We start from the raw sequence: 57,671 nt of genomic DNA on the forward strand, positions 1-57,671 counted from the left end.
AGGCTCCCCGTTATAAACAAATTGATTTCCTTCGATTGTAAAAGTAGACATAGCTTCTGCTCCTTCTTTCTTGATTAGTCATGTTGTCAGCTTAACAAGTACCCCTTCTTTAGAAAACAATGAAGAATAAACAATCCTCAAAAAAACATAACAATATCAACTATTTTTTTTAGATATTTCTCAGAATTATAACGATCTCACTATAAAAGCAAAAAAAGAGGGGAAGCATATAGCTCCCCCAAAACAATGTTCGATGTTATTTTATTGCAAGATCGCTTTTGCTACGATTGCAAGGTCTTCGATACCAACCTTACCGTCTTTATTGACATCCGCATTCACATTCCAACCCGCTTGACCTTGTTGTGTGCCATAAGCCGCTGCAACAATAGCCAAATCTCCAATCGAGATGCCGCCTTTACCATCGACATTTGCGTTTATCTTCTTGTTATTAAACGCTTGAATGGCTGCTTCCAATGCGCCTTTCGCATTATCCACTTGCGCTTGAGAAGCATTCGAATCGCTTGCTGTCACATTAGCCGCATGGATAGCTGACTGTAATAGCGCTTTGGATCCAACCACATACTGGCCGTCCGCATTTCCTTCCACTGCAGCATCGTACTTCTCCTCAGCACTTGCAATCAGTGCATTTAGCAATGATTTATCCACGCTTTCCACGATTTGAATATCATGGTTGCTTCCTCTGATCTGCAGTTCATGCCCCTGTGCGTTAGCAATCGCAACATGATCGACAGAAATCGTCGTAGAGGTTGCCTGCGTTCCAGATTTGGCGGTAAATGCGAATGCAAGGACATCCCCTTGAGCATTCACTCCTTGGTTTTCGTTCACGCTAGCAGCCAAAATCCGGACTTGTCCCGGTACTTTTTCCTCATGATCGATGACTTTAAAACCGTCTTTTAATGAAGTAACCGATTCAAACTGTAAATGTGCCGGATCATAGTGAAGCGTCAAATCTTGAGCATACACTTGCTTGTATACACTATCCGTAACGCCAGACAATCCCATCTTCAGATTGAATGCTTGGTCAGCGTTCACCTTAACTGGCCCGGTTATAACCGATTGCGGCACTTCTACTGATTCCAGTAATACATTGATTTCAGCAGCCGATGCGTAACCACCAACGCCTGCTGTTGCTTCAAGCTTGACATATGATGCTTTTGTCGAAGTAAATGATGCGTATTTCTCCTTGTTGTCGTTTGCCCAATCTCCATTTGCAACTTTGGTAAAAGATACTCCATCCTCACTGACATACACGTTATAGCTTGTAATATTTCCGTTGCTGCCTGATTGCCTTGGTAAATACGCAAGTCTATTGATTTGGTGAGTTCCACCCAGATTTAAGATAATCGATTGGGGAAGAACGCCGGATTTATCCCACTTTGTATGCCAAAACGTTTGTGGGTTTCCATCAACCGCCAACGAGGCTGCATTGTTCTCACCAGCCGTTTCCTGACTTGCCGCCGTTGCCGTCATTTGTGACTGAGGAACACTATTGCTAGCTACATTTATTGTCAAAGGGCGACTTACAACGGTCACCCCTTCTAAAGTAACCTTTACCGCAACAGTTGCTATAAACCCAACGCCAAAATCGCCTTTAACAATGATCGTGTTACTGCCGTCAACAACAGATAACCTTGCATCGCTAAATTGATATTCTACAGCTGCCTTTGATAGATCGACCGTCTCTCCAGTACTTAATATGCCATTAATAGTAGACACGATTGGATCATTCGGTTTAATAGTCGTTTTATTCAGAGTGAAGTCCATTTTCTCTAAATAAGGAGCCATGTAGATTTCCTTTTGCTCATTAACAAAAAGATACGTAACTTTGTCAATCGAACGTCCATCTATTTGCACTCGAATGTTAATCTTTGCCATGCCTTCTGAAACAGCGGTCAACAGGTTGGATTCGTCCACCGTAATCACATCCTGGTTTTCGCTTGTCACTGTGATCTTCGCATCTTTAATATCAATCGGTTCACCCTTACCCGTAAAAGCCGCAATGTCATATTTACCTGTAGCAGCATTCACCGGTTTATACTCATAATCGAAACGATCAAATAATCCGGACTTATCCACTCCGTTTATTGCCACTTCAAGCAAATCAATCGTTGACCCGTTTGAACCATTTTCAAATTGTAATCTAACGTATTGAGCTCCCGCTCCCGTGTTTATTACATATTGATTGTAGAATCCAAAATAAGCAGAGCCCGTCGGGCCGTTAACGGTGCTGACATCGTTCCAGTCCACGCCATCAGCGCTCGTTTGAATTTTTATTGTTTTAGGCGTATTGATGTATTTTTGTTCTAAAGAATTGAAGTTAAGATTGATACTAGCAATCTCGGAGATTGTCGGCAGCTTAAATTGAATCCAAGACTTCTCATTTGCTGGTACCGACCATTTGGCCCCGTCAAAATGAATACCGTCAATTGTTTTCCCATCAACTAATTGACTCACAGCATCTTGATCATGACTAGCTGTAATTTCAGCGGCCCCTGCAAGGTTATCATGCGGCAGCAGGTCCATGAATACTTTATTTGTTGTAAATGTTTGACCGTCTAAAGTTACATCCGCCCAAACGACTCCGCGTGTAAGTTTCTCTACGAACGGCGCAATAATTTCATTTTTCTTAAATGTAAACGTATCTACTTCTTTGATCGCCACGGGATTATAGTTATTACCCGCTTTTAAATCAATAGTACCCCCATGCCATGTAATATCTGCTGTATCAAGCCCGATCGCTCCGCCTTTAGCTGATCTGCCTTCTATTTCATAGCGTAGGCTTTTCAGTAAATTAAACTCACCATAGGCTTCTTTACCTTCAATCAACAAAGTCGCACCAATCATGCTCTCGCAAACATAAACGACTCCATCTTTAACGGTTACTTTTAAGATGTCCTCTTTCGTTACACCCTCATAAGCAGCACTTACGGTGATGGAAGTTGTTCCATTTGATACTGGAGTCACAATTCCGTTCGTATCGACCGCAGCTATTGCTGGATCTGCACTGCGATAAGTTAAATCTGAAAGCTGGGCTTTCAGCGCCGGGAATGTCATATATCCCTCAGCGTTGATTTTAAGTGAGGAAGGCGTTAACTGCTCCCCTGTTGCTTTTACATCCGTAAGCGTATAGTTTCGTACAGGATTGTCGGTTACAATCTTAATGATCGTATCAATCTGATCCTCTTGAACGTTAGCAAGATTGATTGTCAAGCTGTCCTCATTTTGTTCAAACGATGTGACCGGGACATTCTCGTTCAACCATGTCACGGATGTCACCTTATCTTTAACCGGACGAATGGTCAAAGACTTTCCTGCAATGGCGTCAAACCCTTTTTTGCTGTCGGGTCCTTTCATTACATGCAGATACACATTGTTGTCTCTATACGTTGCATATCCCCATTGTGGTCCTGTAGTGCTGTTAGCTAAAGCAAATTTTTCATAATTGCCTTTTCCATCATCTTCATAGCCATAGCCTGAGAGGAAATATGGCGTTGTACCCGTTGTTGCCTCGTGTCTTTCCGGCTTGCCCTCAGGCGCAAACCATCTTGCCAAGCTTTCTCTCACATCAATGTATTCCTGCTCTGCTTTAGGATATCTTGTCGCAATTTCCTCAGGAGAGTTCCAATTGGGTCCGCGGCTATCTACCGGCGTCTGATCATTATTATCCACATAACCTCTGCCGACATTCATGACCATTTCCTTGATAACTTGCCTGTAGTCATCTCGTATACCGTAATAGGGAGATTGTGCATTTTTTGTGTGAATCATTTTCCATGGTTCCATAATCGTACGTTTTAAAAGATGATTTGCAGCGCCATTACTGTAAATACCAGACGCTTCTTCGGTTCTTAAATCAGGGTCTCCATACTCATCGCCCCATGCGTTGGAGTTTATAATAATATCATCGCTATAATTGCGTACAACACTGTATATCACATCAAAATTGGCGTTTGGTATCCCTTGCGGTCCATCAAAATAAATATAATCAGGCGTATACCGTCCAATCAAATCGGTCAGATTCTGCACATAGACGTCCGTCGTGTAGTATGGAATCCCTCCGCCATAATATAAACCGAATTTCATTCCATGACGTTTTACGGCCAGTTCAAACGGTTTCAATCCATCTACTACTTTGCCGTTTGCGTCTTTTGGAAGATACATATGCCTCTCATGTTTTGGATCCGCAAACTTGGACGGCCAAAGATAAGCTTGTTGTACCGATTCAACCGAAACTAATGAATGCCCTTGACGTTTCGCTCTTTCCGCCCATAAGTCGGCAGAGAAATTCGGGTCAACAAAGTACTGGTAAATTGGGGCAGCATGAGTTAAAGCGCCCACACGCCCTTCTTCAAACCATTTATTAGGACGTTCCTTTACTGTAATCGTCATATTCTTGCTAGCCGTATTTCCATTTCCATCCTTTACTTGTATCGTAAAGTTATAATCTCCTGGTTTCGTATTGATACTAATGATGCCTTTGCTGCTATTTAAATCGACATTTCCATTCACTAATCCATCTGCGATTGTGCCATCGGCATTTAATTCCAAGCCGTCCGGCAGTTTGCCCTCTACGATACTCCAAGTATAACCGGGAGTTCCCCCGCCCGCCATAAATTGGAAGGATGATGCCGCTAAGCCGTATTTCTTATTCCCTTTCGATTTATTCCATACATATGGCCATTCCTTGTAGCCAATCGGCATGGTTTGGGTTGGAAGCGGAGTTTTAATGGCATCCTCGGTTGATAGTCCTTGCGTGACGATATTTAGAGCTTCCGTTTCGCCTTCAACCGAAGAAATAAGTCCATTGATTTTATTGCCATTTTGGTCAGTGACTCTCCCATAAAACCCAAGGTACGCTGCGCTGTCATCAAATCCTAACGGGACATTATTTGAATTCACATCTTCTGTATACGTATGCTTGATTTGAATCATCAGTTTATTCCAACCCTGCTTTAACAGGACTGCTTGTTTGGTCAAATCCTTTTGTACTTCTACTGGTACAGTCGGTGCGGTCAAAGTTTTATCGTTTACATAAATGCGATATGAACCGCTGGCACCTACATTAAAATACGCTTGTTGTGCTATCGGACTGTATATGTACGTGTGAGCATACACATATTTGTTTCTTGTGTCGACACCTTTTTTGACCGTATAGTAACCGTATAAGTCTTGATAATCATCATAGTTTCTGTTATAAATTCGATCATCAAAGTACTCCCACTTATTACTTTCACCGTCAGAACTTAATGAATCGCCAATATTGGGAGTGATCGCAGTCGTTGGCTCTCCGCCTGTCACTGCCGGATTGTTATAAACTTCTATTTCTGAGAGGCCGGTAATTGTTGGATAAGGTGTGCGTCCCTTATCTATTTCAACCTTCATTTGAACCACATTCTTAAGTCCGGATGATAATGCATACACAGTTGGTTCGGATGGGTTAGAAGATGTACTTTTAACCTCTCCCGATTCTACTTTGCTGCCGTCTTCAAGAGTGAACGTAAGATGATACCCATTGTTTACGTGACGCCCATCGCCCCATTGCGCTATTTTCAGTTCATTGATTGCAATAGGTGTACTCCATTTTAGATTTACCCATGGGCTAGAGTCTCTTTCTGTCACCCATTGCTTTTTTTTGTCTCCATCAACCAAATTTGATACAGGGTTTACTGCAAGCGTTGACGACGATGCTGTTATTTCTGATGCCAACGGCGCATAATTTACATTTTCACCCACTTCAGTCCCGTAAATCTTGTCCACTACTGGCGCATCAAATGGACCAGTTACCAGCCACGAATTTATAAAAGGCGCATTACCTGTCACTTGCTGTGCATTTACTCTCGTATTTGAGAATACAAACGTAAATGTTGTCATAATCATTGCAGCTGCCAATGTTACAGAAGTGATTTTTTTGAATCTGTTCATCATTAATATCTTTCCTCCCAATTCTGAATTTCTCCGCTTATGAACCTGAAACAAAAAGCATATTGTCGAAACAGTAGTTGAGGTATTCCTAGCAGAGTAAGGCGTAGCCATTCGCAGGATAACATGACAACGCTTTCTTTTTTAATCATGTTTAATGGTTGCTCATTCGAGAACCCCTCTCTTACGAGCCGTTCGCTATTCTCCGTTCATTGATCTGTTTTTGCTTCTCGGCGATAATATCATCCGCACCAGCTGATCGACCTCCCCTTCTCTTCAAAAGACTCCATTGTTGCTTATTTCTATTTCACAGTAGCTGATAAAAAAAGTGTTGAAAACATAAAAAAGTGTATTTTCCTTTGATAAATCATCATTGCAGCTCTCTAAAAAAGATAATTCTCTCTAAATTTTGATTTTCAAAAAAAAAACAAAGATTGCACTCGCATCCTTCTATGATTTAACGGCTCCAAGACGTCTATTTAGGGAGATTTTTCAAAGAGGCAACAGGAAAATCAGTTGCCGAACACAAAACAGGTACCCATACACTCGACACTTTAAAAAAAGTGTTTAGCGTATGGGTACCTGTTTTAGTCGTTTAAAAAGCATTTTGGCATGTCCTTGAGTGAATACAGACTGCAGCTAGGGCAAGAAATAGATCATGAAAATGATATGTCAGTTCAATATTAGCTTGTTTTTTGTTCTAATACCTCACCACAACCATTAAAAAAATGATCAAACTGAGCGCCATACAGCCGGCGAACTTGTAATTCGGTGCAGCTATCTCAAACACTGATTTCTTTAGTAAACCGGACAGCAAGTTGTTTACAGCCGAAGCCGGCGAGATGGGATTAGACAAAGCCCAGCTTCCAAGCAGCAGCACCGCAAAATAAGTTGGGCTGATTTGCACGCTCACGGGATCAATGGCTCCAGCGAGCATAGTCACTGGAACGATTGGATGGAGACCAATTATTGAAGTGCTTGCAATCAAAAGAACGGTTAATATCGTGAATGTGAAGGAAATCGGCATTGGAACAAAGTCAATCAAATTCGGAACCTTTGAGCCGAAGTTTGTAATCCCAATTGCGCCACTGAAAAAGCCGGCGGCCAGAAAAAGCGTAATCTCTTTCTGCAAAGCCGGCAAAGTGATTGTTATATGATTCATAATTCCTTCTCTGTATATATGCATGGTCCCCTTTATAATGCACCAGAACAAAGGGAAAGCTACTGCAGCCATACAGATTAATAAGACCATTGGCAGCTTGATCATACGTTCCATGGTTAAGATGACGATAATGGCGCCTATTAAATACATGCCGAGTCCAACTGGAAAATTCGAGTTCTCCTTTTTGTCTACTGCCTCTTCAAATTCATCTAGACTAGCGTCACGCAATTCCCGAAAGTCGACTGCCCAGCTTATGCCGAGGCTAAGAATGGCGAGTCCAAGCATATAGGGCAGAACGGACGACCAGGACAGTCCTAACGTTGAAGTCACTAGTGTCATGGCAGCGAAATAAGGTGACCAGAGAATCGCTCCCGCAAAACCTCGGTTGAGCGCATTTGCAAGCAAACGGCTCATCCCTGGCTGCGGTTTAATAAAGACCATTTGATAAACAACCGGTATCGAACCTACGTTGATAAATACGCCCATAATTTGCGTGAGCAGCTGCGTTCCCAAGAATAGAGCGGCCTTGCTGTGCAGGTTAGCTTCGTAAAACCGCTTCAAGGCCTTAACGTATTCAGGAATACGAACTGGAATTCCGAACAACGGGGTGAATAGGAAAAGCGTTACAATGGTCACGTTTATTCCAGCCGACTCGAACCAAATCCTAGCATTTGCTTTCTGCAGCGCAAGAAGTACAACTCCAATAGTCACAAAGAAAATCGTAAGCCAAAACGTCATCCCCTTCAGTTTTGGCAACAGCAAGGCGATTGCAGAAAACACCAATCCACCGAGCAGAAAGACAAGCATCTCAAGCTGCGCCGCCTGCAACGCAATATACACAGCGGCAATAGAAAATATTATTATTCTCTCCGCTGCCGTCTTAAATGCGGATGTCATCCGATCTGCCCTCTTTCATTTCATCTTAATTGAACTGCCAGCAGCTTAAGCTTAGGTTACCGTATTGGTAGCTGCGGTGAAGAAGTTTTGCATTGCGGTTGACGTCACCTGCTCCCATGGCGAGAAGAAGCGGAATGAAGTGCTCATTCGTCGGTACGGCCTCTTGGGCATGGGGAGCGAGCTCACGGTATTGAAACAGGGCTTCGGTATCCCAGGACTCCAGCTTACTTTGAATCCAGTTGTCGAATTGTTCCCCCCACTCGTCAATTCCCTCCGACCGCCAGTTCAATTTCCGTAAATTATGAACGGTCCCACCGCTTCCGATGATAAGAACATCCTGCTCGCGGAGTTCCGCTAATGCCTTGCCGATTTGATACTGCCTTTCATTAGATAAATAACGATTTACGGATAGCGCTACGACCGGAATATCTGCATCCGGATACAGTAGTTTTAGAACAGCCCATGCCCCGTGGTCTAAACCTCTTTTTTCATTTTGAACGTTCTCAACACCATGCTTTGTAAACAAGTTTTGAATCTGATCTACTAACGATCGGTCACTTTGTGCCGGATAAGTCATCTGGTAAAGCTCATCTTGGAACCCGCCAAAATCATAAATAGTTTCATAAGTTTCTGCGGCGCTAACCGTCTGTATCGATTCCTCCCAATGAGCGGAGAAGAGAACGATAGCTTTCGGTCTTGGCGCGTGCTCTTTAAATTGCTTAAGCAACATTGTATATTCGTTATCATCGAGCACGATTGATGGTGCACCGTGCGCGAAAAAATAGGATGGCATCATGTGATCTCACTCCTTATTTATGTTTAATTCGGCATCCTTCTTCATCCACTTCATAAAATCATGCTGGTTCTCTTCGGATACGCCATGGTCGGTCGGATATAGTTTGAAGGTTAAGCGCTCCGTCTGGTCTTTTAAATAGGCAGCTGTCTCGTGCCCGATACGAACCGGGAATACGGAGTCGAATTCTCCATGCGAGACAAATACGGAAACATCCTTAGCACTTCGAAGTGAATACTCCGTTTTCACAAACTCAGGAATATATCCATTTAACGCTACGATTCCCTTTAATTGATCTCCCATTGTAAGTGCAAGCGTCATGGACAGGATTGCGCCTTGGCTAAAGCCGAGCAAATACCGTTTGTCAGGATCGATTGGATACTCCTCAGTCGCATAATGAATGAATGCTTCGAGATCTGTAACCGCTTGGTCATACATCTCTCGTATTGGGTTTCCTAGGCTTTTCAAATCGTAATATTGGAATCCCGTACCAAGCGGCAAATTACCGCGAACCCCAATGATGATGAACTCTTCAGCCAATGGAGCAACCAAACCGAACATATTTCGTTCATTTGATCCTTTGCCGTGGAAGGTGAAGATCGTCGGATATTTCTTTCCTTGCTCTAGTTTAACCGGTAAGTGAACGTCATATTGATATTTCGGATTCATCTTAGTTTCCTCCATGCTGTAAGTTATTCACTTCGCTTGCGCATAATAAAACCGTCAACAGAGAACGGTGATCGATCAGCAACAACCAGATACAACGAGACCAAGATGAATCCAAGATCCAGCTCATAACCAGCCATTTGACCGTTACCAAGAAGTCCAGCCGATAATTTCGCGGTTATAATTGCACCGATGAGTATGATGACAAACAATCCTGCTACATAACGAGTAAACAACCCCAAGATCAACAATATACCGCCGATAAGTTCAAGCGCTGCAACAACATAAGCTAAAACTCCCGGAATGCCTATGGAACTGAACCAAGCTACTACATTGCTTATTCCCTGAAACTTATCCACTCCGTGAAATATAAATATGATGCCCAACACCACACGCATGATAATGGAAACAAAAGCTGTTTTATTCATTCTTTTTACCTCCGAAATATTAGTAATAGAAATATATTTTCTATAGGTGTAATTTAAAACGATTTACATTGACTTGTCAACACAAATATTGATAATATAAAATTAAATTTAGTATCACAAATATTCTAGAGGTGTGATTAGATGGATATTGGCTCCACTATACGAGCGATCCGGAAGCGAAAGAATATCACAATCGCTCAAATATGCGAAACAACCGGCCTGTCTCAAGGATTTATGAGTCAGGTTGAAACGAATAAGACCTCACCGTCCATCTCAACGCTAGAAAGTATAGCTCAAGCACTTAAAGTGCCACTTGCCTACTTGCTTCTAAAGAAAGAAGAGCGAATGAGAATTGTTCGGAAAGACGAACGGACAATCACTACAAGCGGTTCAGAAAATCTAAAAGTCGAACACTTGAGTTCCACAAAAAACGTACGGATGATGATTATAGAGTTTCCTCCTGGTTCTACGACTGGCAATACTCCTCATGCACATGAAGGCGAGGAGGTCCATATGGTCATTAAAGGGAGAATTTACGCGGAACAAGGGGAAGATAAGGCTGAATTTGGAGAAGGTGATTCCTTTAGTTGGAATGCTTGTACGCCACATTTAGTAAAAAATATAGGTGAAGATAAGGCAATCGTGCTGATCTCCATCTATAAAGAGAATGAGAATGAAAATGAGAATGGATAGGACCTCATCTAACTAAGCCAAAAACCCACAATCCAGCCAGATAGGCCGAATGTGGGTTTTTTCAATAACTTTTGAATACCGTTATGAGGTAAATTCGAAGCAGATGGAATTTCCAACGATTTTAGGCAACCGCAATCAGATGGAACCAAGAACTACTCCTAAATCTTATACGCCTTCATAGCCTTGCGGATTTCTTTCAAGCTAGGGCGTTTGCCGTACATGAGTACGCCGGTGCGGTAGATCTTAGCGGAGATGTAGACCGCCGCGTAGATCGAGACGAGCAAGATGCCGAAAGAGAGAAGCGTCTGCCACATCGGCACTTCCGTCAGCCCAAGGCGGAGCAGCATGACGAATGGCGAGAAGACCGGAATGTACGACGTCACCTTCACGAGCATGCTGTCCGGCGCGCTTATGCTAAAGATTGCGATGTAGAAGCCCGCCAGAGAGACGAATGTCAGCGGCATGACCGCTTGACCCAGGTCTTCCGTCCGGCTTACGATCGAACCGACCGCCGCATACAGCGTCGCGAACAGGAAGAAGCCCGTCAGGAAGAACAGCAGCGCGTAGATGAGCAGAATCGGATCAACGAGCGACAAGTCGATGTCGAGATTGCCTAATGCCCCTTTGTTATGCGGCATGGATATGTTCGTCAGAATGACGGCTAAGTAGAATGTGACCTGCACAATGACGACGACGAACATGCCGAATATTTTGCCGAACATTTGCTTCAGCGGCGATACGCTCGTAATGAGGATTTCCATGACGCGCGAGCTTTTCTCCGCCGTAATCTCCGACGCGATCATGTTGCCGGAGGTCATGATTGCCATGAACAGGAAGATAATCATGACATAGATGACGCCCATGTTGACGCCTTGCTCCGCCGGTGTTCTGCCCGTGTTGCCGCTGCCCGAACCCTCGCCGGTATAAATCTGAACGGTGCCGATCTTGATCGGAGCCGATAGCTGCGCCATTTGCTCTGCCGAAAGGCCTGCATCTTGGAGCACGTTCGTTTGGCGAATTTGCAAAAGCGCTCCCTGTATTGATTCCGTCATGCCGAATTCCATCAGCTTCTCGGACTTGTAAGTCATTTCCGGGAAACCGCTGTCCGTCATATCGCCGAACTCAAGGTAGCCTTTGATTTCCCCTTCATCGATAGCTTTTTTCAGCTGCTTCTCGTTTGCCGAGGCATCGCCTTTGTCCTCAAGAGGAACCATCACGATGTTCGAATTTTCTTGTTTCTCGTAGTACGCCTTCAAGCTGTCGCCTGTTGCCGTGCCGCTCGCCGCTTGTTCGCTCTGCGACTGGATATAGCCGATATTTGTTACTTTGTCGCCTTTATCAAACTGTGCAATGATATAAGGAAGATTAATGCCGATGCTGATAATTAACGCGATAATCAACGTAGTAATGACGAAAGCTTTGCCTTTGACCTTATTCCGGATCGTAAACCCTACTACCGTCCAGAAACTATTCATGACGATCACCCACCATTCGGATAAAGATTTCATTTAGTGTCGGTTCCTTAATTTCGAAATGATTCACGTTCGCCTGCTCCATCGCCAAACGCAGAATGTCAGCACCCGCCGCTTCGTAGGAGATCGCAATGTCGTAGCCGCGCTCCGTGCGTGTGACGCCGGTTACGCCAGCCAGCCGATCGAGTCCGCTAATTTCTTTGTCAGTGCCAAGGATGACACGTTCTCTCGGAAATTGTTTTTTTATTTCCTTCAAGCTGCCCTTCAAGACCGTGTTCGATCGATGCAAAATCGTAATGTTGCGGCACAGCTCCTCGACATGCTCCATCCGGTGCGTCGAGAACAGGATGCTCGAGCCGGAGTCGCGCAGCTCCTTCACCGTCGACTTCAACAATTCGACGTTGACGGGGTCAAGTCCGCTGAAAGCTTCGTCCATGACGACGATGCGTGGTTTGTGGTTGACAGCCGCGATGAATTGAATCTTCTGCTGGTTCCCCTTCGACAGCTCTTCGACCTTCTTGTTGTAATATTCCGGCACCTCGAACCTCTCCAGCCACTGCTTAAGGTTGCGGTCGGCATCCGCTTTCGACATTCCTCTGAGCTGCGACAGATAGATGATCTGATCGCTGACCTTCACCTTCGGATACAGCCCGCGCTCCTCCGGCAAATACCCGAGCAGGCTAAGTTGCTCATTGCTGTAAGGCTTTCCGTTGTAGAGAATCCGCCCTTCGTCCGGATAGATCAAGCCGAGCACCATCCGCATCGTCGTTGTTTTGCCGGCGCCGTTGGCCCCGAGCAGGCCGTAAATCTCGCCCTCGCTTACCTCCAAGCTAATTTCGTTTACTGCTGTTTTATCCCCGTATTGCTTAACTACCTTTTCTACTATTAATGGATTCATTTCATTACTCCCCTCTACTAGTTCATTCTTGTATTTAATCTATCTTGTGTAAGCAAAGCATTCATAATCTCATCCAGCTCAAGTGCCTGCCTGCTTACAATCTGATAGCCTTCCTCAGCACACCATGCTTCAGCTTCTGCAGCCTGATTTGTCGCAATTCGATAGGTCGTTCCACCTGCATGCTCAACAACGGTTTGACCTGGGATTAACGCTGCTTTCTTCGGAGTCAGATCCGCTCCACTTACAAATAACGTAAACCAACTGCTGAATAGCTCATCCTTCTCGTACATGCCAAGCACTCTGCCTTGAGCCATAAATATGATAAAATCAGCAAGTCGTTTCACCTCTTCTATGATATGGGAGGTCATAAGAATGGTACGATCTCCTCGATCCATGTACCGATGAAGCACCTCAATCATCGTTTTCCATGCAAGCGGATCAAGCCCTGAGGAAGGCTCGTCGAGCAGGAGCAGCTCCGGATTATGTGTTAGGGCTAGTRCAAATTCAAATTTGCGGCGCATCCCCTTCGACATTTTGCCTAGCAGCTGATTATCATCGACCTCAAGAATGCGAAGCAGCTCCCGATAACGATTCACATCCCATTTGTCATACCAGAAACGATGAAACTCAGCTTTCTCCGTCCCCTTCATGTTGTCCTCATGCGAGGAGGATTGATCATGCAGGTAACCAATTCGTTTTTTAACCTCTGTGCTGAGACCATTCTCCACTTGCTCTCCAAGCAGCTGAATGGTGCCCTCATCCGCTTTATCCAGATCAAGCATTAAGCGAAAGGTGGAGCTCTTACCGCATCCGTTCGGCCCAACAATGGCAGTGATGTAACCCTGTGGAATACTCATATGGACCGGCCCTAGTTTGAAGCTCGCACGATTTTGCACAACGCCGTTTAATTGTATCGCCATCGTCTCATTCATCATATGTCCCATCCTTTAATCAAAATGCTTACTCATCGCTTCTTTAAACATCTTCTGCAGCTCTTCCTCTGTGCACTGAACCCGCTTGCCGGCTACAACTGCCAGCTCTAGCGCTTCAATAACAGAAGCAAGACGATGCCGGTCACGTTCCTGATCACCAACCTGTGCCACATAAGTGCCAGTTCCTTGCCTTGTTCGGAGCAGCCCTTCCGCTTCCAAATCGTTATATACTCTTTTTACTGTAATCACGCTGCACTTAACGGTTTGGGCAAGCTCGCGTATCGATGGCAGCAGCATCCCTTCCGAAAGTTGACCGCTGACGATTAATGCTCGCAATTGTACTTCGATCTGATGATAAAGCGGCTCTGCACTTTGTTCATTAATTTGGATCGGCAGCCGCATGAGGTTCACCTTCTTCCATTCTCAAATATCTATGCTCTGTAGGTTCTTTTCTCCAGCCGATTTTCAATTCGTTTAACGCCGAGGAACACAGCAGCAACACCAATAGTTACGGTTATGATTGGCAGCCACCAACTGCCGTTCTCGATTGCATGCAGCGAACTTGAAACAATATTTCCAATATCCAGAAAGGCTAGACTGATTGAAAAGATAAGCAGAAAAGCGAGATAAGTGATGTTGAAGAAAAAATATGTTTTTCCTGAATGCCCCAACTCCCAGTATACATAACCAGTCCCCATTGTCAGTGAATAGCCAAACCAGCTTGCTCCATATAACACGAAGCTTAAGGCTGAAATATCAACGCCCATATTCCGTGCAATGATAAATTGCAATAAGAAGAAAACAAGTTGAGCAGCAAACAATACGATAGCCAGCTGAATGATTCTCCCTAGTGCAATTTGTTTCGATGAAATCGGCAGCGTTCTCCATTGTGCGATCTTCCTCGTATAGGAATTCTCTTTCCAGGAACGCATCATTGTCTTATTAGCAATGAACCCTAGAACAGGCAGAATCGAAAGGTAAATGAAATCGAGTGACCAGTTTCCGAATGGGCCATTTTCCCCTATGAAGCCATCCCGCATTAAAGGAACGGTGAATAACAATAGATATCCGATAAAAAATAATGTAAAAAGACTTTTCCAACGATCTTTAGCCAGCTCATGCTTCGCTAAATACCATGCACCCTTCCATAACCCCACAGCATTTGCTCCCTTCAATCGCTTAGCGAATATACTGTATATATCCTTATACACAGTATATTCAGTGTATACACAGTTGTCAAGTACTTCCATAAAAAGATTTTTGGAGGAGAATTCCCTTCTACGGTAAATACTCCTGCACAATGGCAATCCCCCTATTTACAAGCCAATCACTTCTGCATAAACATAAAAAAAGCCATGTTCTCAAAAGAGTAGTCTCTTTTGAAAACATGGCTTACACATTGTCGTTCTATCCGAAAATAGCATCAATAACGGGTTTCGTATGGCCGCCTGGGTACATAAGGTAAAGCAATACGTACACCGCTGTGCCTGTAATAGCTGTAATAAACCAAACCACTGAAGTTACTTTACCCCATTTGCGATGTTTGGCAAATTTCTTCTTATAACCAAGCGTTAGTGTTGTAATTCCGAATGCGCCGCCAACTGTAGCAAGCACGATATGAAACAATAAGAAGACAAAATAGTAAGGCTTTAAGCTGTCTGGGCCGCCCCAGATTGTATTTCCCACGAAAATCGAACGCGATACATATACGATAAAGAAGATCGTTGCTGACACTGCTGCATAGAACATAACCTTCTGATGCTCCGCCAGCCTGCGCTTAATCGCGAGCCTCCAGCCTACGGCTACCAGCACCGCACTAAGCACGATGAAGAAAGTACTGATTGTCGGTACAATATTATATTTGTCCACTTTTACCCCACCTAATGTTCGTTAAATAATTGGTATTAAGCTGTTCCTGTATTCGTATTCGGCAATTCATCGTCCTTATGCTCACGCTTGAACCATTGCTTGAATATATACGCCAATATAATGCCATACATAATTTCCTGCACGAACTTCATGACGATTCCGCCAAGCTGCTGGTCTTCAACTACGTCCATAATATTAAAAAATTGCGGACCGCTAAAGCTCTCCAGCAAACGACTCGGATCACCCGATACACAGTACCCCATCGCTGTAACCCAAACATTAGGATCGCTATAAATCGCATACATAGACGTTTTGGCAAAAATAATTAAAGCACAAGCTGGTGTCAGAAGCATGCCGTTCGCAAACACATAAGCCATTCTCTTCACATCGCTAAGTCTGCTCCACTCCGGAACAGGTGAGGCAATCTGCCACCACATCATAAACGACGTTACAAGCAAAATAAAATAATAAAGACGATGCACAGAGAAGTGCGTCATCACATAGTCATGGACAATTGGGACATGATAAACCGAGAACAAAATATTAAACAACAAAAGACAAATAATAGGATGCATCATGAAGCTCAGTTTTTTCCAAAACGGAGCGGAGAACATTTTTCGCCATAAGAAGCTTGGAACTCCAAGCAATACTAGCGGCGGTACAACTAAATAAGATACTGACATATTGACCATATGAAATGTAAACATAAGGTGACCTAATAGATTTAAAGGTCCTCCGTGAACCATATAAAACATAATTGCAGCCGAAACAAACATAAACTTCTGAAGCTTTGTCGCTGCATCAGCCTCAGGAGCATTCTTCTCACGCCATGGTCCAATTAAGTAGTAATATAGAATGACAATTGCGGCCATTCCGAATAGAAACATGGGGGTCCACAATTCCTCGAAGCGAAAATATTGTAAGCCAAGCATCGTGGAAACTCCTTTCAATTACGCTAGCTTTTTTACAAAAGAGGAGGGACCCAAGCCTCGGGACCCTCCTCTCCTCCAATAGTTAAATCGGTTACCACCAAGCCCAGTATTCAGCCATAATGACACATGTGAAGACGATGAATACACCAGTCAAAATCCCAATAATTGCGAAAGTATGACCACGGTCTTTCATGTGCATCCAGAATGCCATTTGTACGAACACTTGCAATACCGCTAAGCCGATCAAAATGATGTAGATAAAATCTTTGTTGATTTCTCCGCTTATTACAGTCGCGAATGCGATGAACGTAAGCAAGATCGAGAAAATAAACGCGATAATATGCTTCTTAGGTCCTTCGACCTTATGACGCTTGGGGCTTTCCTCAGTGGCTGTATGATTGCTTGCCATGGATTAAACCACCTTTCCCATCAAGTAAACGACGGTGAAAATGAATACCCATACAACATCGATAAAGTGCCAGTACATACCAGCAACATATACTTTCGGTGCTGTTACTACAGTCAAGCCTTTTCTTGCTAATTGAATAATAATCAATGTGATCCATGTAATACCAAAAGCAACGTGTGCTCCGTGGAAGCCTACCAGCGTATAGAACGAGGAGCTGAATGCGCTCGTTGTAAAGCCGTGGCCTTCATGTACATAGTGCCAGAACTCGTAAATTTCAAGAGCAAGGAAACCTGCGCCAAGAATGACCGTAATAATCAGCCAGTTAATTAACGCCTTCACTCTGTTTGTATGCAGCGCATGAACAGCGAACACGCTTGTTAAGCTTGACGTAAGCAAGAGTGCTGTCGCAAGCGCAACGAGTGGAAGCTGGAACAATTCATGTGCTGGCGGTCCATCAAGGACTTGATTCCGTAGTGCTAGGAACGCTGAGAACAACGTTCCGAACAATACAGTTTCTCCGCCAAGGAAAAGCCAAAAGCCTAATACTTTATTGCGTCCCTCGAGGGTCGCCTTTTCGGGCTCATGAGGCAATTGCCCCTCTACATGCGAATGCGCACTCATGCTTTACCCCCCATATCTCTAAGGATTTCTTCTTCTTCAATGTGGAAGCCGTGATCATCGATTACGGAACGAAGGAACATGCAACCGAACAAGATCAGCAAACCAACAATACCGAGAGCATAACCTGATTTGAATGATCCAAACAAGTTGCCCCAATCTTTAGCGTACATGAAACCTAAACCTGCGATAAACAATCCAAATCCCATGAAGAAAGGCAGGATCGAAGGAGAAGGCATATGAATTGGACCAATTGGCTCCGCAGGCGTCATGCCCTTGTGACCGTCCGTTTTTTCTTTCCAGTATGCATCATAGCCGCGTACAAGCGGTGTTTGAGCAAAGTTGTATTCAGGAGGTGGCGATGGAATCGTCCACTCTAGAGTACGACCGTCTTCCCATGGATCAGCTGGTGCATTTTGTGGTTTGAAAGCTGTGATAACAACGTTCAGCAAGAAGAAAATTGTACCAAAGCCCATCAAGAATGCGCCTACTGTACTGATCATGTTCATTTCGTTGAAACCAAGACCGTCGAGATATGTCCAAATACGACGAGGCATACCTAGCAAGCCAAGGAAATGTTGAATAAAGAATGTTAAGTGGAAGCCAATAAAGAATGTCCAGAACGTCAATTTACCAAGTGTTTCATTCAGCATGCGTCCGAACATTTTTGGCCACCAGTAGTGAAGGCCTGAGAAAATACCCAGTACCAAACCACCTACGATAACATAGTGGAAATGCGCTACGACAAAATAAGAATCATGATATTGGAAGTCAGCAGGTGCTGCTGCCAGCATGACGCCGGTAACGCCGCCCATTACGAAGGTTGGTATAAATCCGACAGCGAACAAGTTAGCTGTCGTGAATTTAATGGAACCGCCCCACATCGTAAATAGCCAGTTAAAAATTTTGATACCTGTTGGAACCGCGATAAGCATCGTTGCAATGGAGAACAGCGCATTCGCAACTGGTCCAAGACCAACCGTGAACATGTGATGCGCCCAAACCATGAAGCCCAAAAAGCCGATCAGGATTGTAGCGAATACCATCGAGCTGTAACCGAACAAACGCTTACGTGAGAATGTACTTATTACCTCGGAAATAACGCCGAAGGCCGGCAAGATGAGGATATAAACCTCAGGATGCCCGAATATCCAGAAAATATGCTCCCATAGGACCGCGTTACCGCCGCCAGAAGGATCAAAGAAATTTGCATCAAACAATCTGTCGAACATGAGTGCCGCTAGACCAACTGCCAAAGCAGGGAATGCGAACAGGATTAGCGCCGAAGTAATGAACGCAGCCCATGTGAACATCGGCATACGCATGAACGTCATGCCTGGTGCACGCATGTTAATAATCGTTACGAGGAAGTTAATACCCCCGATAAGTGTTCCGATACCAGCTATTTGCAAACCTAGTACATAATAGTCAACGCCGTGATCGCCGTTATAGGTCGTCCCCGCGAGCGGTGCATATGATGTCCAGCCTGCATCTGGAGCGCCGCCAGTAAACCAGCTCACGTTAAGCAAAATACCGCCGAACAAGAATGTCCAGAAGCCTAATGAGTTAACGAAAGGGAAGGCTACGTCGCGCGCGCCGATTTGAAGCGGTATAACCGCATTCATTAAGGCGAATAAAAGCGGCATCGCTGCAAGGAAGATCATCGTCGTTCCGTGCATGGTTAAAAGCTCATTATATGTATCCGCGCTAACAAAGTTATTTAGCGGCTTCCACAATTGAACCCGAATCAAAATCGCTTCCAAACCACCGACAAGGAAGAAAAAACCGCCGGCAATCATATACAATATTCCGATTTTTTTATGGTCAACCGTAGTCAGCCAGTCCATCAGACCGCTGTAACGTTTGACCTTATGCGTATGCGCATGAGCCAAAGTAGGTACCTCCTTCAATCACCGATAAATTATTGTTCGTAGTTAAGCTTCAATTCAGATAAGTATTTAGCAATACCTTCAATCTCTTGTTCAGTCAAATCTTCGATTTTACCCATTTGGTTGCCCGGTTTAACTTCGTCCGGGTTTTTGATCCAACGGTGCAAGTTGTCGTATACTGAACCTTCATTGGAATATTGCGGATCATCGGTGTTAACAAGTATACCCCCGACAGTCTCACGGCTTCCGATACCTGTCAAGTTAGGATAAGCAGGTCCGCCCAAATCACCCACTGCGTGGCAAGATAGACATTTGCTTTCAAATGCTTTAGCAATTGCCGGATCGCTTGGAAGCGCTACAGGTTCTTTAAGTGCAGCTACCCAACGATCAAATGACGACTCGTCCACTGATTTAACTTTAAAGTCCATCAAACCATGTGAAGGTCCGCAAAGCTCAGCACATTTACCCAGGTAAACGCCTTCTTTTGGTGCAGAGAAGTACATTTTATTTACGTTTGCACCAGGGTTGGTATCGATTTTCCCAGCAAGCGATGGAATCCAGAATGAGTGAAGCACATCTGCGGATTTCGCTGTGATGGAGATCGTCTTACCTTTTGGAATAATAAGCTCTTGTGCAGTCTTGATTCCGTAAGCTGGGTATTCAAACTCCCACCAGTATTGGTGTGAAGTAACGATGACCTGAACCGCTTCCGGATCTTTGCTGTAGTCTTTAGCAAGATTAAATACGGATTGAACGGTTGGAACACCCAAAATGATAAGCATGATGATTGGAATTACTGTCCAAATAATCTCAAGCTTATGATTTCCTTCCACCTGCTTAGGAATTGTTTTGTCTCCTGGACGTCTGCGGAAACGAATAATTACAAACAAAGAAATCGCAAATACGGCAACAATCACGATCAACATGATTCCAATTGCCAGCTTCATCAGCCCGAATTGTTCTTCCGCTACAGGTCCCTGAGGATTCAGCGTCGACAAATCGCTCCGCCCGCAAGCCGCTAGTACTAGCACCATCATGGCCATAAGCGGCGCAAGCCGTTTTACAAATCGCCACCGTTTCATCATTAATCAACCCCACTTTTGACGTTTTCGCAGCTGCCTAATTTTCACGTGGCATACGGCTGGCTGCGTGTTTCACAGATGTTATTACAACTCCTGCAACTTAAATCACTTTATTAAATATAAAGTTGAAGCCCCTATTTGTCAATGTTCCACAGAGAGTTCACAAATTGTTCTCAAAGCTGTCAAATTCGCATCATTACTGCGTTTTTTCGCATGATAAACTGTCTTGTTTAGCCCGTCTGCATGGCATTCTCTCTATCCTACATTGTGCACCAAACCCATGGTCAATTATGTATGCTTGCAAAAACGTATATTTACGGAGCCGCGGCAAAAACTAAAGCCATTATCGTATGAATGGGGGTCCGTTCTTTATGGTTAAACGAATTGCCGCATTGCTGTTGTCGGCAGTCATGATAACAACTTCAGCCGGCTGTGCCTACAAACAGTATGCTCAGCAAAGCGACACCGATTATGGAAGCCGTCAAGCTAACGATCCGAAGATGCTCGGCGGCAGAGCTTATGGCAAGGCGACCAACAATGCTGACCAGCATAATAATTCATTTTTTGAATACAGCTCCGTCATCTCCCGCAAAGTAACTGATCTAAACGGCATAGCTTCCGCAATCGTTATGCTGACAGACAAAAATGCTTATGTCGGTTTAATGCTTGATTGGACCGCAGTTGGTACTCGGAATTCAGGCGGCAAAAGCGAGCAAGACAATACAGGTACTAGTGATGGCGTATATAACCATGATACAGGCAGTCCGTATGGCAACAGCAAGATCCTTGTATCACCGTACAACTCCTATTTCTCAGTCAACGATGTTAATGATTTGTCGGATGAACTTAAGCAGACTGTCGCTCTTAGRGTTCGCGAGCTGGCTCCAGCTGTACAAGAAGTTCATATTTCAGCCAATATGGAGTTCGTAAATTACTTCAACGATTTTGCCAAGGAAGCATGGGGCGGACGATCCTTAATGCCACATATCGATAAATTCAATACCGTAGTGAAATATCATTTTGCCGGTGGAAAGGATATGCCCCCTCCAATTACACAACCAGGCACCTACAGCCCATCCGAGACTCAAATGAATCATTAAAAAAAATCGCTTCTATTATATATATAGCAAAAAGGCACTTCTCTCGAAGAGCCTTTTTGCTATTTCTATCATTTTGCTTTTTAACGCATCGGAGCAAAGCCGCTGATTTCTGCCAAGATTGCTTCAGTTTGTGATAGCAGCTCATCTGACAGTTCAATGTCTACAGACTTTATGTTTTCTTCGATTTGAGCCGGTCGGCTCGAACCGATAATAGCTGAGCTCACATTCGGCTGGCGAAGCACCCATGCTAATGCAAATTGTGACAATGATGCTCCAATCGTTGCAGCCAGCTGCTCCAGTTTCTCTGCAACCTGCAGTACATCTTCTCGCAAATAACTGTTAATGATGCCATTTGTCTTATCATTTGCAGCACGACTGCCTGCCGGCACGGCTTGGCCTGGCTTGTACTTACCTGTTAAAATCCCTTGTGCAAGCGGTGAGAAAACAACCTGCCCCATGCCTTCTTGCTCACAAGCTTCGATAACGCCCCGTTCAATATACCGCTCAAACATATTGTAAATCGGTTGATTCGAAATAAGCTTCCGGAGGTTAAGACGTTTCCCTATCGCTGCAGCATCCGTAATTTGCGCAGCTGTCCACTCGCTGACCCCTGCATAAAGCACCTTCCCTTGTGCCGTCAAATCATCGAGTGCCCGCAAAGTCTCCTCAACCGGCGTTTCCGAATCAAAGCGGTGGCATTGATAAAGATCTATATAATCAGTACCCAAACGCTTCAAGCTTGCATCACATTGCTCGACGATATGTTTTCTAGAAAGTCCGCGATCATTTAGTCCTGAATCGATTTACTCCGCTCTTCATCTGTAGTCTATAGTACAACTTTCTATTATTAAAGTAGTGAATGTTTTTTCACTTTATTATCTTATATATACATACTATACTATTGGTAGCAGATAGCAGAGAGGGGAATTGTCGATGAGTGCACATAATTACATTCCGAAGGAACCGCTCCATATCGAATGTAATATTGAGAAGACATTAGATGTGATCGGCGGTAAATGGGCTTTTTTAGTGCTGAGAGAACTTTTTTGCGGCACCAAAAGATTCGGAGAAATACAGAGGCTTATTCCGGCGGTTAGTCCTCGTGCATTAACAAGCACGCTCCGTCATCTCGAGGATAAGGGCGTGCTTGAACGCAAGGTTTTCCCAACCGTGCCCGTTACCGTCGAATACACACTGACACCTAAGGGCGAGGACTTGCATCATATTTTAAAAGAGATGAAGCTTTGGTCGGCTAGATGGACATAGGCTAATGCTTCAACAGCTGATCAGGCAGTGACTTTGTGCTTGCTTGAAAGCGATCAATTGCAGTCTGATAAACGCGTCGATCGCTTTCATTACGAGACAATCGTTCAAGTCGAATCAGCTCCGCCTCAAACTGCTCAATCAACATAATAACACGATCCTTGGGTTTGGATTGTTGACTATTTTGCGGCTGCTTGCTCTCTTCGCCGGTATCGATAAGCAGCTCGCCATTGCTGTCAATTTGGGCAAAAAATACTTCTGATTCCTTCACATTTCGCTTTTCCAGCTCATGCAGCAGCCATTGCCGGTCATGTCCTAAATTCGCAAGCACCTCATCCTGTATATCCCCATCCATCAAAACGGTCATTGCCTCTCGCTCATTCGGCACCTGCCAGCCAAGCGTATCCGGCGTTAAAGGCTGATAGGCTTTCTTCAACAGCACATTGACTTCACCGCTTGATTCCATAACAGCAAACTCCACGTCGGCTACACGGTATACATCCTTTTTGCGCAATTGCTCGAGCATCTCATCCAAGGTCAACCGTTCCTTGTGCAAGCTTTCTTTGAGCAGCTGGCCATCTTTAATTAGCACAGTACCTTTTCCGTCAATAAAGTCACGAGCCTTCTTGCTTTTTATGGTCAAAAATTCCATTCCGACCGACACACTAACCCAAACCGCTAATGATACCAGTCCCAAAAACCATAAATTGTCGAGATCAAGCGAGATATATGCGGCAATATTACCGATAGATATACCTGTTATGTACTCGAACAGCGACAGCTGAGAAATTTGGCGTTTTCCCAAAACCTTCGTAAGCGCAAATAAAATAGTGATGGCCGCTAACGTTCGCAGTACAATTTCAATCCAACTTGGCATTTTACTTCCCCCTTCCATTTCTAGAGTATCCAGAAAGGAAAAAGTCATTCGCTGTAATTTGTTGTTGCATTTAAATATAATATGTAGTATGATAATGGGAATGTATAATATTTAACCCCATAACATCCCCAGTAAGATTCAATGATTTCCTCAGATTTTGATTTCTTTGCTGTTAATTCCAAACCTGTTACGTGATGTATTTCTGATTCACACTGGCGCGGTCATCGGAGCCGCGAGGACGGAAGAGAGGTAGGGCTTTCGTTGTTTTAGGATGCGAGTTTAAGACAACTTGGTACACATGCTGTTTGCTGTTAACAAGGGGACCCAGTACGGCCTTTCTTATAAGAAGAAGAGGTCCGGTTAAATATATGATACAAACAAGGGCTGTCCGGCTAGCGCATTTATGTGCTACCTGGGCAGCCCTATCCAATTTTTTAACCTTTAATTATTCATTAGGACAACCGCTTGCTGCAAAATGACCCGAACGATTCACTTTTGTCGCGAGATACCTCTCATTATGCTCCGATCGATCTCCCCAAAGCGGAATACGATTTTTCACATCAAGTCCCGCCGCCTGCAGTGCATCCAGCTTCTTCGGATTATTCGTAATGAGCGACACTGGTTTCTCACGAAGTGCTTTCAATACGAGTATCGCATCACTATAACTGCGAGCGTCATCCACAAAGCCAAGCTCCTCATTCGCCTCTACGGTGTCATAACCCTTCTCTTGCAGTAAATAAGCCATCGCTTTGCTAAACAAACCGATTCCTCTTCCTTCATGATTGGCCAAATAAAACAATGCGCCTGTACCCTTTTCCACAATCATGTGCATTGATTCATGCAGCTGATAACCGCAATCACAACGTTTGCTGCCAAAAATATCGCCCGTATGACAAATGCTGTGCATTCGAATCCACGCCTCATCTGCCTGTTCGAAATCGCCATACACCAGCACGCTTGATTGCTGCATTTCTGCTAAATTAATCGACGAAAGCTTCTTGATGATTTGCTCCGCATCGTCAAGCTGCTCTTTGCAGAGCAGCCAACAATACCATTGAAAAATTGCCTCGCCTTCATCAAGCTTCACCGGAAGTTGAATGGGACCGACTAAATAAATAGTGCCATTATCGCTTTCAATCACTTTTATCTTCTGATCAACTATAGATACTGCTTCTTTAAACATATCGCAATGCTCCTGACCTGTTCATAGTCTTTGTTTCGACTATTATGTTCGGTAAGTACATTAGCTATGCTAAGTGCAGTTCGCAGCATTGGAATGTCGCCTATAGAACCGGGATCATTCCTTTGTTTAACTCTCGGTAGGTTTCAATAGGAAGCTTCGGTTCACGCTCGAAGGACAGCAAGCCATTTTTCTCCTGCTCAACATCCGTTAACTGCGTATAACAATAACCTTGCAGTCCGCCAGCCGCTATAATCGGACGCATCACGGCAACTAAACGGTTCAAGAAGTCCTGATCGTCTCTAGCCGAAGAATACCCCCAACCTACTTCATTATCCTTAATATACGAAATACCGCCGAACTCCGATAACTGCACCGGCTCGCCATTATAAGTGAACCCAGGCACAAGTATTTTTCTGCCTTGAGGATCACATTTGACGGACATTTCAGGCGTTGCATATCTACTTGCCAGTATCTGTTCATTGCTTTCGTAATCATGAACCGTGTAAATATCAGATTTCACATGCTCCCAACCATCGTTTGAGATAACAGGTCTTGTATCGTCGAGAGATTTGGTCAAATAATAAAGAGTAGAGGCATGGTGCTGCTGCCTTTTGTCTATTAATATATTTGGCGTTCCCCAGCTTTCATTAAGCGGAACCCACACGACGATACAAGGATGATTGTAATCACGGTGAACAGCCTCTTGCCATTCATTCATGATACGCGTCACGTATTGTTCGGAGTATTGATACGCATTGGCCATCTCGCCCCAAACGAGCAGTCCTAGCTTATCGCACCAATACAAATAACGCGGGTCTTCTATTTTTTGATGTTTTCTCGCCCCATTGAACCCCATTTGCTTGGTCAGCTCGACGTCCGTACGGAGCATTTCATCGCTTGGAGCTGTTAGCACACCACCTGGAAAATAACCTTGATCCAAAATTAGCTTCATATAATAAGGGCGATTGTTTAAGCAAATAACGCCATCCTCAATGGATATCTTTCTCATACCGAAATAGCTTTTGACATGATCCAATTCTCGTTCTCCATCAAGCAGCATAAATTCAACATCATACAAGTTTGGCTTCTCCGGTGACCACCAGCGGCCAAGCCCATGATCATTAAAATCATGAAGCTTGATAGAGACCTCCTCTTCCTGCTCCATAACACGAATAACATCCTCAGCGATTAATTCACCTTCAAACGATATTTTAATGCTAAGTCGCAAGCCATTATATAATTCCGTTCCCTTAATAAAGCTGCGAATATGAATTTTATTATGATCGATATCCGGCGTCAATCTCACTCGGCTCACATATGCTTGATTAACAGCCTCCATCCAAACCGTTTGCCAAATCCCAGTCGTTCGCGTGTAGAAAACTTGCTCTGACTGCTCCTTCCAATACTGCTTCCCTCTAGGCAGCGTGACGTCTTTACTATAATCTTGAGCACGCACGACTATGCTATTGGGGCCTATTGCATTCAACACAGCAGTAATATCCGCATGAAATGGGGTGTGGCCTCCCTCATGACTTGCTACTAAATGTCCATTTACCCATACCTTTGCTTCATAATCAACAGCACCGAAATGGAGAATGATTCGTTTCCCTGCATACTCCGTTGGAACCTCAATACTTTTACGATACCATACGATATCGTGAAACGATTTTTCATTAATGCCGCTTAACTCGCTTTGGTAACAAAATGGCACCTGAATCTTGCGATCAAACTGTTTTCTCTCGAACCATTTATTATCACAACCTGCGTTTGAGTCGTCATACTCAAATTCCCATTCCCCGTTCAGGTTTAACCAGGATGATCGCTCAAATTGCGGTCTTGGATATTCATTTCGTATTGCATCCATCATGTTCCCACTCCAGTCCTATTGCTTATGCTTATATATTATTTTTTTAGCGGATTTATCATTAAATGGTTGAACAACATTGTTGAACGTTCTGACCGAATGCCTACCTTGCCATGCAAAAATGGATAAGGGTCCGTATAATTAATAACTGGAGTTGAGCCATCCCCCAGAAATAATTGTATGTTCCCGTCTTTTGCAACAACTCTGAACGAATAGGCTTTACCAGTTTCCAATTCTGCGGTTTCACTAGCTACTAAATTGGAATCATAGTTCATCCGATTCAAAGTTAGCTGCGAAGAAGAAATGCCGATGTAATAGCCCATGACTGCATCCCTAACCTGAGCCGGATGGTAGGATTCATTGGAAGCTCGAACAAAAACGCCTCCGATATCCGTTTCTGCATTCAACTGCACATCAAACGTCAGCTCATAATTGTCCCAATTGTCACTGCCCGCAAACAACATGTCATCATCTATGCCGCTGCCGCTATAATCATCCTCCGATTGTCCAAACAGCCCCATTCCCGTTTGAGAGGATAATGAATGGAACGGCTGCTCCTTATCCAGCAGGTCTATAGCAAACAGCTCAAAGGAATGCATTTCCACTGGTCCAGCTTTCAGCTCTATCTTAAGCTCATGAAAACCTGCCGCAATTTCGATTGTTCCAATTCGAACCTTCGCTGTACCTTCTACAAAGGCTGGGTCATCGGCTTTGATCTTCGTCTTCACGGCTTCGCCGCCGTCAATTGACCATTCCAAGACAACATCCTTCTCCGGCTTTTTAAGCGTTAAGCCGATCCCGTATTTCGCATGATCCTTCACATTCAGCTTGTATTTCAACCAGTCACCGCCTTGCAGCAGGCTCACGGAATAACTGCCGTCATCCAGCTTGCGAATCGGTACACCGTCTGCTTTCCTAAAATCACTGGTCTCGGATGACTTCTGCTCCAAATGAAAGCCGCGATCAGCTTCCTTCAAATAATGAACCGACTCAATTGCCCCAGGCACAGGCTTATAGGCCTCAAAATCACTGCTGCCGCCTGCTTCATTCGTAAAGGCTGTATATTCATAAATTGGCTGCGACTGATTGGCGATATAGCCAATTTTCCCGCCGCTCGGCTTAGCTGTATGCTCCTCTATCTTTTTCATTCCATCGAAGAAGACAAGAACGCTGTCATCACGCTGCTCAACACGAATCGTATGCAGCTTCGAGTAATCAAATTCACTAGGAAGCAGTGCTTGTGCAAGCTGTTTCTCTGATCCATTTTGAACCGTTACATACCCAATCTCATGTTTGCCTGGCCACAGCTTGATTGCTGAATAATTAGCTTCATCTGCATAAGAGAATACTGCTGCAATCGTACCGCTATCCACTGCACTGTCCGAAAAATTCAATCGGAAGTTATATTCCGCAATAAAGGCATCTTCCGTCGAAAGTTTACTCAGTACCTTTTGTTCAGCCGCGGACGATGATTTATCCCATTGTTCTGAAGAAATGCCGTCAGTGAGCCAGCTATATAATGAAGGCATTGCTGGCGCAGGCTGCATATGATCATGAGATGGACCAAAAACAACCAGCTTATCACCGTTATAGGCAAGTCGATCAATGTTCAATTCACGTACTGGCGGGCCTTCAGAAGAATGTCCAACCAGATTATGATAAGTCAAATAATAAGAGTCCATATCCGGCCCAAGCACTGTTGCACTATGGCCAAGCCCTTTAAATTCATCCTTTACGCTGATGACGATCGGATTGTTTGCAGGAATCGTATAATCGCCGAAAGGCCCATCCTTGGATACCGCATAGTTCACCCGATAACCGTTGCTAAATACGTGATTGCCCGTATACGTCATATAGTAAAGGCCATTTCTCTTCCAGATCATTGAACCTTCTGTCCAATGTCCAAGAAATGCATTAGTCGTTACGCCAACATCAATCGTTAATGGATCTGGCATTTCATGCGCAACGATGCCTTGCGTGCCTGCATTCGTAAAATACCATTTCCCGTCATCGTCAATAAAAACAGAGCCATCGATAGAATTTCCGAGATTTTCGGTTTTGACGACGAAAGGGCCCGTTGGGCTGTCGCTTTGCAGCACATAATGCCCTTGGCCTGCCGGGGATGTATATAAATAGAAGCTGCCATTCCAGTAAAAAACCTCAGGTGCATAAGCCCCAGTCGTAATGAGATCTTCAGTAACTAGACCTTCATATTTCCAATCCACTAAATTTTCGGAGCTCCAAGCTTTAATGCCCGGACGAAAGTCCTTTGTACTGCAATACAAATAAAACCTACCGTTGTAACGCATGATGAAAGGATCACCGATCCCGTAATCCTCCCACTCTTGCTCCAGCTTCAACGAATTTGTATACAATTTAGCATCCTCCTTCAACAGTACGACTGCTTTTTCTTCTGGCGTGGACTTGCAGCCACTTAACATGACTACAATGCATACAACGAGGAAGGCGACAAGCTTCGTCGCCCTCATTTGTGTAAGGTTAAAATATCTCATGCGCTAACCTTTTAAGCCGCTAATCGCCATAGACTCGATAAAGTAGCGTTGGCAGAAAAAGAATACAAGAATGACTGGAACCATCGATATAATCGATGCTGCCAAGATTACCGGATAGTTAGAAGATCCCATATATTGTGATTGCATAGAAGCAATAAGAACTTGAATGGTTTGTTTCTGCGGTGAGCTTAAATAAATAAGCGGTCCCATAAAATCATTCCAAATGCCCATAAAGCTTAACGCTGCTTGAGCTGCAATCGCAGGTTTTGCAACCGGCAGTGCAATGGTCCAGAAGGTACGGAAGAAACCGCTGCCGTCCAGCTTCGCTGCTTCCACCAGCTCATTCGGCAAACCTCCCGCCAAGTATTGGCGCAGGAAGAAAATAACGACGATATTGCCAAATAACCCGGGTACGATAAGCGGTAAAAGCGTATCCGTCCAATTAATTGACGAGAAGCCAATAAACTGAGGAATCATAACGACGGAAAAAGGAATCATCATCGTGCCAAGCAAGGATAGAAAAATAGCATCTTTAAACGGAAATTCAATCTTAGCGAATGCATATGCCGCCATTGTTGAAACGAATATTCCAATGACAAGTACAAAGACGACAATAATCATGCTATTCATAAAACCGCTTAGCAACGGAGAATCATTCCAAGCCGTTACATAGTTTTTGAATGTAGCCGGGTCTGGAATCCATTTAGGCGGAATTTCAAAAACGTTGCGTTGATCTTTTAATGAAGTGGATATCGTCCATACGAACGGCGCCAGCATAATAATAGAGCCGATACATAGAATTAATGCCACCCAAAGGTTTGTTAGTCGTTTCTGTTGCATTTGAAATCAAACTCCCCTCGCAAACTGTAACGGTAAAAGATTAATCGTTGTACACCCATTTTTTCGATAAACGGAACTGAAGGAGTGTAACGATGAAAATAATAATGCCAAGAACCCAAGCCACTGAGCTGGCATAACCCATATTAAAATACTTGAACGCATTTTCGAAAATATAAAATACTACGGTTGCCGCACTATACTCCGGCCCTCCGTCGCCTGCCAATACGTAAATTTGGCTAAACGATTGGAACGCGCCGATAACGCCCATGACAATAACGAAAAAATGAATGTTCGTCAGCAGTGGAATGGTAATTAACCGCAGTTTCTGGAATGCACTCGCGCCATCCACTTCAGCTGCCTCGTAATAGGACGACGAAATCGATTGCAGCCCGGCTAAATAAAGAACCATCGTACCGCCAACGCCGCCCCATACTCCCATCAAAATCATGGAAGGCTTAATCCAATTTGCGTCACCTAACCAGTTAGGCCCTTCGATGCCGAACCAACTCCACATCGTTTGGTTGAGCAAACCAAAATCATGATTCAAGATCCATTGCCATAACAACGACACCGCAATAATGGGTGAAATGACTGGCAAGTAATAGATTGTCCGTAAAAACGAGATTCCTTTGAGCGGACGGTTCATCATAATAGCAAGCAAGAGTGCCACAATCATGCCAATGGGTATGCCCAGCATCATAAATACTGTGTTAAAAAGTGATTTGTACACCTTCTCATCGTGAAAAACTTCGATATAGTTATCAAAACCTACAAACTCAGGCGGCGTAACCAAATCCCAAGACGTGAAGCTTAACCACGCGGAGTAAAGAAGCGGTGCGACTCCAAAAATGAGAAAGCCAAGCACTGGGGCCGCGACAAACAGGTAGGCCCATGCATATTCTTTGCGGATATAACTAGGTTTACTTTTCCTCATGCGTACACATCCTCGCACTAGCTATTCGTTATTTATGTTTATCATTCGAAACTTTCGTTTACTTATTTCCCTTGTCATACAGCTCTTGAAGCTTCGGCTGCAATTCCTTCGCCCAGTCTGCAGCAGTCATCTTGCCATCCCATACTTTGCCGGCCTCTTGCCACATCGTATCGATCCATTTTGTATCCTTTGAACCGAACTCAATTGGCGGATGGCCGTAATCTTCAATAATATCAAGGAATACTTGACGATTTGCTGGTGCTTTGTCATAAGCTACAAACTCGCCTTTTGCCATATCGATCAAGTTTGGCACCGCTTGCCCAAGCTCGTAGTTTTGCTTTTGTCCTTCTTTATCCAGTGCAAGGAATGCTGCTAAGTTAAATGCTTCTTGTGCATGCTTCGATTTGCTGGATACCGAGTAACCCATTGAGCCAACCCACGTCCCTGCTTTGCCTGTCTCCGGATTCACCGGCCATGCCGCAATATCCCATTCAAACGGCAAATCCCAAAATCCCGGTTGATCCCATGGTCCCATTGGGAACATGCCTACTTTGCCGGCTACAAATCGCGAGTAMGAATTCATCGCTTTCTCATCCTCCGGCGACGGCGATACATTGTGCTTGATGCGCAGATCTGCTACCCATTGCATTGCTTTTGCGAATTCCGGTGTATCAATCGTTACTTTGCCTGTTGTATAGTCGATGAAGTCGCCTCCGCTTGCCCATACCGCGCCTTCCAGCGTAAAGTTGGCTCCGCCATAAATATCGACTTTGCCATCGCCATTCTCATCCTTCGTCAGCTTCTTCGCTGCATCTAACCAGTTGTCCCATGTCCATTTGCCAACCTCTGCCGGCGGCAATTCGAGCCCAGCTTCAGTAAACATCGTTTTGTTGTAGGCCATTGCCCATGGACCTACGTCCTTCGGCAATCCGTACAAATCCCCTTGCCCSAGCTGCTTGCCRTCAAAACGGTAWCGATCWAGCGCTTGTTTCCATACGTTATCGGCTTGGAACAGCTCTGTCGTTTCTAGAAACGGCTGYAGRYTTTGAATCGTGCCTGCTTCGGCAAACTTGTAAAACTGCGGGCCCGATACATAGAATACGTCCGGTGTTTTGCCCGATGCAACYAGCGTAGACAGCTTCTGATTGTATTCAGCAGGCGGCACGCTTGTGTACTCTACCTTTACGTTCGGATATTTCGTTTCATACGATTTGATCAGCTTCGTAAATATATCTTTCTCCTGCGGACTGCCATGACCCATAAATGAAATCTTTACTTTTTCTTGCGGTGCGTTTGTTGCTGCATCGCCTTTATTCCCCGTGTTTCCATTTGTAGCAGAGCTGTTGCCATTTCCACCTGATGAACAAGCCGATAGCAGCATTCCAAAGCATAATAGCATTACAAGTCCAAGCTTCGCGGATAATTTTCTATTCATTTCGTTTGACGCCTCCCTTTTTTTGCAAGCGCTTCCTTGATGAACTCATTCTAGATTATATTGTTATACTTTTAAATACTCTATTTAGTATAAAAAATAAGAAATTATGTTCTTTCAACTAATGCTTCACCTTAAAAATCAGTCTATAACCCCATTTTCAAACGAATACTTCTACATTTTCATTCAACTTCTATCATTCCAGCGTTTTTAAAGCACAGGATATACTAACTTTAGTATATATTTAAATACTAATATATTCTATAATCCGTTTTGAAGCGCTTACAAAACAATAAGAGGAGATGGTTTCACATGTTTGTCCAAAGCAAGGTTAGAATAACCGCTTTATGGATTGGCTTGCTTCTTATAATCAGTATTCTGCTCCCTGGTTTTCAAGCTTTTGCAGCTCCTGGATTAGCTTGGCCCTCAAATACCGCAACCGTATTCACCCCTCAAAATGGCGGAGTATGGTATCCACGGCTGCTAAAGCTGAGCAATAACGATATTTTAGCCTCTTTCGATACGAATGCAGGCGGGGGCAATACAAGAGTCATGCTTTCTCGCAGCACGGACGGCGGTCATACCTGGTCTCCTGCCATACAAGCTGCAGCTGATTCCAGCGGTAATGTAGGTAATGGCCAAATGCTTCAGTTGCCGAATGGCGAGATTTGGCTATCGTACCGCCTTGTTGTGCAATCGGGTTCGATTTATAACACTTACCTAAAAACCAAAAAAAGTACCGATGGCGGCAGCACCTGGTCAGATTTAACGAACGGCCAAATCGGCTCTGCGACAGCAAACTCGTTCAAAGGATTATGGGAACCACATCTTCAAATGCTTGGCAATACAATAGCTGTATATTATGCGGATGATAGTCCTGCCACTGTAGGCAATACAGGCCTTCAGAAGCTTATTATGAAAACATGGACCGGTAACGGCTGGAGCGGCGAAATAATTGTCAGCGACGGTGTTGCCGCAGGCTCTAGAGATGGAATGCCAGTTATTACCCAAATGGCTAATGGCCAATACATCCTAGTGTTGGAAGCGACCGACGTCGCAGGTCATCCTTTTGTTATAAAATATAAAATATCGTCGGATGGTTATAACTGGAACGTTCCTCGTCAAACCCTTTATGTTCCTTCCAAAGCCGGAAAAAAAGCTGGTGCGCCTTTTGTTGTTAAGCTTGGAGATGGCCGCTTGCTTGCTTCTTTTCAAACGGACAATGACAGTACGAATACCGGCGACGCTTTCTCCTCCATGTACACGATGATTAGCGCAGACAATGGTGCAACTTGGCAATATCGGACTAATATTTTCCCAGTAAGCGACTCGACCAGCTCCAATTGGAATGCCTTGCTGCCCATAGATTCTACTCACGTCCTTGCAGCGACGAGTGCAGACTATCCAAGCAGCGGAGTGTATATTCGATTTGGTCATGCAGTTACACCATCGAACACAAATCTAGTAACAAATTGGAGTTTTGAAACGGCAAACGTAAGCGGCTGGACGACATTTGGCGACGATTACCCCGCTCGAATTAAAGTACATGGCACAAACGATGGTGTCGGTGTACCCGCCGCCCAGGGCAATTATTTTATCGGACTAGCCGGAACGAGCGGACCTGCATCGGCTTATGTTGGCCAAACAATTAGCGGTCTTGATAATGGCAGCTATACGCTGCGTGCGTATATGCGGAGCAGCGGCGGGCAGAATTCTTGCGTAATGGAAGTAAAAGATTTTGGCGGAACGTCGCGTCAAACCAATTGCCCCGTAACCACAGCTTGGACGCCGGTTACACTCTCGAACATCGCAGTTGTAAACGGGCAAGCAACCATAGGCTTTTTCACATCAAACAGCCAAACGAGCCAATGGGTCGATATTGACCGGGTTGAGTTTACTCGCAACGATGTTTACAATGGTGTCGTTTCAGGCGGTGTATACAAGCTTATCAATACAAATAGCGGCAAAGCGCTTGAGGTGGATGCTTGGGGAACAACGAATGGCTCCAATGTGCAAATTTGGACGGAGGGTGCGAATCAGGCAAATCAGCTCTGGCAAATTACTCATGTCGGGGGCGGAGCATATAAGCTTATTAACACGAACAGCGGCAAAGCGCTTGATGTCAGCGGGGCAGGAACAGCAAACGGCACCAATGTTCAAATCTGGGATTATGCGAACTCAGATAACCTGCATTGGAAGATCATCGATACCGGGAGCGGTTACTTCAAGCTTATCCACTCACTCAGCAATAGGGCGCTGGATGTCGCTGCTTCTGGCACAGCCAACGGTTCAAACGTTCAAATCTGGGATGATCTCGGAAACGGCGCCCAAAGATGGAAGCTTGTTCGTGTTAGCTGATGGCGTAAACCCTGGTTGATTCATTAGCATAAAAAAGTATTCAATACATGCGTTATCCTAGAAGGTAAAAAGCTTCTCGGACAATTCATTACCGTATTAACGCATCTGTCCTTTTGTGCTCTTTCTGGCAACCACTAGTCTAAAATAGGTCACCTTTCTATCCACGAAGCGTTTGGAAGTTGAGTCCTGTGTAATATGAAGGATTTCATAAAAAGTAAGCCATGAAGTAAATACTCATCTCGCAGAAGCTGCCTAAACCATTCTAGAGAGGAGTATTTATTCATGGCTCCATTTCAGGTTACACTTGGTCTAGATCACCAATGATGCATCCAGCTGTTTATCGAGGAGTCTAGGGGCGCAGGCGTAACAGTTAAAGATGGGGTTTCACACATAAGCATGGACTTCGCACCTTTGTAAAAAATGATCTAGAAAATAGGCTTATTTTCGCTCCCTCATAGTCAGGCTGTTTTATGATAATCACTGCTTTAAATAAAGCAATGGCAGTCTCAAAAGCAGATAAACTGCTTTTGAGACTGCCTCTTTTTATTAAACAAATATACTCCATATGGCGCTGACACACTACGAGATCTGCCCCAACACCTCCGCCCTTATGCCATTACACTCGCTCTACATCCCCCGTCAAATTACTCCTCATAAATCATTTTTCTAGTCATACCGCCATCAATTGTGATGTGGGTTCCGGTTACAAAATCATTTTGAGGGTCTGTTAAATATAGGCATGCCCGTGCAATATCCTCCGGTTTGCCTACCCGCTTAGACGGATGCTGCTCATGATCCTCTGGGCGCAGCTTGCTGTAATCACCCGTTTCGATCCAACCTGGACATATTGCGTTAACCGTAATATGATCTGGGCCGAGCGAAACCGCCATCGCGTGGGTTAGCGATAGGATCCCGCCTTTGGATGCCGCATAGGCTTCTGAATTCGGTTCTGACATCATTGCTCTCGTAGAAGAAATGTTTACGATAGCTCCACCGCCGGTTGTCCGCATCAACTTGGCAGCCTCACGCGAGCAGACAAACGTCCCGCGCAGGTTCGTATTCACAACGCTATCCCATTCATCAATGGATAGGTCGTATGGCGACTTCCATATGCCAAACCCCGCGTTGTTTATGACGATGTCTAATCTCCCGACAATTGTTTCCAAATCACGCAGCATTTTAATAATGGCATCAGGCTCGCTCATATCGGCAGAAAGAGATAAAGAATCATAACCTGCCTCTTGCAGCAGCAAGCCAGTCTGCTCCAGTCCTTCTTCGTTTTTATCCACTAATACAGGCAGTGCTCCTTGTTCCGCATAAGCTAGTGCAAGCGCTCGTCCAATACCAGCCCCAGCGCCTGTTATGAGTACAACCTTATCCTCGTATGCTGCTTTCATTTCGAATACCTCCTTAGCGTGCCCTTTTACCTAAAGAGTTTAAAGCAAATCGAAGCAAAATGAAAATCCAAACCACTTACCTCCATCAAGAGGAAAAATACAGCAGCTTCACGAAATAATAGTCAACGGAACAACGGCAGGATTTTTTAGAAAATCTGAAAAATGGAGCTGATCCCTCTGAACACTAAAGCTGTCTTTTTCGATTTATTTGAAACGTTGATAACTGAATTTACGGATGGCAAGCGCACCATCAATAGATCCACGGACGATGCTGCACTTCTCGGCATGAATCATGGCGATTTCAAGAAAGAATGGCGCAAACGGCAAGAAGCAAGAATGACCGGACAATATGTTAACTTCATTGAAGTGATGAGAGACATTTTGGAGAAGCAGAATTCACCTTACAACGAACAAATAGTGGAGCACTTGTATCGAACAAGAATCGATGAAAAACAGGCTCCATTTTTAACGATTCAGCCAGCTGTTCTTGCCATGCTGAAAGAGCTGCAAAGCAAGCACATAAAAATAGGGCTTATTAGCAATTGTACAGAAGAAGAAATTCGCCAGTGGAAAGCTAGCCAGCTTGCTCCCTACTTTGATGATGTCATTTTCTCGTATGAAGTTGGCTTAGCCAAACCAGACATACGTATATATCAATTAGCCTGTGATAGGTTAGGCGTATTACCCGAAAATGCAGTATTTGTAGGCGATGGCGGTTCTAATGAGCTGGATGGCGCATTCAACGCTGGCTTTAAAGTTTTCCATGCCTTTTGGTTTAATACCTACATAACAAGCCCCTACACAAAGCTGCTCCATCCTGAACATTTGATAGCCCAATTGCCATAAACGAATAAAAACAGATTTGCTACTCTGATGATTCACAACCCCTGCTCTAGTTTATTATCATCCAATCGTATGGATAAATGGTTACTGTGGAAGTTGTGGACAAAACGTGTCAAATAATCTGAAAATTTAATCAATACTGTAAAAACAGCTTGAACACCCCTTGTCAATTTTCTCAAAAGCGAATATGATAAAAGCAATCAAAGGTTGTGAATCTTTTCACACTGTATAGTATATTGTGAATTAATTCACGTTGTAGGGGCGGCTGCCATAGCAGACTACCCTCTACACATCCCATAGGAGGCGTTTTTTATGACGATGAACATTGCTGTGATTGGCTGTACACATGCAGGAACTGCTGCAATTAAACAAATGGCTGCACTTTACCCGGAGGCCAACATTACCGTTTATGAACGGAATGACAATATCTCGTTTCTATCGTGCGGCATCGCACTGCATGTTGGCGGTGTAGTTAAAAATGCTGAGCAGCTATTTTATGCTTCGCCCGAGCAGCTCGCTGAGCTTGGCGTGAAGACGCATATGCGACATGATGTGCTTGCAGTAGATACGGATGCCAAACAAATTCAGGTCCGCAATCTTGTAACTGGCGACGAATTTACTGAAAGCTACGATAAGCTCGTCGTTACAACAGGCTCGTGGCCGATTATTCCACAGATGGACGGCATCGCGCTTGAAAATATCGTTCTTTGCAAAAACTACAACCATTCGAAAGAAATTATCGAGAAAGCAAAAACAGCGAACCGCATTGCAGTTATCGGAGCTGGCTACATCGGTATTGAACTCGTAGAAGCATTTGAACAGCTAGGCAAACAGGTAACCTTAATCGACAATATGGAACGCATTTTATATAAATACTTAGATCGTGAATTTACAGACGTTACAGAGCAGGCATTGATTGATAAAGGGATAACTATCGCAACTGGCCAGACGGTAACTTCGTTCAAGGGCAGCGAGGGTCATGTAACGACGGTCATCACGACAGCTGGAGAATATGAAGCAGATCTCGTCGTGCTTTGCATCGGTTTCCGTCCTAACACTGAGCTGCTGAAAGGCCAAGTTGACATGCTTCCTAACGGCGCGATTATTGTGGATGATTATATGAGAACGAGCAAAGCTGATGTATTTGCTGCTGGCGACAGCTGCGCCATCCACTATAATCCAACAGGGCAAAACGCCTATATTCCTTTAGCCACAAACGCTGTCCGCATGGGAACGCTCGTTGCCAAAAACCTGATGAAACCAACGGTCAGATATCTTGGAACACAAGGCACGTCGGGTATAAAAATTTACGATTATAACATTGCATCGACTGGTTTAACGGAAACAGGCGCACTTGCTGCGGGAATGAATGTGAAAAATGTCACAATCATTGATAGCTACCGACTTGAGTTCATGCCTACCTTTGAGCAAGTGACTTTAAAGGTCGTATATGAAGCGGATAGCGGCAGAATCGTTGGCGCACAGGTGTTATCGAAGGTTGATCTCACCCAGTCGATTAATACGTTGTCGGTTTGCATCCAGAACGGAATGACGATGGAGGAATTAAGCTACGTCGATTTCTTCTTCCAGCCGCATTACAACAAGCCATGGAACATGCTTAACCAAGCTGGCTTGCAAGCTGTATAATTTTATAAAAGCTGCAAAGATGGCACCCTGCCATCCTTGCAGCTTTTTTATTATCAATTAAAATAACAAAAGCCGCCCTTTTACAGGCGGCTCTTGCTATTAACTACAAATTATCAGCCGGCGGCTTCCCGAAATCAGGGGTTCCATCAGCGTTCCACGTAAATATCTTGGCGCGGGCGTGACGATTAGGATCAAATAACGGATCGCCTTCAATATCCTTGTAGCTGCGAGCATGATAGATCAAAATATCCTGTTCCCCATCCTCAGATACGGTGAAGCTATTATGCCCTGGCCCATATTGACTATTTTCCGGGCAGCTTGTAAACACTGGCGTCTGCGTCTTTACCCATGAGAGCGGATCAAGCAGATCACTGTTCTCCTCAGCAGTCAATAAACCCATTGCATAGTTATGATTGGTGGCGCTGCCGGAGTAGGTCATAAATATTTTCCCGCCCCGCTTCAGAACAGCCGCTCCCTCATTTACCATGAAACCAATGACTTCCCAGTCGAGCTCCGGCTTCGTAATCAGTACCTGCTTGCTCTTCAGCGTCCAAGGATTGCTCATCGAAGCGATATACAAATTTGTATTGCCTTGAATGGCTGGGTCTTGCTGCGCCCATACTAAATATTGCTCGTCATTGTGCAGGAAGCTTGTCGCATCAAGCGAGAAAGAATCCCAATCCGTAATGATCTGGCCCCTCTCCGTCCACTCGCCCTCAAGCGGGTTAGCCGAATCATTTTCAATAACATACATGCGATGCCTGAATGGCGCATCTGCCCTTGCGGCAGCGAAATATACATACCATTTTCCAGCGATAAAATGCAGCTCAGGTGCCCAAATATTGTGGCTCATTGGTCCCGAATCGTGTTTTTTCCATACCACAACCTGCTCAGCATCGGTAAGTCCTTCCAGCGTTTGTGCTCTTCGCAGCTCAATCCGATCATACTCCGGCACGGAGCCTGTGAAATAATAATACCCGTCTGTATGCTTCACAACCCACGGATCTGCTCGTTGCTCTATTAACGGATTTCGCAGCTGCTTCTGCGACTGTTCAGATGCTTGTGTGCTCATGTTTCTCTCAGTCCTCCAGCTAATATTTCTATTTTTATAAAGTAACTTCATTGATTCATTACTATAAATACGAAGGGTTTCACCGACTAAATATAAATTGTCAAGGTTTCTCTTTGCATATAAAATAGATAAGATATATCAGAATAACATTTTCATTAACGAATTCGACTTCATATTTTCAATCACAAGCTGTATGGCGAATCCAATGTTAAAAAATTGAGCGGAGTGAACGTATGAAAATTGATATTTCAGATACTCATTTACCCATCTATGAAGCATTAGCCAGTGATGTAAGGCTTAAAATCATACAATTGCTTGCTCTGCAGGAGATGAACATCAAGGATCTCGCACAAGCGCTCGAGCTGAGCAGCCCCATTATGACGATGCATGTGAAAAAGCTCGAAAAAGCCGGTTTAATCAGCTCCGAGATGGTTTCCAGCAGCGGCGGAACCAAGAAAATGTGCAAACTTATCACTGATAGCATCGAGATAGATTTCCCGTCAACACGGCGCCCAGCGCTTCGCACTTATCATGAGTCCATCATTTCCATCGGTCACTACACCGACTTTGAAGTGGAGCCTACCTGCGGCCTCGCTACGACTGCTAAAGTCATTGGCATGTTCGATGAGCCGCGTTTTTTTCTCGATCCTGATCGCATTAATGCCAGAATCCTTTGGTTTAGCAGCGGCTTTATTGAATACAAAACAGCCAACTTCTTATTGAAAAGCGAGAAGCCTACTGAGCTCGAAATATCTTTTGAAATTTCCTCCGAGGCTCCTTTTGCCAATGACAATTGGCCTTCGGATATTTCCTTTTACTTAAATGACACCAAAATCGGCCTTTGGACGAGTCCTGGCGACTTCGGCGGCAAACGAGGAAAGTATACCCCCGATTGGTGGTGGGATGAAATTAATCAATACGGCCTGTTGAAGGTGCTGAAGATTACGCAAGCCGGAACCTTCATCGACGGTCAGCAAATATCCGATGTTACCCTTGATGATGTCAACATACTAAGCAAGCAATGGAAATTCCGCATTGCTGTCGAGAAGGACGCCGAAAATGTCGGCGGCGTTACGTTATTCGGCTCTGGGTTTGGCAATTACAATCAAGACATCGTCTTTAAGCTTTATTATGAAAGGAACGAATAAGAGCTAGCGGCGTGAGCTGCTAGCTCTCCATCCCCTTTTTACGGTAAATTTTTCAGCCTAAAGACCGTAATGGATTGTTTCGCAAGCTCCAGCGTAAATATGTTAGACAACCCATCAACAACCTGCTCCTTAGGCAGCACGGCTTCAGGCTCCGCAAACGAATTCTCCACACCCATATCTGCTTGGAGCGACAGCTTCGTTCCTTGCGGGGCAATCGTTTTCCCCTTTATTTCAATAGACGCATTCACTGTATAGTCATTGGCATTTACGATTTTCAGAATGATCTCATCTGTCTTCTCATCTCTGCCCGCTATGAAATAGAACGGCTCCTCTCCTTGTTTACCGCCACGTCCCGCCTCGTACGATTCGCCGCTTCGCATGCTAATTGAAGCTGGCAGTACCGAGCTCGCAACATGATTGCTGAACAGTTGCTGCACATAATAGTTCGGAGTCCCATATACTTCAGCATTGTTGAACCAGATTAAATTCGGCGCCCACTGTGTATACCCTTCCTTACCAAACAATGGTGCATAGGAAGCCATAGCTACAACATCAGAATTCCGCTCCAACCCGATCATGAACGCCGCTTCAGCCAGCGCTGAACCGAAGCTGTTGCTGCGTTTGCCGTTATGTGATGCATATTCGCCTACGAACACTTTTGGCCCATTCCGATCATACGTATCATAACGATTCGAATTCGCTATAAACCAATCAGGATTCATATAATAATGCTCATCGACGATATCTGTTGGCTTATCCTTCTGCCACCGCCAAGCATCATCAAATATAGGACCAGAAGGCGAAGGACCCGCAGACGCAATAAGTTTAATAGTTGGATACTTCTCTTTAATTGCAGCTGCAAACATTTCGTATCTTATAAAATAGTCCGTACCCCAATGCTCGTTGCCAATCGCAATGTAATGAAGCCCAAACGGCTCAGGGTGTCCATTCTTCGCCCGCTTCGCTCCCCATTTGCTCGTTGCAGAACCATTTGCATATTCGATCAGATCAAGCGCATCTTGGATATAAGAAGCAAGCTCCTCTATCTGCGCTACGTCTGACTGACGGAATTGATCGCCCATTCCTGCATTTACGACAGGCAGCGGTTCTGCTCCAAGATCCTCGCTTAGCTGGAAATACTCATGGAAGCCAAGCCCGTAGCTTTGATAATAAGGTGCCGTTAAGGCGCCGCCCCACATATTCGTATTTTGCTTTCGTTCGGACGGATCTCCAATCGAGTCCTTCCAATTGTAGCGATTGCCTATCCCATCTCCGCCTACGATGCTGCCTCCGGGGAATCTTACGAATGACGGCTTCAAATCAGCCAGCATACGGACAAGGTCTGCACGCAAGCCGCCTGGCCTATTCTTCCATGTGGATTGCGGGAATAACGAGATCATATCAACGTCGATCTGACCGTTACCGTTCGCGCCCAGCACCAGTCTTCCGTTCAGAGCTGCTTCAGAAGCCGTTATTGTCCCCTTCAGCTTCGTCCATTCCGCTCCCATTTTCTCGGCTGTGATTACCGTTTCGCCTAGCCTTTTGCCGCTATCGTCTTCTAGATAAGCAGTAAGCTTAAGCGCTGCATGGTTGCTGCTTCTTGCATACATCGAGAAATCATATTTCTCACCTTGCTGCAAAGCCATTCCGCCAAAACCACTATTTACGATTGCAAACTCATCTTCTTGGGCTGGAGCCCTCACCTGCATCGATAAATAATGTGGATTGTTTGCGTTCAGCGGCGCTTTATCCGCAACTTCTACTGCTCCGTCTCCAGATCCAGCTTTTCTTACCGCCCAGTTCCAGAATGAATCGCCGAATTCGAAGGAGCGATTCTCAATCAATTCTGCATACACGCCGCCATCACCGGCAAAATTGATATCCTCAAAGAAAATCCCATATAAGGTATCACTTACAAGAGCGCCCGTCTGATCCGCTTGAATGGAAATCGCGTAATCCGCTGCCCCTTCCTCCCATATGCGAAGCGGTATTTTTTTCTCCCCCGCTGCTTTCCCTTTGTTGACCATTGCCGTTAACGTTGCTTCAACATCTCCATGTCCGCTTGCCGGTCTAGTAACTGTGCCATCTGGGGCAACTGTTTCTTCATGATCAGAGGACCAGACGATGCTCGTGCCACCCGGTCCACTGCGCAGCAGCTCTAAAGATTCCATAACACGGCTGCTGCTCGGAAGAGATAACCACTCTACCGCAAAAGCAACTGTATCCTGATCGTTCATCCCTTCAGTCAGTTGATCAGCAATTTCATCAGCGGATAGAGCTTCGCTATAAATCCGCACCTCATCTACTTGGCCGGATAAATACGGGTCCACGTCAAATTGCGATTTTCCGATATAGTTGCCTGTCGTACCCGCCATATCACTCGGCTTGATCGATAGATCATCATTGTGGGCGATTTCATGCCCATTCAAATAAAGAATGCCCTTGCTGCCAGACCAAGTGAAGGCAACATGCGTCCAGCTGTCCGCCGGAAAATCCGTTTCGGTGCTGATCATTTGCTCGCCGCCGCCATTCTTGATCGCAAGCTTCATCTTGCCTGTTTCTGACATCGGGGTAAGAAACAAATAACGATCCACTCCATTGCCGAAATCGAAGATACGCTGCCACGTCCGCAGATCGTTAATATTAACCCATGCGGATATCGTCAGCTCATCCAAACCATTCAAAATTGCCGTAGGCATCTCCGCATAGGCACTTGATCCGTCCAGCTGCAAGCTGCTTCCGAACTTGCCCTCTTTCTGCAGCACGCCGCCGCTCAGCGTCCCAGTATTATCATGACCTGATGCGTCCAGCAATTCATTCGGTGAAGCGCTCAGCTCCGACTTCTCCGTATGATCGAAAGTGTAGCGCAGCAGCAAATGATTTTGATAAGCCTGCTGCTCATCTCGCTGGGCTGTTTCCTTTATCTTAGGCTCCTGCCGCTGGCTGAAGACAATCCAGATAACAGCTGCCGCCAATACCAGCAGCAATATGGCAGCCAGCTTCTTCAGACGTATGTCAATCAAGCTGCATCTCTCCTACTATTCACCTGCGATACCGGAACGCTCGACGCTCTCGACGAAATAACGCTGCGTGAACATATACAAAATAAGCACCGGCAGGATCGTTAGCATAACCCCAGCCATAACTTGGTTTTGCAGCGTCGGCGCCATGCCGAGCGTACCTGAGGATACCGAGCTGGATGCCTGCTGAAGATCCAGATTCGCATTGCCGTTGAAGAAAGCCATATTTTGCGCCAGATTGAAATACTCTGGAACGAGTAAATACATATTCGGCTCAAACAGGTCATTCCAGTGCCACACAACCGAGAACAGGAAGACAACCAGCATGGCAGGTTTCGCGAGCGGGAACATAATCATCCAGTACGTCCGGAACGCACCCGCGCCATCGATTCTTGCCGCTTCCTCCAGCACATTCGGCAGCGTTCGGTAAAATTGAATAAAGATAAGGACGAACAAAGAGCCTTTCAGTCCGTGTCCAAGCAGCGCCGGCACAACGAACGGCAGATGCGTATTTACCCAGCCCAAGTCGAGGAAAAAGGTAAACAACGGCACAACGATCGTCTGCGGCGGCACAAGAAATGTAAATACAACCATCGCCAGAAACAACGCTTGACCGGGAAAACGGTAACGTGCGAAGCCGTATCCTACAATTGAACAGCTTACGACTTGAAGCATCGCGCTGCCAAATGAAATGATGGAGCTGTTCAGCAGTCCCGGCCAGAAGTTAATCTCCTCCATCGCGATCGAATAATTCGTTAGATTAAACTGCTTCGGAATCCACTGAATCGTAGCATCCGCCACATCCTCCGGCCGCATCAGCGATTTTGATACCATATAAAGCAGCGGATAAACGAAAACAAACGCCAAGCTGAGAATAACGACATAATAGAAAAACGTTCCGATAAAGCCGCGTCCGCGCTTTATCCAAGTAATCTTCCAGACCTCTTCCGCTTTGCCTTGAAGGTCGGCATATTTTTCGGTCATGCTAGGTGAATTCATGCCCTCTACCCCCTACCTTCGGTTGCTGACAAGCTTTTGCGGAAGATGAAGAATACGACCGCTAGCACAACCGAAATCACAATAAAGTAAATCCAGCCCATTGCCGAGCCATAAGCGTAATTATTCGTTTTAAACACATTGTTCATAATGTGATTCATAATTTGGTTATCTGTTTTGGTAAACGAGTTGACGACGCTGTAAAGCGTGTTGACGAACAGCATCGGCATAATCATCGGAAACGTAATCTTCCAGAAGCTTTCCCATTTTGTCGCGCCATCACATTTGGCTGCTTCGTAAAGCGCTGGCGAAATCGTCTGCAAACCCGCGATAAAAATCAATATTTGCACGCCCGAATCCCACATGACGAGGGTTAAAGAATCTGCATATTGAAGCAGCGGGTCCAAGATGCTGTCCGGTATAAATGCGTTTAGCTTGCTGTAAAGATCGTATTGATAGAAGATTGGGAGCTGGGCAGCACCCTGCTCCAGCAGCTCCCTTAAGATGGCGCCGGAAGCGATAATAACCGGCAGAAAGAATATGCCGCGAAACAACGTACGACCACGAAACGGACGATTAAGCAGCAATGCGCTGAACATCGCAAAGATCAGAATAAGCGGTACCTGCGTCAGCATCGTTGTCAGCGTAGCTTGCAGCAGCGGCACAAAATCGATGTCTGTCGTAAAGGCAGCCCGGTAATGGGTCAAGCCAGTATAAGATGCCTTTAGCCCTGCCTTCGTAACCTCCAAATTGTTAAGCGAATAATAAAGTGATTTGCCAAGCGGAATGACCATGAACAGTAAGAAACCGACAACCCATATGGAAATGAACGAGTATCCCTCAAAGATGTGGCGGCCTCTCATCGAGAGTCCAAATTTTTTGCCCATGCTCATTTCCCTCCGTTCTGCATGAGATATCCTGCCRCAGGAATAGATAAGCCGTCAACCATCGCTGAAGCACTGCCGTAATTGACAATAACCTTTGTTCCATTCGCATACGTTGTTTGGTATACGTTATTGCTCAGCTTCTCATGATCAGCAATCGTCTGATTAGCAATCGCTTTATAAATAGACTCAAGCTCGTTATATTGTGAAACGGTATCATCAATCCATGTCCTATATTCGGAGCTCCATAACCGATCCTCCAGCGTTCTTTGAAGCTTCGTTGTAGGCTCATAAGTCAGCTCTAGACTAGGCAGCGCACCATACTCTACCATCCGAAGCAGCTCGTTCTGGGCATCATTTCGCAAATTGATTGGATTAGCCGTATAAGGCACCAGCCCGCGTACCGCAATCTGATAGAAAGGAACTGTCTCGTCATTGTAAATAAAATGGCTGGAATCAAGCGGTGCACCGCTAATGCCATCAATATGCCCAAGCATATAAGCAAATCCATAATCGACTGACGCTCCGCCAGTAGTCTCCCGAACGGCATCCGCAGCTTTCACCCAAGCTGATGCTGTCTCGCCGCGCGTTGTCAGCGACTTCGGATCGATATCGGAGTACAACGTATTTCCCCAAAAGCTAAGATGGATACCAGAGATGCCAAGCTTCGAATAATCCTTCAGCTCTTTGTTCAGATGTTTGCTGATGACACGCTCTGGCTTCATCCAATAATAAAGTCTGCTGTCGTCATTCCATCTGCTGCCAATAAAATAATCAGTACTTGGCGCTACTTCACGATCCATGCCGCGAATGGCGTCTTTTGACTTCTTCATGCCGTCGCTATCTGCGATTGCGCGAGCATAGTTTGCTTCCAAATAAAGCGAAACCCCTTTATTAGCGGCATAGGCGGCAAGATCCTTCAAATCCTTTGCTCCGCCCAGCTTCTTCTCCACTGGAAAGTGATCCGGCTGATCGCCATATAAACCATCATCAGACCATCCGGAAAACGTAAGCTCTAAATTCGCGATTCCTTTTTTCTGAAAAGCATCAATAATTTCACGCGCTTGATCGAATGTCGTCATCGAAATGAACGTATTGCCAAGCACCTCATCACGCAAAATGCCGCCAAGCAGCTTCACCTTAAAGGGAACTGCCGTTTGCTCCAAAGGCTTAACTCCTTGCTCCTCTTTCAGAAATTTGCCGTATGCCTGTGCCATCCCGACGTAATCAGCTTCCTTGTCTTGAAGCAGTACGTAACGCAGCTGCCGATCGCCTTTGATCCAGTTGCCTTGGAAAAATGGGATTTCACCCGATGTCCCGATGAAAATAACATCGCTCCAGCGGTACACGAATTCCGCCGACGTCCGGTAATAGGAGATCGCGCGAATGCCTGACGGCGTTCCATTAATCTTCGCATCGTATTGACCTTTCGTTACGATACCGAGCGAGCCTACATCGTCGCGGTAATTGCCGAATACCGGCAGCGCAACCATTTCTTTTGGAGCAAGCTTTTGCCGCCACATTTGATCAATATCCGTATGTGATTGCGTAACATAAGCCGGGTCGGCGCCATAGATCATTTCGGAGTAACCCGCAAAATACTGCGGATGCTTCGCGCTGTATTTCATAAGCGCGCCGGAGCCGTCCGGCAGGAAAATCGCTCCTTCCTCCGTATCCGCAGCAGCGTTCCAGAATGGCAGCGGCTCAATACTTACAAACTTTGCTTTGCCCGCTTCCTTAATGGATGCTTCCGGAATCGAAAGTTCGAAGCCTTTCTCATTCAAGCGATATTCAATCGCAAACTCCAGCTTTTCCTTCACGAATTGGAAGGTTACTTTCGCCCCGCCATCAATCGTCTCGATCTTCAGCTTGTTTTCCTTTTCCTTTGCTAAGTACGTTTGTACAGTATCCGAGCCCTCTGTATACTTCACATGAACGGCGGCATCCATAAACTTCTTATTATTAGGCATCGTCGTTCTAGGTAGCTGCGGCGTCCCCAGCCATTCTTTCTTGGTTCGCTTGTCAACGAGGCGAACATTGCCTGTTTTATCGTCGATGTACATCTTGTAGCTGCCGTTCTCCGCAATTTGCTTTGTAGCAGATACAGGATACAGCTTCACTTCGCCTTGGTCAGCTGGCTCCGCGTTCTCTGCAGTGATCTCTGCAGCAGACTCTTCTGCTGGAGCCTCCGAAGCTGCAGTTGAATCCGAAGCCGCTGCGGCATCTTCATCCGTAGTCGTCGCAGTCGCAGTCGCACTATTGCCCGCGTCTTCCTCCGCTTGAACATGGGTTTCGCCTTCCACGCTCCCGAAGTGAGGGAATATGCTGACAACGAGCAGCAATGCCACGATAATAAGCCATTTTCGTTGTTTCCTCATCTCGTCCACCTACCTTCGGAAGTTTATTTCTTTGAACATGTCGATTATAAAGTTAAGGAGTTGATTGATTAAGCCAAACATCAGAATGCCAATAAACCAAATAATTAATATGCCGACGATGCTCAGCACCGTAATCCAGATCATTTTGCCAAGCTCAAAATCATGAACGATTCTTACCTTAAGCAAGAGCAGCCACCCTACCCAGTAAAGAGTAAGATTGATTAAAAACGAATAAATAGAGCTTTCATCCAGCGCCAAAATATTCGTTAGCAGCGTGATTGGGATAATAAAGATCGCATAAGGAACCAGCGCAAATGCACTGCCGACAAACACTTCCTTAAATTTCCCTTCTCCTTCAAGAATCGCACTGACGCCCCAGTTCGATATCGTCCACGTTACCCATGGCACAACGATCCATATCAGCTCATGTACAAACGAGATCTCATACGTTTCTCTCGTCTCGAACGCATACCCCGTAATTAGAATGGCAACCATTCTCGCGATATAAGCCAGCGCGACGATGAACAACGCTTGCCCCCATTTAATGCGGCCCGGCTCCTGAATATCGTGGTAAAAATCGATCGGGTGCACGAGCACCTGCCGCATCATTTTAAACGTTGCGATCATAAGGCACTCCTCCCTTCACCTGAACCACTTTAGCCGACTTGCGGTCTATCAGCATCGCAGAAGCTCTGCGCCAAACAAAAGGTATGATGTAGCGCAAAAGAACGATAAGCACGATAATGGCTAAACATATCCATGCAAAATGCTCTCTAATATATTCCTTTCGATATTCCTTGAAAGCGACCGAGTAATCGTAACGCGATCTTGCCAGCTCAAAATACTCCATAGCTCCCTTATAGTTTTCCGCTTTATAGAGAGACTTGCCGATTGCGAGATAGGCTAGATCAAAGTTTGCATTCAAATGCAAAACCTCGTTCCACATTCCCTCCGACTCTTTGTATCGTCCATCAACGAATAACCGCGATGCGTCATGCACCAGATCTGCAAATGGCGTCGTACGGAACAAATCGATGCGATTGCGTCCTTTATCGACCACATACACCGTGCCGTCTGCTGACTGATCAAGGCTTGATGGCGTTATAAACAAGCCGTTCTGATCGCCGAGCCCTCCAAACACGAACAAGAAATTCCCAAGCTTATCGTACTGATAAACTTTGCTGGACTGAAGGTCAAGTGCGGTGATAACACCGTCCTTATCTACAGCTAGATCAAGAAACGACGGTACTTCGAAAGGGCCAGCATCAAAACGTCCACCGTACCTTTTAGGAACAATATTGAGCGTATCCACACCAACAGGCGATAAACGCTTCAATTGGTTCATTTCTGTTCCAAGTGTGGACGTGTAGACGAAACCTTCCTCATCCTGCACCGCATTGGAGAACTCGAGCGGCTTAACGACTGACAATTTTGCCTTCTGCTCCTCCGTTGCAACGAGCTTAACGAACAATCTGCTCCAGCTGAAGCCTACATGATTCGCACCATAAAACCCTTTAAATTGCCCATTTGGATCAATTTGAATGAGGCCCTGTGTGTTTCCGTCACTCACGACAAACATGTAATTCCGCTTATCCACGAGCAGCTTTGATGGAGAATACGAGAAAGTTGCTCCGAGCAGCGGACTTTCAGGCTTGCCGAACTGCTTCTGGAATTTCCCGTTTTTATCAAAAATAGCGATTCGTTGGTTTTTGGTATCCGCTACATAGATGGTTCCATCCTGCTTCACGTAAACGCCTTTTGGCTCGTTCAGCTTGCCGTCGCCTTCTTCGTCGCCGATAATGTTCAGCACCTCATGCTTCCCATCCAAATGGACGACCCGGCTATTTCCTGTATCCACGATATAGATCGTTCCATCGTCAGCAAGGAAAATATCTTCTGGCGAGCTAAATGGTCCAGTTGATAGGTTATAACCGTCAATTGAGCTCTCATACATGTACCCGTTGATCGAGTGAACATCTTGGCCCAGCTTATTTCTCGTATACCCTTCATAAGGAGAGGCCGCGAACGTTTGAACAGGTAGAGCTGTAACTAGCATCAGTAAAGCGATAGCTGTACTGACAACGAATCGGAATATCGTAACCTGCTTCATCCCGGTTGTCCTCCTACTCTTTCAGACCTGAATGCGCCATCGTTTGCAGCACTAAGCGCTGCGTTACGATAAAGACGATTATCGTCGGCACAATCATCAATAAACTTGCCGCGGCAAGCGTGCCGACACGCGCAACGACGCCGTATCCACCGCTTAACGTCTGGATTGCCAGCGGCAGCGACTTCATATCCTGATCGGTCGTATAGACCATTGCTGGGTATGGATCATTCCAGGCTGATATAAAGCTGAATAGTGCAAAGGTCGCGATAGCTGGCTTCAGCATCGGCATGACGACAACCCAGAACACCTTCCACTCGGATGCGCCATCCATGCGTGCTGCCTCCAGCAAAGCATCCGGGATTTGGCGCAAAAACTGCGTCATGAGAAACATCCCTATCGGAGCCGCCAAATACGGCAAAATCATCGCCCAATACGTATTGATCAAACCGATTTTGCTAATGAGCAAATATTGCGGAATTTGCACGACCATTGGCGAGAACATAATTGCAAGTACGACCATGTTGAATATAGCGCTGCGAAACGGCATATTGTGCTTCGCCAGCGGATACGCTGCCATGGCCGATACGAGAATGCCAAAGCCAACAATACAGGAGCTGATCAGCAAGCTGTTAAAAATAAACCTGGAGAACGGAACGCTTGTCGTTCCCGTTATGAGCAATAAATCGCGAAAATTGACTAATGTCGGATTGTTCACGAAAAATCGCGGCGGAAACAGGAACAGCTCGCTTGTTGGTTTAAAGGCTGTAGATACCATATAAACCAGAGGGGCAAGCATCAAGAGACCGAACAACGTTAGAAATAGATAAAGGAAAAACCCTCCCCAATCCTTCCTGCCTTTCACTGCGCCAGTCATATCGGTTCAGTCCTTTCCTAGCCATTTGAATATGAGACGGTTTAGTCCGATCATCATGACGAACAACACAACCGCGATCGCCGCAGCGTAACCCATCTCAAACTTGATAAAGGCATAATCGAATAAATGTGTCAAAATCGTATGGCCTGCATAAAGCGGACTCGGCAATCCGACGAGCTGCACGCTCACATCAAACACGGTCAATGAGCTAACAACCTGAAGCACTGCGCCGAACAGCAATTGCGGCTTTACGGATGGAACCGTAATATAAATGAGCTGCTGCCATCTATACTTAATTCCGTCGATTTCCCCAGCCTCATAAAGATCCTTCGGTACGTTCTGAAGTCCGGCTAGGAAAGCCAAGAACCCTACCCCCATCGACATCCATAGCGAGACGATGATGATAACGGGTACGATCGAATTAATATTTTGCAAAAATAAATAAGGCTCATCGATAATGCCCAGCTTCGAAGCAAAATAGTTAAGCAAGCCTTTGCGGTCGCCCGCAAACAGGTAGAGCCATACGACCGACATCGCCGTAGCGCTCGTAATGGACGGCGTGTAATAACAAAGCGTATAGAAGAAGCGGTATTTTTGCGGAATTTGGCTGATGAGCCAAGCCAGCAAGAACGCCATCACATAGCCGACTGGCCCTGTAATGAACGCAAATTTCAACGTAATGCCAATCGCCTTAAGAAAAATATCGTCGTCGACAAACAACAGCTTGTAATTGGAGAGACCAATAAACTTTGGCGCCTCCAGAATGTTGTAATAGGTAAAGCTGAGTACAACCGAAGTGACGACCGGTACGATCGTAAACAAGGTGAACAGGATAAGAAATGGAGCGAGAAACAGGTAGGAAACCCTGTTTCTCTTCATTTCATGCCACAGCAAAGACAATTTGCTCGGTTTGCGGAGGCGTTCCGCTGCCGGAGTGACCACGGTTGCCGCTGAATCAGTGTTCATTTTCACGGGCTGTCGCCTCCTTTGGAAGTTGCTTGACTGGAAGATGCAGGCGCATCATTTAAACCAAATTCCTCGCGCTTCTTGCGCAATTCCTTATCGATTTCCTTAACGCCTTCCTCCACCGCTTCACGCGGTATTTTGCCATTCAATACGATTTGGTTCCAAATATTCGCGATATGCCTGGTCGTGTAGTAACCGCCAATGACAACCTCGCGCTCCTTGAACCATTCCCACTGCTCGAGAATCGCGTTAATATCAGAGGATTGCCAAGGCATCCGCTTCAGCGCCTCGATATTAGCGGTATTCCATCTTGCTTCTACGCCAAGCAGCGCTTCAAGCTCGGAGCCGAATCTTTCCTGCGTATCTGCACTCGTCCACCATTTCAGAAATTCCCATGATTGTTCTTTCATATCGGTATCTTTGAAAATCATGCCCGTTTGCGCGAGGCCGCCGGTTGAACGGTTAATTTGCCCGTCCTCCTGCTCGATGCCCGGCATCGGCTTCATGCCCCACCAGCCTGTAAGCTCCGGCGCTGCAGTAGATAGCAGCACGTAAGTGGAATAGTCCGCCACCCCGATTGGCATTTCGCCGGAACGGAAACGGTTATAGAAATCGGCTTGCTTCGAAATTTTAAAGTTCGTGAACAATCCTGTCCAAAGCTTGAATGCCTTTATCGCCTCTGGCGAATCAAGGTTCGAATATTTACCGTCTTCACGGTAAAACTCGCTGTTTTGCTGGAACAGGAACGGCGCAAACTCATTAATCGCAAGCGCCGGATTATTCGGAGCATGCGGGTAGAAAAAGTCCATTCCGTTTTGCTGCAGGATCGGAATAAGATCCATAACCTCCTGCCAAGTGTCTGGAATTTCAGACTCGGAGATGCCCAGCTGCTGCATAATATCTTTGCGATAGAACAACATGTTGAAGTTTTGATTTTCTGGCAACGCGTAGCTGCCGTTATTATATTTGTAAGGAATAAGTGCACCTGGCCTGAATCGAGCGGCCACTTCATCGTAATCGTCGTATTCCTCCAAGTTGACCAATCCATTGCGCACAGCATAATCAATTGGAATTTCACCCTCTACACCAAGCGCAACATCTGGCGCTAAACCCGCCGTGCTTGCCAGCAAGAGCACCTGCATCTGCTGAGCCGGAATCACGTTGACATTTACTTTGATGCCTGTTTCTGTGGTGAAATCCTCATCAATCATTTGCTTAATAATGTCGACCCAGTCGCGCCCTCTCGCTACCCAAACGTCCAGCACCTTCTCGTCTTCATACACGTTGCCGATACCGCCGTAGTTTTTCGTGAATGAGCTCGTAAAGTCGTAAATCATCGTCCCGGTTCTTGCCAGCCAGCCTGCATCAGGCTTCGGCCATGCCGTATCTGGCGATTTAATGATGAGATAGTCAAGCAGCAAGCTCTGCTTGCTCAGCCCATTCACCCATGTTCCAAGCGATGCCTGCAAATCATTGAATTGCAGCATGCGTCCTGGAATGGAGGTTGTATCGTTAGACATGCTGAGCAGCACGTCGCGCGCTTCGTAAAGCGGACTTACTTCAGAGCTGCCCTTGTCAACGCCCAGCTCATAAAGGCCTTTGATCGTATCATCGAAGCTCTTGGCCATAAGCTGCAGGCGCGGTACGAGGTTTGCGATATTTTGCTCCAAGCGCCAGTCGCCATTCGGATCGGGGTTCGTACCCGTAACTTGAATAACCTCACGGCCGAGCAGTGACATTTTGCGTGTCGTATCTGTAACCGTCTCGAGCATTCGCCCAAGCGCACCAACCTGAACCTCCATTCGAATCGTATGCTTGCCCTTTTCTAGATAATAGAGATAGGGCTCATTGCTCTCGCTGTCGCCGCCAAACTTAGCAACTTGGAACTCCGCCTTATAAGGAAAAGAAATTTCATTCATTTCTTTAAATGGCAGCTTGCCGTCAATCGTTACCGTCCGCTGTGTTGGCATTCCGTTAAGAAACCATTGCCCATAACGTGCTCCGATTTCGTACAGACCGCTTTCAGGCACCTCAATTTCCCATTCCGCCCACTGTCCGCCCGTTCGCCAGCTAGCGCCGCCGAACGTGTTAAGTACAATAGAATCTTTTTTGAATGGCTCTGTTAACGGCTCGCGATCCTCGATACGCTTCAGCGTCGGATCGGATTTTAAGGTCGACAGCTCGGCCTGCGCCTTAATAAGCTGTCCCGCTGTTTTCTTGTAGCCCTTCTGTTCATATGTGCTGGCAACCTCGGCGTAAGTTGGTAGCTTTACCGGCGAGTAAATGTCAATTTTCCCAATTGCCGCAGGCTCCCTAACCGCCTGAAGGCGCAGCGTATGCTTGCCCTTTGTCAGATAGAAACGAAACGGCTCGTACGTTTTGCCTTCTGCATCACGGAATTCCCGGTATTGCCAACCGAATGTCTCTTCCCTGCGTGGATTGAATTCATTATTCTGATTGTCAAACCATGTTTTTCCGGCTTCCTTCCACATCCTTTGGAATTCCAGCTTCTTCGCTTGGAAAAACGGATATTTTCCGTCAATTTGCAAGCTGCGAACGACGGATGAGCGCTTGCCCTCCATCGCGTAATAGCTCATTCCCATTTGATAATAGCCATCCTGCGGCACTTCAAAGGAATAATCCGCCCAGCTGTCCTCATCTATAAGAGCCAAGGCTTGACCTGACTGGTCACCTAAGCCCGAAACGATTTGTGTTCCTGACTCGCTGATTCCCTCATAATCTGTAGAAGACAGCGTGATGCTGAAATCCGTCATATCTGACGCTCCTTGTTCACTCCAGCTGTCTACATATTTATTAAAAGACGGCTCCAGCTTGCTGCTGGCGTCTTCACCTTCCAAAATTGACGATTGATCGATTCCAGCATCCAGCGCAATTCCAGCCATCGCATCATCGTTGTAGCCCCTTGAATTATTCCACCATAAAAAGAAGCAGACTAATGCGGCAATGACAACCAATGTTACCTTATACTTGCTTAGCCAATGAATCACCAAGGAGCACCCCCTTGCCATACTAGCGTAAACGGCTTGCGTCATTTTAAGGCGGCGCAGCTATCGTTTCGCGATAAATGTTAAAACGCATCGTTGTGTTATCATGCCGAATCATCCTTCAATGAAGGATGATTCGGTTTTCTGATAAAGGAAGCAAAATTATTGGGCGAGCTCTTTAATCAGTTTTTCCTTTTCGGCCTTCAGCTTGTTCTCAATGTTTTCTTGCGTTTGCTGAATGGCTGTTTTTGAATCAACGTTTTTATCAAGTGCGGCTAATACACCTTCAACCCATAAAGGCCATGCTAAACCGTCAAGACGAGTAAAACGTCTAATTGGAATGAGGCTGGCAAGCTCATTGTAGAACTTGTAATCCTCTTGGTCGCCGAGGTAAGGATTTGTATGTGACAGGTACCATTCTTGGCTTGTAATATGCTTGTAATCCGGTTGAACCGATTGTTCAATCCATAGTTTCCAAGCTGCTTCGGACGTTGTAATAAATTCTACGAATGCCCATGCTGCATCTTTATTGCTGCTTTGTGAAGGAATGACGAATGTCGATCCGCCCATACCTACGTTAAGTCCAAAAGGCATTGTTGTAGCTTTCCATTTGCCTTTTTGATCCGGGAAGTTGATTTCTAGATCACGTGCGCCGTAAGTTCCCGCTACGTACATCGGGGACTCGCCTTTTTTTACGCGCTGCTTGCCTTTATCACTGTAGATGCCGTCATGCGGAGCAATTTTCAATTGGTTAACTTGTTTTGAAATATCGAGGAATTTTACGAACTCATCCGTGTTGCGAACCCAGTTCATTTCGCTGTCGTAGTATCCAAGTGAATCGCCTAACCAGTGAACGGGTGAATCACGCCATTCCATGGAATACTTTCCGTTTGCTTTCAACGTTTGAGCTAATGTGAAGAAGTTGTCTGGATCTTGAATGTATTCGCCAAGCTCGGCTGGATCAGATGGCAAGCCCAGCTCTTCAAAGATGTCTGCACGGTAGTAAGTTACAGCAGGTGTAACATCCCACGGCATACCTAACAATTTGCTGCCGTCAATGGACGACCAGCGGTTCCAGTTATACTCCGATACAAGGCTTTGATATTTGCCAGCATCATATTGCGGTTGAAGCAAATCCTCCAGCACATTTCCTGTGCTATAGCGTGTAAATTGGCCTTGCTCAACAAGTGCAACATCCGGCGCTCCTTTGCCAGCTGCCAAAGTCGTTTGCAGCTTATCGTGCAAATCTCCGAACGGTACAAAAATCGTTTTCAGCTTGATATTCGGATAAACTTCATTAAACGCCTTTTGAAGCGCAGCATCCTTCTCTTTGTTGTCAAGGAACGTCCAGAACGTTACTTCACCTGCAATCGACGGATCAATGGAGGACTTGGCAGCCCCGCCATCAGGCTCAGAATTATTAGCAGCCGGCTCATTTGTAGACGCTTCCTTATTGCCTTCCGTATTCGCAGGCGTATTCTCTTTACCATTATTAACCGAGTTTTTACCTGCACCGCTGGAGCATGCCGTTACGAGCATAATAAGAGCCAACATAAAAATGAAAGTGCTTGTTAACTTTTTCATTTAAAAAAGCCTCCTCCGTAATTTTGAATAAAGCGTTTACATTTTAACCCTTAAAGGATATAGTCATTAATGCCTTGCTTGATTATGGTTCATAGATGAGTAAACAGTGTTTAACACATTTGTTAATCAGAAGCATTTTTTTGCAGGCATCAAAAACGATTTCTATTTTTTTGTTTCTCTTGCTGCTATGACTCCCTCTAGTTATCAGCATTGTAAAGCTTAAACAACTCCTGCTTACTTTCACTGCTAGGCTTCTGTTTGAATTAAACATAAGCAGCTCTTGACTTAACAGCCCAGTTTGCTTATATTCTAGTTAATTTATTAACCGTATAGCGCGAACCTATATTCATGCATTAAAACATACGTAAACTTGTTCAGCTCAAGCTTCACCTCCATGAGAAATAACCATTATATTAATCGATTAATAATTATGTTACATGATTTAGTTTAACACGTATTTTTTCGTTTTCAAGTACTAAAATTCGATTCAACCAAAATTTTCGTTCAACTTTTTTCAATGCTGAATCGCATTTTTATTTACTATCTGCGTAACACCCGCTGGATTGCCTCGTTTTTCATGTTTAAGCACAAAAAAATCACCCATTTCTGAGTGATTAGCATTTATATAAATATTTAATGTTGATCATTTTTTTCACTCTGCCTCAATGATAAATGGAACAATAAATGTTTTTCCTCCACGCTG

General features: G+C 45.2%; 44 protein-coding genes and 1 pseudogene (2 of these 45 cut by a window edge). 7 read left to right on the forward strand and 38 right to left on the reverse strand.

What is annotated here, in order from left to right; translation table 11 throughout:
* The 6 genes from AB4Z50_RS23080 to AB4Z50_RS23105 form a co-directional block, all read right to left on the reverse strand.
* Positions 1-51, reverse strand: partial view of a glycoside hydrolase family 35 protein gene (locus tag AB4Z50_RS23080; protein WP_441882619.1) — the start only. Its footprint begins 1,722 nt before the window's first position; only the first 51 of its 1,773 coding nucleotides appear in the window; it begins with the start codon at positions 49-51; its stop codon lies beyond the left edge, outside the window.
* A 210-nt stretch (positions 52-261) separates the two neighbouring features.
* A complete protein-coding gene (locus tag AB4Z50_RS23085) occupies positions 262-5,946 on the reverse strand; it encodes a discoidin domain-containing protein (protein WP_441882621.1) in 5,685 nt (1,894 codons plus the stop codon).
* Between the two features lie 694 nt (positions 5,947-6,640).
* On the reverse strand, positions 6,641-7,999 hold the full coding sequence (locus AB4Z50_RS23090; protein ID WP_441882622.1) for a hypothetical protein: 1,359 nt from the start codon (positions 7,997-7,999) through the stop codon (positions 6,641-6,643).
* Positions 8,000-8,024: 25 nt separating this feature from the next.
* Positions 8,025-8,795, reverse strand: coding sequence for a DODA-type extradiol aromatic ring-opening family dioxygenase (locus AB4Z50_RS23095; RefSeq protein WP_441882624.1), 771 nt, complete (start codon positions 8,793-8,795; stop codon positions 8,025-8,027).
* Positions 8,796-8,801: 6 nt separating this feature from the next.
* A complete protein-coding gene (locus AB4Z50_RS23100; RefSeq protein WP_441882626.1) occupies positions 8,802-9,461 on the reverse strand; it encodes an alpha/beta hydrolase in 660 nt (219 codons plus the stop codon).
* 23 nt (positions 9,462-9,484) lie between these two features.
* Positions 9,485-9,886: a DoxX family protein gene (locus AB4Z50_RS23105; RefSeq protein WP_441882628.1), complete on the reverse strand. Its 402-nt coding sequence runs from the start codon at positions 9,884-9,886 to the stop codon at positions 9,485-9,487.
* Positions 9,887-10,027: 141 nt separating this feature from the next.
* On the opposite strand from AB4Z50_RS23105, the gene AB4Z50_RS23110 reads away from it, so the two are divergent.
* Entirely contained in the window at positions 10,028-10,579 is a 552-nt protein-coding gene (locus AB4Z50_RS23110) for a helix-turn-helix domain-containing protein (protein ID WP_441882630.1), read from the forward strand.
* A gap of 158 nt (positions 10,580-10,737) precedes the next feature.
* Here the strand turns inward: AB4Z50_RS23110 and AB4Z50_RS23115 are convergent, their stop codons facing one another.
* From AB4Z50_RS23115 to coxB, 11 genes are all read right to left on the reverse strand, one after another.
* Positions 10,738-12,087, reverse strand: a complete 1,350-nt coding sequence (locus AB4Z50_RS23115; protein WP_441882632.1) for an ABC transporter permease — start codon at positions 12,085-12,087, stop codon at positions 10,738-10,740.
* The gene (locus AB4Z50_RS23120; protein ID WP_076267143.1) at positions 12,047-12,949 is read right to left on the reverse strand and encodes an ABC transporter ATP-binding protein; all 903 of its coding nucleotides are present in this window, start codon (positions 12,947-12,949) and stop codon (positions 12,047-12,049) included. Before AB4Z50_RS23120 ends, AB4Z50_RS23115 begins: the two co-directional genes overlap by 41 nt.
* A 17-nt stretch (positions 12,950-12,966) precedes the next feature.
* Positions 12,967-13,884: an ABC transporter ATP-binding protein gene (locus AB4Z50_RS23125; RefSeq protein ID WP_441882634.1), complete on the reverse strand. Its 918-nt coding sequence runs from the start codon at positions 13,882-13,884 to the stop codon at positions 12,967-12,969.
* Positions 13,885-13,896: 12 nt separating this feature from the next.
* Positions 13,897-14,283, reverse strand: coding sequence for a GntR family transcriptional regulator (locus AB4Z50_RS23130; RefSeq protein ID WP_441882636.1), 387 nt, complete (start codon positions 14,281-14,283; stop codon positions 13,897-13,899).
* Between the two features lie 29 nt (positions 14,284-14,312).
* A complete protein-coding gene (locus tag AB4Z50_RS23135) occupies positions 14,313-15,038 on the reverse strand; it encodes a hypothetical protein (RefSeq protein ID WP_441882638.1) in 726 nt (241 codons plus the stop codon).
* 250 nt (positions 15,039-15,288) lie between these two features.
* A complete protein-coding gene (locus tag AB4Z50_RS23140) occupies positions 15,289-15,750 on the reverse strand; it encodes a DUF420 domain-containing protein (protein WP_339204859.1) in 462 nt (153 codons plus the stop codon).
* A gap of 35 nt (positions 15,751-15,785) precedes the next feature.
* Positions 15,786-16,682 (reverse strand): cytochrome c oxidase assembly factor CtaG, encoded by an 897-nt coding sequence (gene ctaG, locus AB4Z50_RS23145; RefSeq protein ID WP_441882640.1) that lies wholly within the window; start codon positions 16,680-16,682, stop codon positions 15,786-15,788.
* Between the two features lie 91 nt (positions 16,683-16,773).
* Positions 16,774-17,091, reverse strand: coding sequence for a cytochrome C oxidase subunit IV family protein (locus AB4Z50_RS23150; protein WP_076267149.1), 318 nt, complete (start codon positions 17,089-17,091; stop codon positions 16,774-16,776).
* 3 nt (positions 17,092-17,094) lie between these two features.
* A complete protein-coding gene (locus tag AB4Z50_RS23155; protein ID WP_076267150.1) occupies positions 17,095-17,712 on the reverse strand; it encodes a cytochrome c oxidase subunit 3 in 618 nt (205 codons plus the stop codon).
* On the reverse strand, positions 17,709-19,556 hold the full coding sequence (ctaD, locus tag AB4Z50_RS23160) for a cytochrome c oxidase subunit I (RefSeq protein ID WP_076267396.1): 1,848 nt from the start codon (positions 19,554-19,556) through the stop codon (positions 17,709-17,711). Before ctaD ends, AB4Z50_RS23155 begins: the two co-directional genes overlap by 4 nt.
* Positions 19,557-19,630: 74 nt before the next feature.
* Positions 19,631-20,683 (reverse strand): cytochrome c oxidase subunit II, encoded by a 1,053-nt coding sequence (gene coxB, locus AB4Z50_RS23165; protein ID WP_076267151.1) that lies wholly within the window; start codon positions 20,681-20,683, stop codon positions 19,631-19,633.
* Between the two features lie 368 nt (positions 20,684-21,051).
* Here coxB and AB4Z50_RS23170 point away from each other — a divergent pair, with 368 nt between their 5' ends.
* Complete coding sequence (locus tag AB4Z50_RS23170) at positions 21,052-21,780, forward strand: YhcN/YlaJ family sporulation lipoprotein (RefSeq protein ID WP_441882643.1); 729 nt, start codon at positions 21,052-21,054, stop codon at positions 21,778-21,780.
* 80 nt (positions 21,781-21,860) lie between these two features.
* On the opposite strand, the pseudogene AB4Z50_RS23175 reads toward AB4Z50_RS23170, so the two are convergent.
* Positions 21,861-22,583 (reverse strand): annotated as a pseudogene (locus tag AB4Z50_RS23175) (aldo/keto reductase); the annotation flags it as partial.
* Between the two features lie 130 nt (positions 22,584-22,713).
* On the opposite strand from AB4Z50_RS23175, the gene AB4Z50_RS23180 reads away from it, so the two are divergent.
* Complete coding sequence (locus AB4Z50_RS23180) at positions 22,714-23,046, forward strand: winged helix-turn-helix transcriptional regulator (RefSeq protein ID WP_076267153.1); 333 nt, start codon at positions 22,714-22,716, stop codon at positions 23,044-23,046.
* 1 nt (position 23,047) lies between these two features.
* Here the strand turns inward: AB4Z50_RS23180 and AB4Z50_RS23185 are convergent, their stop codons facing one another.
* The 7 genes from AB4Z50_RS23185 to AB4Z50_RS23215 form a co-directional block, all read right to left on the reverse strand.
* Positions 23,048-23,920: a DUF421 domain-containing protein gene (locus AB4Z50_RS23185; protein WP_441882645.1), complete on the reverse strand. Its 873-nt coding sequence runs from the start codon at positions 23,918-23,920 to the stop codon at positions 23,048-23,050.
* Positions 23,921-24,365: 445 nt separating this feature from the next.
* Positions 24,366-25,103, reverse strand: coding sequence for a GTP cyclohydrolase II (locus tag AB4Z50_RS23190; protein WP_441882647.1), 738 nt, complete (start codon positions 25,101-25,103; stop codon positions 24,366-24,368).
* Positions 25,104-25,203: 100 nt separating this feature from the next.
* Complete coding sequence (locus AB4Z50_RS23195; RefSeq protein ID WP_441882649.1) at positions 25,204-26,967, reverse strand: glycoside hydrolase family 2 protein; 1,764 nt, start codon at positions 26,965-26,967, stop codon at positions 25,204-25,206.
* A gap of 38 nt (positions 26,968-27,005) precedes the next feature.
* Positions 27,006-29,480 (reverse strand): family 43 glycosylhydrolase, encoded by a 2,475-nt coding sequence (locus AB4Z50_RS23200; RefSeq protein ID WP_441882651.1) that lies wholly within the window; start codon positions 29,478-29,480, stop codon positions 27,006-27,008.
* A gap of 3 nt (positions 29,481-29,483) precedes the next feature.
* A complete protein-coding gene (locus AB4Z50_RS23205) occupies positions 29,484-30,320 on the reverse strand; it encodes a carbohydrate ABC transporter permease (protein ID WP_441882653.1) in 837 nt (278 codons plus the stop codon).
* Between the two features lie 40 nt (positions 30,321-30,360).
* Positions 30,361-31,254 carry a carbohydrate ABC transporter permease gene (locus tag AB4Z50_RS23210; RefSeq protein WP_441882655.1) on the reverse strand — a complete coding sequence of 298 codons (894 nt, stop codon included), beginning with the start codon at positions 31,252-31,254 and terminating at the stop codon, positions 30,361-30,363.
* A 58-nt stretch (positions 31,255-31,312) separates the two neighbouring features.
* Complete coding sequence (locus AB4Z50_RS23215) at positions 31,313-32,689, reverse strand: ABC transporter substrate-binding protein (protein ID WP_441882657.1); 1,377 nt, start codon at positions 32,687-32,689, stop codon at positions 31,313-31,315.
* A 309-nt stretch (positions 32,690-32,998) separates the two neighbouring features.
* On the opposite strand from AB4Z50_RS23215, the gene AB4Z50_RS23220 reads away from it, so the two are divergent.
* On the forward strand, positions 32,999-35,044 hold the full coding sequence (locus tag AB4Z50_RS23220; protein ID WP_441882659.1) for an RICIN domain-containing protein: 2,046 nt from the start codon (positions 32,999-33,001) through the stop codon (positions 35,042-35,044).
* A gap of 644 nt (positions 35,045-35,688) precedes the next feature.
* On the opposite strand, the gene AB4Z50_RS23225 is transcribed toward AB4Z50_RS23220, so the two are convergent.
* Positions 35,689-36,441, reverse strand: a complete 753-nt coding sequence (locus tag AB4Z50_RS23225) for an SDR family NAD(P)-dependent oxidoreductase (RefSeq protein WP_441882661.1) — start codon at positions 36,439-36,441, stop codon at positions 35,689-35,691.
* Positions 36,442-36,603: 162 nt separating this feature from the next.
* On the opposite strand from AB4Z50_RS23225, the gene AB4Z50_RS23230 reads away from it, so the two are divergent.
* Positions 36,604-37,287 carry an HAD family hydrolase gene (locus tag AB4Z50_RS23230; RefSeq protein ID WP_441882664.1) on the forward strand — a complete coding sequence of 228 codons (684 nt, stop codon included), beginning with the start codon at positions 36,604-36,606 and terminating at the stop codon, positions 37,285-37,287.
* A gap of 315 nt (positions 37,288-37,602) precedes the next feature.
* On the forward strand, positions 37,603-38,931 hold the full coding sequence (locus AB4Z50_RS23235) for an FAD-dependent oxidoreductase (protein WP_441882752.1): 1,329 nt from the start codon (positions 37,603-37,605) through the stop codon (positions 38,929-38,931).
* Positions 38,932-39,034: 103 nt separating this feature from the next.
* On the opposite strand, the gene AB4Z50_RS23240 is transcribed toward AB4Z50_RS23235, so the two are convergent.
* Positions 39,035-40,003, reverse strand: coding sequence for a glycoside hydrolase family 43 protein (locus AB4Z50_RS23240; protein ID WP_441882666.1), 969 nt, complete (start codon positions 40,001-40,003; stop codon positions 39,035-39,037).
* Positions 40,004-40,236: 233 nt separating this feature from the next.
* Here AB4Z50_RS23240 and AB4Z50_RS23245 point away from each other — a divergent pair, with 233 nt between their 5' ends.
* Complete coding sequence (locus AB4Z50_RS23245) at positions 40,237-41,151, forward strand: ArsR/SmtB family transcription factor (protein WP_441882668.1); 915 nt, start codon at positions 40,237-40,239, stop codon at positions 41,149-41,151.
* Positions 41,152-41,189: 38 nt separating this feature from the next.
* Here AB4Z50_RS23245 and AB4Z50_RS23250 read toward each other — a convergent pair whose 3' ends face one another.
* The 11 genes from AB4Z50_RS23250 to AB4Z50_RS23300 form a co-directional block, all read right to left on the reverse strand.
* Positions 41,190-44,174 carry a LamG-like jellyroll fold domain-containing protein gene (locus tag AB4Z50_RS23250; RefSeq protein WP_441882670.1) on the reverse strand — a complete coding sequence of 995 codons (2,985 nt, stop codon included), beginning with the start codon at positions 44,172-44,174 and terminating at the stop codon, positions 41,190-41,192.
* A 15-nt stretch (positions 44,175-44,189) separates the two neighbouring features.
* A complete protein-coding gene (locus tag AB4Z50_RS23255) occupies positions 44,190-45,170 on the reverse strand; it encodes a carbohydrate ABC transporter permease (RefSeq protein WP_441882672.1) in 981 nt (326 codons plus the stop codon).
* A gap of 5 nt (positions 45,171-45,175) precedes the next feature.
* Entirely contained in the window at positions 45,176-46,054 is an 879-nt protein-coding gene (locus AB4Z50_RS23260; protein ID WP_076267167.1) for a carbohydrate ABC transporter permease, read from the reverse strand.
* 2 nt (positions 46,055-46,056) lie between these two features.
* Positions 46,057-48,429 carry a DUF5696 domain-containing protein gene (locus AB4Z50_RS23265; protein WP_441882674.1) on the reverse strand — a complete coding sequence of 791 codons (2,373 nt, stop codon included), beginning with the start codon at positions 48,427-48,429 and terminating at the stop codon, positions 46,057-46,059.
* A 9-nt stretch (positions 48,430-48,438) separates the two neighbouring features.
* Positions 48,439-49,056, reverse strand: coding sequence for a YIP1 family protein (locus AB4Z50_RS23270; protein WP_076267169.1), 618 nt, complete (start codon positions 49,054-49,056; stop codon positions 48,439-48,441).
* Complete coding sequence (locus AB4Z50_RS23275; protein WP_441882676.1) at positions 49,040-50,539, reverse strand: hypothetical protein; 1,500 nt, start codon at positions 50,537-50,539, stop codon at positions 49,040-49,042. Before AB4Z50_RS23275 ends, AB4Z50_RS23270 begins: the two co-directional genes overlap by 17 nt.
* Before the next feature lie 13 nt (positions 50,540-50,552).
* Positions 50,553-51,413 carry a carbohydrate ABC transporter permease gene (locus tag AB4Z50_RS23280; RefSeq protein ID WP_256710834.1) on the reverse strand — a complete coding sequence of 287 codons (861 nt, stop codon included), beginning with the start codon at positions 51,411-51,413 and terminating at the stop codon, positions 50,553-50,555.
* A 6-nt stretch (positions 51,414-51,419) separates the two neighbouring features.
* Positions 51,420-52,379 (reverse strand): carbohydrate ABC transporter permease, encoded by a 960-nt coding sequence (locus AB4Z50_RS23285; RefSeq protein ID WP_076267399.1) that lies wholly within the window; start codon positions 52,377-52,379, stop codon positions 51,420-51,422.
* A 2-nt stretch (positions 52,380-52,381) separates the two neighbouring features.
* On the reverse strand, positions 52,382-55,387 hold the full coding sequence (locus tag AB4Z50_RS23290; protein ID WP_441882679.1) for an extracellular solute-binding protein: 3,006 nt from the start codon (positions 55,385-55,387) through the stop codon (positions 52,382-52,384).
* Positions 55,388-55,546: 159 nt separating this feature from the next.
* The gene (locus tag AB4Z50_RS23295; protein WP_441882681.1) at positions 55,547-56,968 is read right to left on the reverse strand and encodes an ABC transporter substrate-binding protein; all 1,422 of its coding nucleotides are present in this window, start codon (positions 56,966-56,968) and stop codon (positions 55,547-55,549) included.
* A gap of 652 nt (positions 56,969-57,620) precedes the next feature.
* Positions 57,621-57,671: the end of a hypothetical protein gene (locus AB4Z50_RS23300; RefSeq protein ID WP_441882683.1), read on the reverse strand. Its footprint extends 888 nt past the window's final position; the window shows 51 of its 939 coding nt (coding positions 889-939); the start codon falls outside the window, past its right edge — the gene reads right to left on this strand; the stop codon is at positions 57,621-57,623.

Origin of the sequence: Paenibacillus sp. 2TAB26 (assembly GCF_052115145.1) — a bacterium.
In the GTDB taxonomy this organism is placed as follows: Bacteria; Bacillota; Bacilli; order Paenibacillales; family Paenibacillaceae; genus Pristimantibacillus.

Bases quoted from the DNA above. Each gene is read 5' to 3' on its own strand.
- AB4Z50_RS23235 (WP_441882752.1), top strand. From the start codon at position 37,603: ATGAACATTGCTGTGATTGGCTGTACACATGCAGGAACTGCTGCAATT.
- coxB (WP_076267151.1), bottom strand. From the start codon at position 20,683: ATGATGAAACGGTGGCGATTTGTAAAACGGCTTGCGCCGCTTATGGCC.
- AB4Z50_RS23110 (WP_441882630.1), top strand. From the start codon at position 10,028: ATGGATATTGGCTCCACTATACGAGCGATCCGGAAGCGAAAGAATATC.
- AB4Z50_RS23205 (WP_441882653.1), bottom strand. From the start codon at position 30,320: ATGCAACAGAAACGACTAACAAACCTTTGGGTGGCATTAATTCTATGT.
- AB4Z50_RS23285 (WP_076267399.1), bottom strand. From the start codon at position 52,379: ATGAACACTGATTCAGCGGCAACCGTGGTCACTCCGGCAGCGGAACGC.
- AB4Z50_RS23190 (WP_441882647.1), bottom strand. From the start codon at position 25,103: ATGTTTAAAGAAGCAGTATCTATAGTTGATCAGAAGATAAAAGTGATT.
- AB4Z50_RS23240 (WP_441882666.1), bottom strand. From the start codon at position 40,003: ATGAGCACACAAGCATCTGAACAGTCGCAGAAGCAGCTGCGAAATCCG.
- AB4Z50_RS23120 (WP_076267143.1), bottom strand. From the start codon at position 12,949: ATGAATCCATTAATAGTAGAAAAGGTAGTTAAGCAATACGGGGATAAA.
- AB4Z50_RS23270 (WP_076267169.1), bottom strand. From the start codon at position 49,056: ATGATCGCAACGTTTAAAATGATGCGGCAGGTGCTCGTGCACCCGATC.
- AB4Z50_RS23105 (WP_441882628.1), bottom strand. From the start codon at position 9,886: ATGAATAAAACAGCTTTTGTTTCCATTATCATGCGTGTGGTGTTGGGC.
- AB4Z50_RS23220 (WP_441882659.1), top strand. From the start codon at position 32,999: ATGTTTGTCCAAAGCAAGGTTAGAATAACCGCTTTATGGATTGGCTTG.
- AB4Z50_RS23150 (WP_076267149.1), bottom strand. From the start codon at position 17,091: ATGGCAAGCAATCATACAGCCACTGAGGAAAGCCCCAAGCGTCATAAG.
- AB4Z50_RS23280 (WP_256710834.1), bottom strand. From the start codon at position 51,413: ATGACTGGCGCAGTGAAAGGCAGGAAGGATTGGGGAGGGTTTTTCCTT.
- AB4Z50_RS23195 (WP_441882649.1), bottom strand. From the start codon at position 26,967: ATGGATGCAATACGAAATGAATATCCAAGACCGCAATTTGAGCGATCA.
- AB4Z50_RS23180 (WP_076267153.1), top strand. From the start codon at position 22,714: ATGAGTGCACATAATTACATTCCGAAGGAACCGCTCCATATCGAATGT.
- AB4Z50_RS23225 (WP_441882661.1), bottom strand. From the start codon at position 36,441: ATGAAAGCAGCATACGAGGATAAGGTTGTACTCATAACAGGCGCTGGG.
- AB4Z50_RS23210 (WP_441882655.1), bottom strand. From the start codon at position 31,254: ATGAGGAAAAGTAAACCTAGTTATATCCGCAAAGAATATGCATGGGCC.
- AB4Z50_RS23090 (WP_441882622.1), bottom strand. From the start codon at position 7,999: ATGACATCCGCATTTAAGACGGCAGCGGAGAGAATAATAATATTTTCT.
- AB4Z50_RS23245 (WP_441882668.1), top strand. From the start codon at position 40,237: ATGAAAATTGATATTTCAGATACTCATTTACCCATCTATGAAGCATTA.
- AB4Z50_RS23295 (WP_441882681.1), bottom strand. From the start codon at position 56,968: ATGAAAAAGTTAACAAGCACTTTCATTTTTATGTTGGCTCTTATTATG.
- AB4Z50_RS23230 (WP_441882664.1), top strand. From the start codon at position 36,604: ATGGAGCTGATCCCTCTGAACACTAAAGCTGTCTTTTTCGATTTATTT.
- AB4Z50_RS23085 (WP_441882621.1), bottom strand. From the start codon at position 5,946: ATGATGAACAGATTCAAAAAAATCACTTCTGTAACATTGGCAGCTGCA.
- AB4Z50_RS23260 (WP_076267167.1), bottom strand. From the start codon at position 46,054: ATGGGCAAAAAATTTGGACTCTCGATGAGAGGCCGCCACATCTTTGAG.
- AB4Z50_RS23185 (WP_441882645.1), bottom strand. From the start codon at position 23,920: ATGCCAAGTTGGATTGAAATTGTACTGCGAACGTTAGCGGCCATCACT.
- AB4Z50_RS23255 (WP_441882672.1), bottom strand. From the start codon at position 45,170: ATGAATTCACCTAGCATGACCGAAAAATATGCCGACCTTCAAGGCAAA.
- AB4Z50_RS23100 (WP_441882626.1), bottom strand. From the start codon at position 9,461: ATGAATCCGAAATATCAATATGACGTTCACTTACCGGTTAAACTAGAG.
- AB4Z50_RS23095 (WP_441882624.1), bottom strand. From the start codon at position 8,795: ATGATGCCATCCTATTTTTTCGCGCACGGTGCACCATCAATCGTGCTC.
- AB4Z50_RS23200 (WP_441882651.1), bottom strand. From the start codon at position 29,480: ATGAGATATTTTAACCTTACACAAATGAGGGCGACGAAGCTTGTCGCC.
- AB4Z50_RS23115 (WP_441882632.1), bottom strand. From the start codon at position 12,087: ATGAAATCTTTATCCGAATGGTGGGTGATCGTCATGAATAGTTTCTGG.
- AB4Z50_RS23275 (WP_441882676.1), bottom strand. From the start codon at position 50,539: ATGAAGCAGGTTACGATATTCCGATTCGTTGTCAGTACAGCTATCGCT.
- ctaG (WP_441882640.1), bottom strand. From the start codon at position 16,682: ATGCTTGGCTTACAATATTTTCGCTTCGAGGAATTGTGGACCCCCATG.
- AB4Z50_RS23155 (WP_076267150.1), bottom strand. From the start codon at position 17,712: ATGAGTGCGCATTCGCATGTAGAGGGGCAATTGCCTCATGAGCCCGAA.
- AB4Z50_RS23130 (WP_441882636.1), bottom strand. From the start codon at position 14,283: ATGCGGCTGCCGATCCAAATTAATGAACAAAGTGCAGAGCCGCTTTAT.
- ctaD (WP_076267396.1), bottom strand. From the start codon at position 19,556: ATGGACTGGCTGACTACGGTTGACCATAAAAAAATCGGAATATTGTAT.